Raw genomic sequence first — 57,671 nt, 5'->3', positions numbered from 1 at the left:
GCGCCGAGGTTTTAGCTGGCACGACAGTGAGACGACAACCGCGTTCTGCCAACATACGCAAGATATTGTGTTTGACACCAAAATCGTAGGCAACTACATGGAAAGGGGCGTCGGTGGTTTGGCCATAACCTTGACCCAGTTTCCATTCGGTAGTGTTCCAAGGATAAGGTTCGGTACAGCTCACCACTTGCGCCAAATCTTGCCCTGCCATCGAACCAAAGCCACGAGCCAGTTCAACGGCTTTTGCTTCGTCAATCTCACCTGCCATGATACAACCGGCTTGAGCGCCTTTTTCACGCAATAAGCGGGTGAGTTTACGGGTGTCGATATCAGCGATGGCGACAGTTTGATTGCGAACGAGGTAGGCAGAGAGCGATTCTTCAGCGCGGAAATTCGAATGCAGCAAGGGCAGATTGCGGATAATCAAACCAGCGGCAAACACACCGTTGGATTCCGCATCTTCAGCATTAGCACCCACATTACCAATATGTGGGTAGGTCAAAGTCACGAGTTGTCGGGTATAGGACGGATCGGTCAGGATTTCCTGATAACCGGTGATAGCAGTGTTAAACACCACTTCACCGACAGTGTGGCCGGTCGCGCCGATCGACACGCCACGGAAAAGGGTTCCGTCGGCGAGCGCAAGAAGGGCGGGAGTCTGGGTCACGAGTTGCTCCTGGTAGGTATGGCGAAAGCGGAAAATACAAGCGATAGATATGAAGAACGGGACAAGGCGCATTCGCCCGTCCCGTTTTCTTAAACCCTTTAATTATAGCCGCTAGGCGGGGTGTTGCGCAAATTAGGCACGATGGCGGTTTGCCGACGCAATGTTTTGCGGAGAATCTCGCCAAGTGCAGTCAACACACGGTTGATCGAAAAAAATCAATCCCATCATCTAACCGGCTAAAAGGCGTTGCCATCGGCTTTTAGCGGGTTTTGCCAATTTTTATCAACACCCTGCGGCAGTTGTTTAACATTTAGGATTGGTTTTCTGCTGCGGCCAATGCCGCTGCAACCTGTGTTCGGATCACCTCGGGCAACGGGATAGATTGCCCTGTTTGATAGTTTACCCACACCAAAGTGGCTTCACCAATCGCATAGACCGTCTCAGGATCGCCTTGGCGGTAAAAGTGATGGCGCAGTTTTAAGCTAGAACGGCCCAGTTTTTCTACCTCAATGGTGACCTCCACTGTTGCAGGATAGGTCAATTCACGTTTGAACGTGCAACCAGTATGAGCAATCACTGGGCCAGTGGATTCAGGGTTAATCGACAACCCCATGCGATCTAACCAGTTAATCCGCACCTGCTCTAAATAGCGAAAATAATAGGTGTTATTTAAATGCCCAACCGCATCCATATCACCCCAACGCATGGTGATTGTTTCGCGGCCAATCTCCGGATAATGCTTATCCATGTCTCATTTCCTCGCTGTAATTTTTTTAAAAGAAAAGGGGACTACGCGAGTCCCCTTAGGTGTTACGGTAATACTCACATCGGCTTAGAACAATGCTTCATCCAAAGCCATCACCGATTCTGCACCTTGCAGGATGGCAGGAGCCAAACCAGCGATTTGTGGCAACAGATGTTCACCGTAGAAACGTGCAGTCACCAACTTAGCCGACAAGAATTCAGCATCCGCACCGTCTTCTGCCAACTTCGCCTGTGCAATCAACGCTGCACGGCCCATTTGCCAGCCGCCTAACAAAATCCCCATCAGCTTCAAGAAGGGCACGGCACCGGCCGCAGGCAAGCGAGGTTCGTTGCCAAATTTTGCCAAGATAAATTCCACACACTCACCGGCAGCTTGAATACCTGCTTCAAGGTTACGACGAGTTTGTGCGAAGGCCTCGCCCAAGTCAGCCAATTTATCCGCCACCGCTTGCACTTCAGCCAACACAGCACGCGCTGTCGCACCGTTTTCGCTAAAGGTTTTACGGCCAATCAAGTCGAGGGCTTGAATACCGGTGGTGCCTTCGTAAATCGCAGTAATCCGTGCATCACGATAGTATTGTGCTGCACCGGTTTCTTCGATAAAGCCCATACCACCATGCACTTGCACCCCGAGGGAGGTGATTTCGTTGGCTTGCTCGGTGTTCCAACCTTTCACAATTGGAATCAAGAAGTTGACCAAGGCTTGATTACGGGCTTTCTCTTCTGGATTAGGATGGGTTGCTGCGCGGTCGAGGGCAGTGGCGGTGTAATACGACAACGCACGTTGCGCCTCGATTTGTGAACGCATGGTCATCAACATCCGACGCACATCAGGATGACGGATGATGGCAACACCGTTTGGATCGCTTGAACCTAATTCACGCGACTGCACACGGTCACGCGCATACTCAACCGCTTTTTGATAAGCACGGTCGGAAATCGCCATCCCTTCTACACCCACACCCAAGCGCGCATGGTTCATCATGGTGAACATATAGCCCAAGCCTTTATTGGCTTCGCCCACCAGATAACCCACGGCACCGCCTTCATCGCCAAAACTCATCACCGCAGTTGGGCTACCGTGGATGCCTAATTTGTGTTCAATCGACACACAGCGGGCATCGTTACGCGCCCCTAAGCTACCATCGGCATTGACCAAGTATTTTGGTACCACAAATAGGGAAATCCCTTTCACCCCAGCCGGTGCATCTGGCAGACGCGCTAACACCAAGTGAATGATGTTCTCGGCCATATCATGCTCACCCCAAGTGATAAAGATTTTTTGGCCGGTAACCAGATACGAACCATCACCACTAGGATGAGGCACGGCTTTTGAGCGGATTTGTGCTAAATCCGAACCCGCTTGTGGTTCGGTTAAGTTCATGGTGCCAGTCCATACGCCTTCACACATTTTAGGCAGATAGACAGCTTTTAATTCTTCAGAAGCATGATGATTCAACGCCTCGATTGCGCCCAAAGTCAGCAGAGGTGCCAACGAGAACGATAAGTTGGAAGCACACCACATTTCTTCAGTTGCCATCGCCACCAATGCTGGCAGACCTTGGCCACCAAATTCAGCCGGTGCACGCAACCCCACCCAGCCAGATTCTTGGAACTGTTGATAGGCTTCTTTAAACCCTTCGGCGGTGGTAACGGTATAGTTTTCCCACTTATTACCTTTGTCACCCGCCCAGTTGATGGGTGCCAACACGCCTTCGGCAAATTTCGCTGCTTCTTCGGTGATGGCATCCACCAACTCGACGTTGCAGTCTTCATAACCGGGTAAAGTACATACGGCTGGCAGATCAGCCAGCTCATTCATTACAAAGCGAATCTCTTTCAAAGGGACTTGATAGCTCATTTTTTTATGCTCCTCAATTTATTCCGGATACAAAAAACGGCCACCACCCCGATAACAGGAACAGATGGCCGCTTGATAGACCGCTTAGTCGTGGACGAGTCGGACTACAATTACTTCGACAATTCGCTCATCAACTCAGGGACAACCGAGAACAGGTCGCCCACAATGCCGTAGTCAGCCACTTGGAAAATCGGGGCTTCTTCGTCTTTGTTGACAGCAACAATAATTTTGGAATCTTTCATCCCTGCCAAGTGCTGAATCGCACCAGAGATACCCACCGCCAAGTAGAGCTGAGGTGCCACCACTTTACCGGTTTGACCGACTTGGTAATCGTTTGGTGCATAACCCGCATCAACAGCAGCACGAGACGCACCAACAGCAGCACCCAACTTATCAGCCAAAGGTTCGATCACTGCGCTGAATTGTTCAGCAGAACCTAAAGCACGACCACCGGATACAATCACTTTTGCTGCGGTCAGTTCTGGACGATCCGACTTGGTCAGTTCAGCACCAACAAATCTAGACAAACCTGCTTCAGCGCCAGCGGCTGTGTTTTCAACCGCAGCGTTACCGCCCTCGCCAGCCGCTTCGAAAGCAGTGGTACGGACAGTAATCACTTTAACGGCATCAGCAGATTTCACTGTGGCCAAGACGTTACCGGCGTAGATAGGACGCACGAAAGTATCGGCAGCCTCGACAGCGATAATGTCAGAGATTTGTGCCACATCTAACAGTGCTGCCACGCGTGGCAACACGTTTTTACCTGTGGTGGTTGCAGGTGCCAGCACATGGCTGTAGCCACCGGCCTTGCTCACTTCAACCACAACAGGCGCTACGTTTTCAGCCAAAGGATGAGCCAAGTTAGCGCCATCGGCCAACAACACTTTGCTCACACCATCAATTTTGGCGGCAGCAGCGGCAGCAGCGGCAGCATTTGCACCTGCGACTAAAACGTGGATGTCACCGCCGATTTTTTTGGCAGCGGTCACAGTATTCAGAGTGCCCGACTTGATCGAGGCATTGTCGTGTTCAGCAATAACAAGAATAGCCATGGCTTACAGCACCTTTGCTTCGTTTTTCAGTTTCGCGACCAATTCGGCAGCGGAGGCAACTTTAATTCCAGCGGAGCGTTTAGCAGGCTCGGCCACTTTCAAAGTCGTTAAACGAGGGGTGATATCCACACCGAAATCGGCAGGGGCTTTTTTCGCCAGTGGTTTTTTCTTCGCTGCCATGATGTTTGGCAGTTTGACATAGCGTGGTTCATTCAAACGCAAGTCGGTCGTCACCACAGCAGGCAACTTCAACGACACGGTTTCTAAACCACCATCAATTTCGCGGGTGACGTTGACGCTGCCATCAGCCAGATCGACTTTCGAGGCAAAAGTGCCTTGGCCGATATTCATCAGTGCTGCCAGCATTTGGCCGGTTTGGTTGCAATCGTCGTCAATCGCTTGTTTACCCAATACGATCAGCTGTGCTTGCTCTTCTTCTGCAACCGCTTTCAACAGCTTGGCTACAGCTAAAGGCTCCAACACCGCATCGGTTTCAACGTGAACAGCACGGTCAGCACCCATCGCCAACGCGGTACGCAAAGTTTCTTCACATTGCTTGGGTCCCATCGACACCACAACGATTTCGCCTGCTTTGCCGGCTTCTTTTAAGCGCACAGCTTCTTCAACGGCGATTTCGTCAAATGGATTCATCGACATTTTGACGTTAGCAATATCCACATCCGAGCCGTCAGCTTTGACCCGAACTTTTACGTTGTAATCGACAACGCGTTTTACAGCGACGAGAACTTTCATATGCCTCCAAGACGATTCTGATTGTTTGGCTGCGCCCACAGCCCAGCGCTCTTGTTTGTGAGCGATCGACGGAAGCAAAGGTTCCCATCGCACCCACTTAAACGAGCGTTTAACTTATACCGTGAAAACAAGCCGGTGTAAACGGCTGCTTAACGATAGCCCCGATTGTTATTCGGCTGGTCTATGCTTGGCAAGAGCAGAACCCCTTCTTGCAACAATTGGCCACAACTCGTTAAGTTTTGCGAAACAGATTTTCTGATCTGGGCCATCATCTATTCCGCACAGCAAGAAATGGTTACCCAATGCGCGGAAAGCCTCGGGGTTCAGCCCAAGGTCAAGAGTGCGGACGCTGCAAGCGGCCTAGCGGGATGATTTGTTAATCTCTGAATATCAATCAGCTCATCACAACAGCTTGCTATAATTCTGTCATGGAAACCGTCAAAACCCTGAAACTACGCATCAAAGACAAGCACGCGAAAGCGTTGCTGGCGATGGCGCGTGATGTGAATACGGTTTGGAATTTTTGCAACGAAACGCAGTATCGAAGCTTGCGACGTTATACGAATAAGCCGCAGCGTTGGTTATCGGGGTTTGATCTGCAAAAACTCACCAACGGTTTCAGCAAATGCGATGGTGTTTATATTGGCTCAAGCACCCAACAAGCGGTTTGTGAAGAATTTGCAACGCGACTGAGACAGTTCAAAAAACAGCGTCTGAATTGGCGTGTCAGCAACAAGACATCCCCCAAATACTCACTCGGCTGGATCCCCTTTAAAAAAGGTGCGTTAACCTACAAAAATGGCCAAGTTCGCTTTAAGGGTATCCACATGAGTTTGTGGGATTCCTACGGCTTGTCAAAATACGAATTCCGAGCAGGCAGTTTTAACGAAGATTCTCGTGGTCGTTGGTATCTCAACGTGGTGGTCAAGTGTCAAACCGAAGCCAAGCCGGTTCAATATGGCGCGTCAGCCATCGGGATTGATCTGGGTTTAAAAACCCTTGCAACAGACAGCAACGGCGGCAAATTTGAGCCAAAACAGTGGTATCGCGAATCAGAGGCAGCGCTTGGTATTGCGCAACGCGCACGAAAAAAAGCCCGTGTGAGAGCGATACACGCCAAAATCGCCAACCAGCGCAAAGATGCCATCCACAAAGAAACGACACGGCTGGTCAAAGCTCACGCCATCATCTTCGTTGGTAACGTGAACGCCAAAGCCTTAGCAAAAACACCGATGGCAAAATCGGTGCACGATGCGGCATGGACAACGTTCAGAACACAACTCAAGTACAAGGCCATGAGGCAATGTGTGGTGTTCGAGGAAATCAACGAAGCGTTTTCAACCCAAACCTGCTCGTGCTGCGGGAAAATTCCCGCTAGCAGTCCGAAAGGTAGAGCAAGTTTGCGAATAAGAGCATGGATTTGCAGCGAATGCGGCGCAACACACGACCGCGATACCAACGCTGCCAAAAACATTCTCGCGGCGGGACTTCGCCGTCTGGCAGCAGGAATCCCCGCTCTTTAGGGCAGGGAGGAAGTCAAAGAATCTTAAATTGCCTTTCTGCAATAACTGGCACAGAATCTAGCACTGCACCAATTTGATTAACATGTTTTGCACAGGATACAAAATGACTTGTTACTTTGAAGATCTCAGCATTGGCCAAAGCGCAGAATACGCAAAAACCATTACCGAAGCCGATGTGCTGTTGTTCGTTGCAGTGTCGGGTGATGACAACCCTGTTCACATCAATGCCGAATACGCAGAAACCACCATGTTCAAAGGTCGTATCGCTCACGGCATGTTGTCGGCAGGTTTTATCTCCACCGTGTTAGGCACCCGTCTGCCCGGCCCCGGCACCATCTACCTCGGTCAAAACCTGAAATTCAAAGCCCCTGTTCGTATCGGTGATACCGTGACAGCAAAAGTGACCGTGACGGCACTGGATCCTGCGAAAAAACGTGTCACCCTCTCTACCGTGTGCACCGTCAAAGGCAATGTGGTTATCGACGGTGAAGCGGTTGTGATGGCACCAAGCAAAGGTTAATCACGATGGCGAGTTCTGCACACATCATCGCGATTACCGATGGACAAGGGCAGATTCTCGAACCGCTGTGGCTAGAACGTGCTGCAGCGGTCCATCGCCAACTGCGCCCGATGTTGCCAGAAGCCTATGCCGAAAAAATGCAAAGGGTGTTTGCTGGTGGGGCAAGAATGGTGGTGGCGGTACAAGATGAAGTGGTCGTAGGCTTGGCTTTGTACCGTTTATACGAGAATACCTACGAGAATTTACGGCTGTATGTCGATGATCTGGTCACCGACGAGGCCGCCCGGGCGCAGGGAATTGGCAGTCTGTTATTAAATTGGTGTGAAACTCACGCGAAAGCACAAGGTGCAGAATGGTCGGTACTCGACTCTGGCACTTGGCGCACCGATGCCCACCGCCTCTACTTCCGTCACGGCTTTATCATCAGCTCGTTTCACTTCACGCGCAAGCTGTCTTAATCCTCTTAACTCCCCAGCCGCACCATTTCAAGTTGTCGAATTGAGCGGCCTAGAAAACGCTCGCCGATGCTTTGAAAGCGTAAAGGAATGTCTGTCACATAATAGTGATAGTTTGGCATCTCTCGCTGGGGATTCAACAAACCAAGCTCACTCAAGCGGCGGGCGGTGGCCTCAGCAGTGGTAACAGCAGAATCCACAATCGTCATCTCATCACCACACACCTGCTGCAACAACGGCTTAATCAAAGGATAGTGGGTACAGCCCAACACCAGCGTATCCACATCCTCGACTAACACAGACTTCAGATATTCTTCCGCCGTCAACCGCGTTACCGGATGATCTAGCCATCCCTCTTCCACCAACGGCACAAACAACGGACAGGCTTGCGAATACACCCGCACATCAGGATGAAGATGATGAATCGCCCGCGCATAGGCATTGCTATTCACCGTGGTCGGCGTGGCAATCACACCAATCGCCCCAGAACGCGTGACCCGTGCTGCGGCACGCGCCCCAGCATCAATCACATCCAGCACCGGCACCGCACCCGCCACCTGTTTCACCACCTCAACCGCCACCGCCGCCATCGTATTACACGCAATAATCAAGGCTTTGACTTCACGCTGTAGCAAAAACTCGGCAATTTGACGGGTAAAGTCTTCAATCGTAGCGACAGATTTCACCCCATACGGCACCCGAGCACTGTCACCAAAATAGACAATATCTTCAAACGGCAATCGGTCCATCAATGCGCGAACCACTGTCAATCCGCCAATCCCAGAATCAAAAACGCCTATTGGCCGCCGGTCGGCTGTGCTCATTCCGTCTTACTCACTTTCAAAAAACAAATGGCTGTTTGAGGGGCTGCGGCATCATACCACGCCATGTTGTGCCAACGCCCACCCGACATGTTCCCGCACTAAATCCGAAGTATCTGCCGCCCGTTGTTGTAAAACCTGAATCACCTCTGGCTGTGTAGGCGCATTACCTAAAGCCACAGCAATATTACGCGACCATTGCTCAAAACCAATCCGATAGATCGCACTGCCGGCCATTCTTTGGGCAAATTCGGCCTCAGTCCAACTAAACAGTTCAACCAGCGTTAATTGATCGAGCTGATGACGAGTTGCAAAATCGGTCAGGGGACTCAGTTGGGCAAACCGATTCCACGGGCACACCAACTGACAATCATCACAACCATAAATGCGATTACCCAATAAAGGGCGCAGAGGGTGTGGAATTGGGCCACGATGTTCAATCGTCAGGTAAGACACACACAGCCGCGCATCAACCTTGTACGGCGCCACAATTGCACCAGTGGGGCAGGCATCTAAACAACGACGGCAGCGCCCACAATGGGCCGGCACAGGTTCCGTTGTCGGCAACGGCAAATCGGTCACAATTTCACCCAAAAAGAAAAACGATCCTTCACGGCCATCGAGCAATAAAGTGTGTTTACCGCGCCAGCCCAGCCCCCCCGCCTGCGCTAATTCCACTTCCATTAACGGCGCACTATCAGTGAAAACACGATAACCAAATGGCCCAAGATATTCTGTCATCTGGGTTGCCAATTTTTGTAAGCGTTGTCGCAATACTTTGTGATAATCGCGCCCTAAGGCATAACGAGAAATATACCCTTGCTGCGGTTGAGCAAGCGCCTGTTGTGCCTCGGCAGGGGAATGCGGTAAATAAGGCATCCGCAGCGATAAAATACTGACCGCACCCTCAACCAGTTGCGTCGGATCGGCGCGTAAATGGGCATGATGTTGTAAATAGCCCATCTCACCATGACAGCCTTCGGCCAACCATGCTTGCAAACGTGCCACGGCATCCGGTGAAATACGAGCCGCACTGATCGATAATCCAGAAAAGCCTAACTCATCGGCCCAGACTTTGATTTGCTCAAGAAATCCGCGATAATCAACCACTTGCGGCACCGCTATTTGATAAATTGTTTACCATTTATGACCTATTCTTTTGACAGCCTGACGATTGATTTGCCTGATGAAGAGGCCACTTTGGCCGCAGGCCACGCACTGGCACAGTGTTTGCAGGCCGGCATGACCGTCTATTTACAAGGTGACTTAGGGGCAGGGAAGACCACCCTCAGCCGTGGTTTGCTGCGAGGATTGGGTCATCAAGGCCGAGTCAAAAGCCCGACTTATACCCTCGTTGAGCCCTATTCTTTGGCAAAAGCAGAAGTGTATCATTTCGACCTCTATCGTTTTGCCGACCCCGATGAGTGGTTTGAAGCGGGATTTGATGAATATTTTCATCCACAATCGTTGGTCTTGATTGAATGGCCCGACAAGGCCGCCGGTTTAACCCCACCGCCCGACCTCACGCTTTCGCTTGCGGTGCAAAATACGGGTCGGGTGTTGCAGCTTTTTTCTCATACAGATACGGGACGCACATGTCTGAACACGCTATCAATCTAAACCGCCGCCGTTTGTTACAAGCGGGTGCAGCTGGTTTACTGCTCACCGTGTCGCGAGTGGGTATGGCAGCGGCTGCCAGTGAGATTATTGCTGTGCGGACATGGCCTTCGGACACCTATACCCGCGTCACGCTCGAAGCTTCCAATTCTCTGAAGTTCAAATATTTCACCATTAAAGACCCTGAACGATTGGTAGTGGATGTGGAAGGGGTGCAGCTCAATGCCATGCTGCGAGCGCTCAATGGACAAGTGGTTGACGATCCCTTTATCCGTGCAGCACGGGCGGGTCAATTTACACCAACCACCGTACGCATCGTGCTCGACCTCAAAAACGAAGTCAGTCCACAGGTCTTTACCCTGCCGCCGGTGGCGGAATATCGGCATCGGCTGGTGATCGATCTCTACCCAACCCACAGCGATGACCCACTGTTAGCACTGCTCAATGAATTCAACAAAGGCGACTTAGACAAAGACGACAAGAGCGCACAAAGTCAGCCAGAAAAAAATCAGAAAAAAGCAGAACGCGATAACAAAGGCGATAAGCCGGACTCAACAGAACCAGAAAAGACAGCCAAGGCAGATAAAAACGATAAACCACGTCGAGAAAGCAAACGCGATCAAGACGATGATGACAAGCCGAGTAAAAATAACAGCCGTGGGACACGCCCGTTTACAGTCATGATCGACCCAGGCCACGGCGGGGAAGACCCAGGCGCCATTGGGCCATCGGGGACGCGAGAAAAAGATGTGGTATTGGCGATTTCGCGCTTATTGAAAAAACGTATTGATGCCATGCCTGGTATGCGTGCCTATCTCACCCGCGATGCCGATATTTTTATTCCGCTTGGGGTTCGCGTCGCCAAAGCACGACAGGTGCGCGCCGATTTATTTATCTCGGTTCATGCCGATGCTTTTATTCAATCGAGTGCACGCGGCTCGTCAGTCTTTACCTTATCTGAGAAGGGCGCCACCAGCACCGCCGCCAAATGGTTGGCTCAAACACAAAACGATGCCGATTTGGTCGGTGGAGTGAAAATCAACACCAAAGATAAATATCTGGCCCACACCCTGCTGGATCTGACCCAAACCGCCACCATCAACGACAGCGTGCGTTTAGCCAACTCGGTGTTAAAACAACTCGGTGGCATTAACCGCTTGCACAAAAATCAGGTTGAACAAGCAGGATTCGCGGTACTGAAAGCGCCTGATATTCCTTCGATTTTGGTCGAAACGGCGTTTATCAGTAATCCCGATGAAGAAGCCAAACTGGTCAATCGCGCCCATCAAGAGCGCATTGCCGATGCCATGTTGCAAGGCATTAAGTCCTATACCAATCGCGGCCCAATCGTCGCTCGCAGTTAGGGCCGCTTAGGTGGGCGATCAAACGGTAGGGTATAAAAAACATCGATGGCGTTTTCCGAGCCAGTCCGCCCAATCAACGACCAATGTTTTGACAATCGGTAGCTAATCAACATCAGTTGTGTCGTGCCAGACAAACTTTGTTGATAGCTAATCGACAGGGCATCGGATAAACGCTTACCCACCGAAAGCAGTTGTTGTTGTGGGCTTTGTGCTTGGCTGCCTTTGACTTGGCGGATGGACAGCTCATCTAAACCAAACGTATCGGCGATACGCTGTTGCACCGACACAGCATCACGATCTGATAGCAAAGCACTGCCAGCGGCTAGCAATAGCCCAACATCGCCGCTACTGCCACCGGCAAAACTATCCCGTCCCAAAATCAACCATGACAATTTTTGGGCATCCGGCACCGTAGGTTCTGACACCAAACGCGCTTTTGGTTGTAAAGCTGAGCCGGTGATCGCCACCCCTGCCTCCACAGCCAAACCACGGCGCATGGCGACAATATCCAGCGCCGGATTCTCCGCCAATCCTTGGAACGTCACTTCGCCGCGCTCAATCGCTAATTCCTGCCCATAAGCGGTGAATTTGCCACGATCGACGCGAATCACACCACTTAATTGTGGCGCTTGTTTGGGAAGGGCTTTTAATAACAGCTCACCGGATAACCACGCATCCAACCCCCGTCCCCGCACATGCAACGCTTCTTCCGGCAGACTAATATTTAACTGCACCTGTAACGGCAACGTGGCCGGCGGCGCAGGCAACGGACGAGCCCGACCTTTCACCACCACATCGGCAGCCAGTTGTGGTGCATCGCCCTCGGGCACATCCATCATCCCCCGCACCACCACCAACTTACCCAACAGCTGTATCCCCGAGGCATCGACTGTCGCTTGAGTTTGCCCAGACACCACCAATTCACGCGATGGGGTTTGACGGAGTAAGAGTTGATCTAACACCAATTCAGCACTGCCACGGACGGGAGCGGCCAGCAAATCAAATTGACCATTTTGTAAACGCAGACTGCCTTGCTGCCCTTGAAAGCTCAGCGTTTCAATTTGCAAGCGGTTATCACGCATTTGGGCGCGGAGTTGGCCCTGTTGCCACGCAATACCATATTGCTCAGCCTGTATCGTCAAACGATCACCAGACAGTTGACCTTGCCACAGAGGACGTTGCCAACTGCCACCAAGGGTCAAGGCAGCGGATAATTGACCACTGGCTTTTCCCTGCGGCCATAGTGCATGGCTAATCGGGGTTAAATCTGCTAACTGCCATTGCACTTGGCCTTGTAATGGGCTGTCTGGGTGGAGCTGTCCTTGCCGTAGTGGCAGTTGGGCCGAGGCGGTCAGTTGTCCAGCAACACTTTGCCATTGCGTCCGCAATGTCAGTTGTTGTTGGGCAAAAACCGCTTGCAATGTCGCTTGCCGCAGTTGTAATGGTAAAGGCTGACTGGCGGTGTGTTGGGGAACGACGGTGATATCGCCTTGTTCACGCTGTAGATTAACCTGCCCCTGCCATTCCCCTGCTTGGTTTTGCACATTCCATTCTGCGGCCAGTTGTAACTGACTTTCTAAGTGCCAATCCGGTTGTTGTAGCCACACCGCCGGTAGCCACAAAGTCGGCACTATCCCTTTAGCCCAGCCTCGGCTTTGCCAGCCTTGTGGCCGCCATTGCAGCTGTTGTAGGCTAAGTTCACCTTGTGCCAGCTTAAAACGTGCATTTTCTAGCGAGATTGCCGAGGGAGACATCATCAGTGCAGTTGGAGCCATTAAGGTCACGGAATAGGCACCAGCTTGTTGTTGCCATTGCTGCCATGTGCCACGCCACGTCATATCATGCTCTTGAAATCCCCCCTGCCACCGCAGTTGATTTTGTACCGCTTGCCCTGCGACATCAGCCGTCATTTGCAGTTGCAGCTGATGGTGCTGGCGTTGACCCTGTCCTTGCAACAACAGCTGGGACACCGCAATTTTTTGCCGTGGCAGACGCAGTTGGCGCAATGCCACATTGATTTTGAATGGACTGGTAGCCGCTAATTGCAGCTCACCACGACCTTCGGCCTCTGCCACACTCAACCATTGCGGCCATACTACTTGTTTGGCTTGTAGTTCAAACTGCACCTCTGGCGCAGTAAAACGGCCAGCAACGTGTGCTTTGGCCTGTACCTGACCGCTAAAATCACTACCCAGCTGAGCCAAGTTAGACGCGTTAATCTGTGCCGTCAATCGGTCACCAACCTGTCCAAAGGCACCGGCTAGCGACAGTTGATTGCTGCCCAGACGCAGTGATAACTGTGGTACCTGTAAGCGTTCGGCTTGCCACTGCAACACCCCTTCACCTTGCAAGGGCTGTTGTTGCAGTTGGCTAGGCAACAGGGCAAATTGCAGTTTTCCTAACCATTGATCTTTGAATTGCCCTTCGGCGGTAAAAGATAAGCCAAGCTTGCCCTGCGGCCAGTCTGGATGATAGTGCGCTGGATTTAAGCCTTGTAATTCGCCGGTCAGTGCAAGCTGTGCCGACTGCTGTCTGGTTGCAGCTTGCCATGCCCCTGTGGCCTGTAGTGAACCTGCCCCATCTTGCAACCGCAGTTGTGACAGTTTCACCGCTTGTAAAGCAAATTTGCCCCGAGTATCACCGACCAAATCAGCGGCAAGCGTCAAACGACGTTGCTGTTCGGTTACCTTCGCCTGTAATACCAGTGCTTGCCACGGGCCAGCCAGTTGTAAATCCAACGCCGGTTGTAGCGGCGGTAAATCAGGGGCCAACTGAGCCAGTTGTAATGGCTGTGTGGTGTGTAATTGGGCTTGCAGCTGCTCAGCACTGACCGTCATTGCCGCCTGTAATGGCCCGCCGAGGGTATCGATTGTGAAGTGGTCAAACATCAGCTTCGGTTCGCGCCATTGCCATCTCGCCTCAATGCGCCGCACCGGCACACCCTTCCCCCACTTGGCCGGCTGTTGATTGTCTAACCAAAATTCGCCTTGCATCGCCTGTTGATCGCCCTGTGCCCGAAACTCGGCTTGCCATTGCCCAGCGGGTAAAGTCGGTAACCACTGTTGCGGATTAAACTGCCGCACATGGCCTTGTAACCAAGCGATTTTTTGCCACGGCGCAGCGGCAAAGGGAAAAGCAGTCAGTTGCAGATGGCTATTGAAATCGCTGGCATGGCGAGCCTGTAAGGCAACACCGATGCGTGCTAATTGACCGCGCAAGGCGAGGGTACCGTGGGCGGTGGCTTGTCCTGCTTGAAAATCAATATCGGCTTGCAGTGGGAAGGGGGCTTTGCCATCGAGGCGGAGACGGCCTTGTGCTTGTGTCAGAAGAAGTGGGCTATCGAGTTGTTGCAGTTGTAATTGATGTTGTCGGCCATCGCTGCCAAAACGCAACGCCACTTGTTGCATCAACAGCGTCTGTTCTGGCCCCCATAACAACGCGGCCAGTTCAAAGCGATCGACGGCCACCGCCAACGGCAGTTGTAAATCGGTCGGAGCCTGTGGCGGGGTATCATCCGCTTGGCTGGTAATATGTAGCTGCCCAAGTTGTAATTGCCGCCAATGCAGTTGACCTTGCCTCAAGGCCGCAAAATCCCAATCCCAACGCAATTGGGAAAGGCGCACTTGTATGGTCGGTAAGGTCAGAACAATGCCCTGCGCCTGCCATTGTTGGGTCACAATTCCTTGGCTATCGGCGATAGAAACCACGCCTTGTCCCCAACGATTGAGCTGATCGACTACCCACCGGCTACCGCCCTCGCTGCTGAGTAGCCCCAAGATCAACAACAAGCCGGCCAGCCCAAGCAAGAAAGCAGCACTTCCCCATCGCAGCAAGCGTCGCACTTACCACCCCATATTCAAAGCAAAATGCAAGCGCCAGCGTTGGGTCGCTTCGCCATAGGCAACGTCCAAAGCCAAAGGGCCAACGGGACTGGCCCAACGTGCCCCCACGCCATAACCGCGTTTTAAATTTAAAGCCGGCCAATGGCTAGTGGCATCACCGACATCAATAAAAACGGCGCTGCCCCACTGTGGGGTCATCGGATAGACATATTCCGCACTGGCCGCCATCATCACCCGCCCGCCCAACACACTTTGTCCTTGTCGTACGCCAAGACTTTCAAAATCATAGCCGCGAACGGTTTGGCTACCACCGATACGAAATAACAAATCGGTGGGAACTTCCGCCCCTTGCTCTGCCCACACTTGCCCCGCCTCGGCACGCAATAACAGATAGCCCCAACGCCGTTCCGGCAGAGGGAGATAACGCACACCGCGTGCATAACCGCGCACCATTGACGTATCAGACAAAGCGCCACGCACCGCGCCGCCCAGCTCGAATTGCCACGCGTAACCGCGCTGTGGGTTGAGGGCTGGCGTCAGTTGCCGTTGACTCCACACATAGTTGGCCCATAACACTTGTGTTCGCCGAACCGGTGCCGCAATCGGTTCGGCCCGTTCGCGTTGGTATTGCAACGCCAGCGTGGTATCGATTTGCTGACGTTGTCGGCTGCGGCTGAGTGAAATTTTGTCGCGTTGTAATGGCAGGTTTTCTAAATCTTGTCGTTCTTCCACAAAGGCAAAGCGGTGACGATAGCCTTTTTCATCAACAGGTAGCCGTACACCCAATTCAAGCTGCTGTTGCTTCTGTTCCCATTTCAACCCCGCTTCGGCCATCCAGCCCCAACCGAACAGATTATGATGGCGATAGTTGATTTCGCTACGGTAGCCGGTGTTGCTGCTATAGCCGGCCCCCAAAGCAAAACGCTGTTGTGGCCCTTCTTCAACTGCCACCCGAACCGGAATTTGTTGGGCCTGTGCCAAACTGACATCACTATCCACAAACACCCGAGCAAAATAGGGCGTGCTTTGCAAAGCGGTTTGAAAATCTAACAGGCTGTCTTGTCGGTAATCGTCGCCAGTCTGAAACGGGGCGAGGTGGCGAATCACGGTGTCGGGATAGCGTTGCAACCCCTCAATGCTGATTTCACCTAGACGGTAGGGGACACCGCTGTCATAGCGTAAGACTAATTTGGCTTGCGCGGTTTCAGGGTCAACCTCTGCTTGGCTAAACGTCAGTGTTGCCGCCGGATAGCGATCAATTAACAGCTGTTGCAGCCCCTTTTTTTTCGCCTCGGCCCACAACGCACTGGTAAAAGGCAAGCCCCGTTCTAACCCCATCGCCAGCCGCATTTGCCGCCGCCGTGCCGCATAATCATCGCGTTGTGCAATCTCGCCCTCGAGCTGAAATTGCACTTCGCCGATGGTCGTTTGTGGGCCTAATTCAACGATAAAACGGGGTGGGTGGCTGGTATCGTCCAAACGGACAACAGAGGAAAAATAGCCTTCGCTGGCTAATAGATCATGGATATGTTGCGGTGTCTGTTGTAACAAGCGCTGCCACTGCGCCTCACTGACGCGGTCATCACCGCGCCAGCGCATCACTTCCAGATGTTTTTCTAACAGGCTACGCAATGAATCATCGGCAAGTTGGATAACCAGCTGCGGCGCCGCCAATGCTGACGCACACAGCAGCCATCCACCCAGCACACCGAGCACCCCACGCCAGCGCATCACGGTAATTTCCGGTACTGCACATCGAGGATTTCGATGTCCTCAAACCCAGCAGGGGTACGCAAACGCACCACATCGCCTTCTCGCGCCTTGAGTAAGGTGCGCGCAATCGGTGAAATCCAACTCACCCGCCCTTGGCTGAGATCCACTTCATCAATCCCAACAATCGACAGCGTTTGTTCTTCACCACTTTGCCGCCATACCGTTACCGTCGCGCCGAAAAACACCTGATCGGTGGCTTCGCGGGTTTCTGGATCCACCACTTCGGCGATTTCCAACCGCTTGGTCAAAAACCGAATGCGGCGATCAATTTCACGCAATCGCCGCTTACCATACAGATAGTCGCCATTTTCTGAGCGATCACCGTTTCCTGCGGCCCAACTCACCACATTCACCACTTCGGGCCGTTCTTTATGCACCAGCTGGTACAGCTCATCTTTCATGCGCTGCCAACCAGCTGGCGTCATATAGTTACGGCCGGTTGGCAATTGCTTCAGTTCTTGTTCATCTGCCTCATCATCGGCAGCAAAATCATGACCTGACATACTCACTCACGTGCTAAACCGTTCACATCCAAGCCAGCCCATTTCATCACCTGTGCCGCTTCGCTGGCGTTCAGCTCATAAAACTGGCCGCGTTTTAAGCGGGGTGGCAAAGTCAACGCACCAAAGCGCACCCGAATCAAGCGGCTCACCGTCAAACCAACAGCCTCAAACAAGCGCCGCACTTCGCGATTCCGACCTTCACGAATAATCACTCGATACCAGTGATTGGCACCTTCGCCGCCTTGGTCAATCAAACGGTCAAATTTTGCCGTCCCATCTTCCAACTCAATCCCAGCCAGTAACGATTTTTTTAACTCATCGGTCAACTCGCCCAACACTCGCACAGCGTACTCGCGCTCGACCTCAAAACTTGGGTGCATCATCCGATTGGCCAATTCGCCGCTGGTAGTCATCACCAACAAACCACTGGTATTCAAATCCAAACGCCCCACCGCCACCCAACGGCTGGAATGGGCTTGCGGCAGACGGTCAAACACAGTGACTCGACCTTCTGGATCATCGCGGGTTACCAACTCACCTTCTTGTTTGTGATAAATCACAATCCGTGGCAAACGATCAGGCCAACGGATAAACACAGGTTTACCGTCTAAACGCACTTTATCATCTGGTGAAACACGGTCACCCAGCTGTGCAGGACGATGGTTAATGGTGACACGGCCAGCCTGAATCAATTCTTCCATCGCACGGCGTGAACCCAAACCAGCCAAAGCCATCGCTTTTTGCAAACGCATCGCTGGCAAATCCTCTGGTTTTACCCGCAGATCTTTTAAGCGTTCAATGCGTAACTGCTCTTTGTGCGAAGGCGCACGCAATGCCAGTTTTTTCGCCCGTTGTACCGCGACATACGACCCTTCGGCAGGTCGGCTGCTCGCTTGGTTTGGACGGGGGCCAGCTTCAGGATGACGCGAGAAAGCAGGCTTAGCCGGTGCTGCGTTGCGTTCTTGCCGTTCTTGATAATCTGGGGCGGGACGTGGCCGTGTTTCACCATCCGCCGAACGGGTTTTAGCAGGATACGGACGGCCACGACCACCAGCAAATGGTTTGCTGCCGCCGTTTTGTGGTGGTTTATTGCCGGTGGCATTACGATCACGGAAGCCGGTGCTGGCAAATGGTGCTTCTTGACCATCACGATTGGCTTGACGGCGTTGTTCGTTTGGTTTGCGATCACGGTAACCCGTGCTGGCAAACGGTGCTTCTTGGCCATCGCGATTGGCTTGACGACGGGGTTCGCTTGGTTTGCGATCACGGTAACCGGCACCTTCTGCGTCCGGCGCAGCGGAGGCAATACGGCGACCTTGAGGGGTATTTTGTTGGCGGAAGGCGTTGTTGCCTTGACGCGGCGATTGGGCGGCATCACGCGCCCGATGGCGTGGAGTTTTAGACATAGACAAACACTTTATTGTGATTCGTACTGTGCGGACGCACAGCACTGCTTTTAGTTGGTGGAAGATTCTACGGTTGCAACCGCAGAATCCAGATCAGGCAAATCGGGCACAATTAAGTGACCCAAATCGGTAAGAGGTGGTAAGTCGCGCAAACTGGCGAGACTTAAATCATCTAAAAATTTGCGGGTGGTGGCATACAAGCCGGGGCGCCCCGGTACCTCTTTGTGGCCAATGACTTCAATCCAGCCGCGTTCGCTGAGGGTTTGGATGACATGAGTTGACACACTCACCCCGCGAATCGCTTCGATATCACCACGGGTCACCGGTTGACGATAGGCGATAATAGCCAAGGTTTCCATCACCGCACGCGAATAACGCGGCGGACGGCTTGGGTGAAGGCGATCAAGATAGGGCTTAAATTCGGCACGGGCCCGAAAACGCCAACCCGATGCCAGTTTCACCAATTCCACCCCGCGCCCCTGCCAATCGGCTTGGATGTCGTACAACAGTTCATTTAACAGCGCGGTCGAAATCGGTTCACTAAATAATTTTTTTAAATCACCCACCGAAATCGGTTCGGTACTGACCAATAAGGCCGTTTCCACCACGGTTTTTAAGTGGTTCAAATCCGTGTTTTCCATCGGTCTCACTGTCCATCAATCTCTAATTCGCCCTGACAAAAAGAGGCACTTAGTTGCAACCAAATGGGTGCAAACGGCGCTTCTTGGGCAATCCGTAACAAACCTTCTTTTGCCAATTCTAAAATGGCGATAAAACACACCACGATATGCGCCACCCCAGCCAACGGTGGAAAAACAGCCGTCCACTCAAGAAAAGGCTGTTGTTGCAGTCGGCGCAAGATATCGCTCATTTGTTCACGTACCGACAATTCATCTTGTTGCACTTGATGATGACGGTGATGGCGGGCGCGCGATAATAACGCTAACCACGCCTGCTGCAAATCAATCGCTGAAACATCAGGAAGAATGTGTGCCGTATTTGGCTCAACCCATACCGATAACCACGTGAAATCACGCTCGGCTTGTGGCCGACGGTCGAGGGCTTGGGCGGCCAATTTCATCTGTTCATATTCCAACAACCGCCGCACCAATTCGGCACGCGGGTCTTCCGTTGGATCGTCTTCAGTGGCATGAATGGGCCGTGGCAACAACAGGCGCGATTTAATTTCAATCAGCGTCGCCGCCATCAACAGATATTCCGCCGCCAATTCTAACCGTGCCGCCTGCATGGTGTTGATGTAATTAAGGTACTGCGTGGTTACCGCAGTCATCGGAATATCTAACACATTCAAGTTTTGTCGCCGAATTAAATACAGCAACAAATCCAGCGGCCCTTCAAACCGTTCTAAAAACACCCGCAGGGCATCAGGCGGAATAAACAAATCCTGCGGGGCTTCAAAAACTGGCTCACCAAATACATGGGCGAGAGGAATTGCGCTCAATAGCCTAAACCCATGGCTTCGCGCACATCACGCATGGTGTCTTGTGCAATTCTACGCGCCCGCTCACAACCATCAGCGACAATCGCTTTGACCAAGGTTGGGTCATCTAAATAACGCTGCGCCCGTTCAAACATCGGTTTTTGTTCTTCCAACACTGCATCAATCAGCGGCTGTTTACATTCCAAACAGCCAATGCCAGCGCTCTTACAGCCGGCTTCGGCCCATTCATGGGTATCGCGGTCGGTATAGACCTGATGTAATTGCCAAACCGGACATTTCTCGGGGTTACCCGGATCGGTGCGGCGGACTCGTGCTGGGTCGGTTGGCATACCACGAATTTTACGCGACACCGAATCCGGTTCTTCGCGCAAGAAAATGCCGTTACCGTAGCTTTTCGACATCTTTTGACCATCTAAACCCGGCATCCGACTGGCTTCAGTTAACAAGGCTTGTGGTTCAACCAAAATCACTTTGCCTTTATTTTCCAAATAACCAAACAAGCGTTCACGGTCGCCATGACTGATATTTTGTGCATCGGCCAACAACGCCCGCGCTGCTTCTAACGCCTCGTCATCACCTTCTTGCAGATAGCGTGTGCGCAATTCTTGATAGAGACGGCCCTTTTTATTGCCCATTTTTTTGATCGCGGCACAGGCTTTATCCTCAAACCCCGCCTCACGGCCATACATATGATTAAAACGGCGCGCCACTTCACGGGTGATTTCAATATGAGGAATTTGGTCTTCGCCCACCGGCACATACAAGGCGCGATAGATCAAAATATCCGCTGATTGCATCAGGGGATAGCCAAGGAAACCGTAGGTGCCGAGGTCTTTATGCGCCAACTTTTCAATTTGGTCTTTATAGGTTGGCACCCGCTCTAACCACGATAAAGGCGTAATCATCGACAACAGCAGATGCAACTCCGCATGTTCAGGCACACGGCTTTGGATAAATAATGTCGATTGAGACGGGTCTACCCCTGCTGCCAACCAGTCGATCACCATGTCCCATGTGCTTTTTTCAATGATGGAAGGGTCGTCATAGCTGGTGGTTAACGCATGCCAGTCAGCCACAAAGAAAAAGCACTCGTGTTCGCTTTGCAATTTCACCCAGTTTTTCAAAGCGCCGTGATAGTGGCCAAGATGCAGGCTACCCGTAGGGCGCATACCAGAGAGAACGCGATTGAGATACATGGAAATCGTCTTTCAGTTAAAAACACACAAGTTGAAACAGATTAAATAAAGAAGCGGAACAAACCATACAAAGCCGCCATAAACGGACGCATAATCACGCTCAACAAGCCGGTCGCCAGCAAGCCAAGCAAAATCCACATGCCGTAGGGTTCAAGGCGAGAAAACTGCCACGCTTGTCGATTCGGCAACAGACTCATCACAATCCGACCACCATCCAGCGGTGGCAACGGCAACAAGTTGAGCACCATCAGCGACAAGTTAATCATCATACCAGCCTGCCCCATCAACACCATAGGCTGGCTATACATGCCGTCCATCGCCAAGCCCAACTTTAAGACGATTAACCAACCAATCGCCATCAAAAAGTTAGCGGCAGGGCCGGCGGCAGCCACCCACAACATATCTTTTTTGGGTTGACGTAGTTTGCCGAAATCCACCGGCACCGGTTTGGCCCAGCCAAAAATAAAACCACCCAACATCACCGCCAACAACGGGACAACAATCGTCCCAATCATTTCAATGTGTTTTAACGGATTGAGGGTCATCCGGCCCAACATAAACGCCGTGTTATCACCAAAATGCCGAGCAGCATAAGCATGGGCGGCTTCGTGTACGGTGATCGCCAATAACACCGGCAGAGCATAGACGCTGATTTTTTGAATCAGGTTTAATTCTTCCATAGAGGGACTCTTTATGGTTGCAATTTAGGCAAAGCCAAATAAGCTGGTATCCCCAGCCCCCTGCCGTATCAACACTGGCACATCGTCGGTTAAGTCAATCACCGTGGTCGGATCGATACCGCAATATCCCCCTTCGATAATGGCATCAACTTGATGTTCCAGCTGTTCACGAATTTCCCACGCATCCGCCATCGGCATGGTTTCGCCGGGCAGCAATAAGGTACATGACAACAACGGCTCGCCTAATTCGGCCAACAAGGCTTGCGCCACCGTGTGTTCCGGCACCCGCAGGCCAATCGTGGCACGTTTAGGGTGTAAGGTGCGGCGTGGCACTTCCTTACTGGCTTGTAAAATAAAGGTATAGGGGCCGGGTAGGGCAGCTTTGAGCTGACGGAATTGCACATTGTCAACTTTGGCATAACTGCCCAGTTCGGATAAATCGCGGCAGACTAAGGTGAAGTGATGGCGAAGGTCGAGCTGGCGAATGGCCATAATACGTTCCATCGCCTGTTTATCGCCTAAATGACAACCAAGGGCATAACACGAGTCAGTAGGATAGACGATGACCCCGCCTTGTTGCACGATTTTGACCGCTTCACGGAGTAAGCGTTGTTGTGGATTATCAGGATGAATCGAGAAAAATTGCGCCATAATGTGCTAAAAAACCTATCAAAAACCACCATAAAAGATCTATACCGCCTCTAGCGCCGCCTGTGCGCCAGCAAACCGCGAACACACCGACACCACATCGGCAGGCAAAGGTTGGGTCCAACCAATATCACGTCCCCCTTCGCCCGGACCATGAAAATCACTGCCAGCGCTGGCTAACAGTTCATACTGACGGGCATAACGCGCAAACAACCGGTTATCGTCCTCGCTATGACTACCGCTTACCACTTCAAGCGCCTCGCCACCATACGAGATAAACTCTTGCAACAGCTCAGTCATTAACTGTTTACCAATCGGATAACGCCCCGGATGGGCTAACACCGCCACACCACCGGCAGCACGAATCCATGCCACGGCATCGGCCAGTTGTGCCCATTCATGTTTGACGTAACCGGGTTTACCTTCGACCAGATACTTGCGAAATACCGCCGCTACATCTTTACACACCCCAGTTGCCACCAGATGACGAGCAATATGTGTACGGCCAATCATGTCTAAATTCGCGCAGTGGGTTTTTGCACCGTCAAAAGCCCCCACAATTCCCACTCGTTCCAAGTCCGCCGCCATCTGCCGCGCCCGTTCAATCCGCCCTTGGCGAATCGACAACAAACCCGCTTGTAACTCGGGATGCGTTTCATCAATCCCCAAGCCGACAATATGCAGTGTCCGTTTGCGCCATGTCACCGATATTTCCACACCAGCAAGAAAATATAAGCCATGTTGTTGTGCCACCTGCCGCGCCACGGCAATCCCTTGCGTGCAATCGTGATCGGTTAGCGCCAAGACACGACAGCCGCGTTCTGCCGCCCGCACCATCAACACCTCGGGGGCCAAAGCCCCATCCGAAGCGGTGGAATGGCAATGCAAATCCAAGGCCATCATGATTGAGATTCCTGCGTTGTCTGCTGGCGTTGTTGCCATGCGGCGTGTAGCTGTCGCCATTGCGCCAGCTCGACGTAGTACATATCCATGATGCAAGGATCACAACCGCTTTGACAGCATGCGCCATCTGGCGGCATGTCGGGGGCAATCGGTTCGGGATCATCGACAAGCGGTAACGGCGTTGACATCATGCCGCCCGCCCTTTGACCACCACCGTAAAACCAGGGCCAGTCACTTGTTGATCGGGGCGAATTTTGCAAGTTTTACGCAATTCCTGCACCCCATTCACTGCCACCACACCGGAAGCAACCAACGCTTTACCGGCACCACCGCTATCGACCACACCAGCAACTTTGAGCAAATCGCACAGCGCAATATATTCATTATGAATTTCAACAATTTCTGTCATCTTATGTCATCTTTTTAATTGAGTAGGGCCAAACCGGGCGCGCCTTCGCCGGCCCAATCGCTAATCCAATGCACCCGCCGTTGTTCGGGGGTGTAATCCGCTGACAGCAAAATTTGCAACTTGGTTTGTGCGGCTTCAGGTGTCAATTCACCACCAGACCACACACCAATCGCCGCCAAAGCACTCCCAGTGGCATAGGCATTCATATCCACGGCACCATTCCATACCTGAGACACATTCACCACCACCGTGCCGCGTTCAATCGCCCGCGCCAATGCTGCCAACAAACGGGGATCGTCTGGAGTATTACCACTGCCATACGATAGCAATACCAAGCCATCTAATTTATTGCGCTCTACCATGTCCGCCAGACACGCTACCGTCGCCCCTGGGCTCATCATCATCATGGCAACGCGCAAATTCGGGTTAAAAGGACGCAAGCTAAAAGGCACAGTATCCACCCGCCACAAAGCGGCATGCCACAACACCTCGGGATCGAACTCTGCTAAGGGAGTTAAACCCGGTGTGGCAAAAGCATCTAGCGCAAGGCTTTCATGTTTCCGCACGCGACAACCACGCCACAGACGACGACCAAACGCCACAGTGACTTCAGTGAGGTGCATAAAACACGCTGCCGCCAGCGCATCCGCCACATTATCTGGGGCATCGCTGCCAACGATAGAAAAGGGTTTTTGTGCACCCGTCAGAACAATCGGCTTACCAAAACCAGGCAATAAAAACGATAGAGCCGCCGCCGTCCATGCCAAGGTATCGGTACCATGTAACACCACAAAACCATCAAACTCATCACGCAATGCTGCCAACCGACAGGCGATGCGTTCCCAATGAGCTGGGGTCGCTGCCGCAGAGTCAATTAAGGGAGAGAAGGCTTCAAAAGCACATTCGACATTCGGTGGGGCTAAACGTGCCACACGTTCAGCAATCCCGTCTAATGCAGGCACCAAGCCATTTGAGCTGGCGCGCATGCCTAACGTCCCACCAGTATAAAACACGGCAATTCGGCGCATGCAATTTCCTCTTTTCTTAAAAGCAAGCTGTATGACAGCAAGGCCATCATTGTGCATGGCCTAAACACAATTGTGCAGGGGCACGATAGCAGAAAGTACAATGGCAAGTATGTCGCAGCCTGCGGCAAGCGACAAAAGAAGATTGCCAAAATGCACAGAAGCTGTTTTAATCACAGCCCGTTGGATTTGCTTTGCGGGTGTAGCTCAATGGTAGAGCAGAAGCTTCCCAAGCTTACGACGAGGGTTCGATTCCCTTCACCCGCTCCACAACAGCACCGTCCGTCTCAACTCCCCTGTTCACGGCCAATCTGATGAAGCTTAACTCAGGCCGCTTATGGCTAAAAGCCATCGTTTTTTCTCTCATCGCCTTCTTCTCTGTTTGGCTAGGCCTGACTGCCATGGTGCATTGGCAATTTAATGCCGAGCAAGTGCGCCACGACATCGAATCTGCCCTCACCGACCGCGAACGCAGTATTAGCGTACAAGGTAAAATCAGCGCCCAAGCTTGGCCACGGCCAGGGGTGTATATCGAGAAGGTTTTTATCAGCGAAGCCAACAGCCCCGACCGTTTTGCCAGTTTGGCCGATATCGAACTGGGATTTGATTGGTGGGCACTATTACTAAATGGCGAAAAAGTCGTCACCCATCTTGCCGCACGCGATATCGAGGCTAACCTCCACCGCAACGATACAGGTCGTTTAAATATTGCCGACTTGCTGCAAACCGCCAGCCAAAGCGATGTCAAAATTGACCTAGATGATGTTGAGCTGCGCGATATGACCTTACATATCAGCGATGCTAACCAACCCTACCGTCTCCGCCTCGAACAAACTCGCTTTAGCCTGAACGGCCTACATCAACAAGCACAACTCAATGTTGAAGCCATCGTCCACGAAGGTGAACGGGCGCTGAGCTTGCAATTAAGAGGCCCCGTGGTGGTCGAGGGAGAACAACTCACTACCTCCGGCATGACCTTGCTATTAAATGGCGAAGCCGCAGGTCTGCGCGGTCTGCACTTTGAAGCCAGTGGCGCAGCGCGTTTTAATGTCGCCAGCAGTCGCCTCGAAGCCCAAATGCTGCATGTTGATCTGCGCGCTACCGAGCCTTTAATCAATTTCACCGCCGATATTCCTAGTTTAACCAGCATGGCTCAGCGGCTAGAAGCGCCACGCATGATGGTAGAAGGGCAACTGAATCTACCCGGTTCGCGCTATGCCTTTGATGGTGAAATTCAAGCAGTGTCGGTCGGCAGTGATGATGGGCGCGCGCGGCGCATTGAAGGCCGTTTGGAATGGCGTTTTGGTCAACATCGCTTAAATGCGGCGATTGATACCCCGCTACATTTTAACGCCATCGACGATATTCACCTCGCCCCACTTCGTTTATCTACCCGCCTTAACTCACCCCATTTGCCACGGCGTGAAATGCGCTCGGCGTTGATTGGTGAAATGCGCGTTGATCTTAAAAATCACCTGCTCAGTGGTACTTTTGACGGGACATTAGACGGCGAGAAATTACGGATTCAAGGCAAACAACAAGGGTTTAGCGAACCGAAACATAATCTCTCGCTTTCCCTCGCTCGCCTCGACCTCAACCGCTACCTCCCCCGCGCCCAAGCTCAACAGGCAAAAGCCTTATTGGATTCAAAGCAAAAACTTGGTTTAGATTGGCTTGGCCCGTTGGCAGTAGAAGGCGATTTTGAAATTGGCGAATTGTCGGCAGGTCGTTTTGCCATGCACAACGTCGGTTTCCATCTCAGTGCTAAACCAGACCGCCTCGCGCTCGAAGGTCTCAAAGCCGATATCTACGAGGGGCAATTGTCTGGCTCGTTCCAAATGGAAAATCCAGAACAACCGATTATTCGGATTGACCAACGGCTCAGCCGAATGAATCTCCATCCCTTGTTAAAAGATGTCTTCGATTTTGGTCGCTTAGAAGGTTTTGGGGATGGACGGGTACAAATTCGTGCCCAGGGCAGAAGTTTTGATGAGTTGCGTAAAACATTGAATGGTTCGTTGGCACTGAGTCTGAATAAAGGGGCCCTCACTGGCATTGATTTGGTTGCTGCCTTGCGTAATTTGCCAGCAGAATTGGAAAGTTGGTCATTACGCCCGATGACCCCAGACGGCAGTAAAAAAACCGAGTTCCAGCGTTTAAATGCCAGCTTCCGCTTTGATAATGGCATCGCCCGTAATCAAGACCTGCGCTTAAATTCAAGCTTATTGAATTTATCGGGCAGTGGTAAGTTTGATTTGGTCGATAACATTATCGACTACGCCCTCGAAGCCAGCGTCAACCCCACTGCGATTGCCTCGGTCAAAACGCTCTCAGTGCCGTTAAAAATTACCGGCGCCATCGCAACCCCGACCTATGCCTTGGATTTCAACCGCTTGGTGAAAGAAAAGAAAACCGAAACCGAAAAACAAGAAGCGCTCAAAGAACAACTCACCCAACCACTACGGGCATTAGGTCGCTAAAACCTCTCCGCACAAAAAAACAAAAACCCGCGAAAAGCCGTAGGTAACGGTGTTTCGCGGGTTTTTTAAAATGTCATTTTAGATAAAAATTGCTATTAAATAAAACTAACACATAGATTAAAATGCGATCTTGGAATGCTTCCTGTACAGGCCATCTACAAGGCGCTGTCCCCAGACAACATCAACCACAACTCCCATGATGGCCGACGACCAATCACTAGCAAAGCTTGAACAACTCATTGGAGAAATCGGCGACCTCAACAGCAAACTGGTCATGCTGGTCGGTCCCAGCCGCAGCGGTAAGACCCAACTGCTACGTCAACTGGGCACCAAGCTCAACATCGAGCCGCTCAACGTCGGTTTGGATTTGGGACGACGGCTCGCAGCCACCCCGAACAGCAAGCGTGGTTTTTCTGCCGGTGAGCTCCTGCGGGAGATGGCAGACAGGGAACGCACTGAAAACCTGCTGCTGCTCGACAACCTCGAGTTGTTGTTCGAGCCCAGCCTACAGATTAACCCGCTTGACCTCGTCAGGCGGTTGGCTCATGCCAAACCTGTCGTGGCCGTCTGGCCTGGCGAGCTGCGCGGCGACCGCTTGGTGTACGCGGACATGAGCCATCCAGAACATCGTGACTACAGCCGTGACGGCGTGGTCGTACTCGAAATTTGACCGAATTAAGAAACTGCGTGGGAGAGAGAACCATATGGCCAAGAACATGAAATACGGAGATCTGATCCAGTTCGAGCAAATCGAATCAGTGATTCAGTTGCTCGATGCCGGACGTCCAGACGAGGCCAAGAAGCTCGTCGCGACCTACGTCATTTCCGACGACATGGCCGAGCGGATCTCAAAGCTCATGGTTCCCCAACTCAGTTTCGACGAATCGGTCGATCACAAGGGCGTGCTCATCGTCGGCAACTACGGCACCGGTAAGTCGCACTTGATGTCGGTACTGTCGTTGGTAGCTGAAGACACCGCCTATGCGCCGATAATCCGCCACCCCAAGGTTGCCGAGGCGGTTGCCCCAATCGCTGGTCGCTTCAAGGTACTACGCATCGAGGTCGGCGGGTTGCAAATGCCGCTGCGCCAGATCATTACCCTGCAGCTTGAGCGTTTCCTCGAAAAGCTGGGCGTCAACTACACATTCCCGACCGCCGACAAAGAGCTCAACAACAAGGACTCCTTCGAGGAGATGATGGCAGCCTTCAATGAAGGCTACCCGGATCAGGGGCTGCTACTCGTTGTTGATGAGTTCCTGGAGTACCTGCAGTCCCGTCGCGATCACGAACTTGTGCAGGATCTGGCCATCCTGCGTCAGATCGGTGAAGTCACCAAGCACCTGAAGTTCCGCTTCGTGGCCGGTGTGCAGGAAGCCATCTTCGATAGTGTGCGCTTCCAGCACGTCGCCGACAGCATGCGCCGCGTACACGAACGCTTCACGCAAATCCTGATCGACCGCCAGGACGTCAGCTTTGTCGTCTCCGCGCGCCTGCTCAAGAAGTCAGCCGACCAGCAGAACAAAATCCGCGAATACCTTACGCCGTTCGCCAAGTTCTATGGCTCCATGAACGAGCGCATGGACGAGTACGTGCGGCTGTTCCCGGTGCATCCGGACTACCTGAAGACATTCGAGCAGATCCACTTCACCGAGAAGCGCGGTGCGCTCAAGACCATTGAGGCGGCCATGCTGGCCATCCTCGACCAGGAAGTGCCCGCAGACAAGCCGCTGTTCATCAGCTACGAGAGCTTCTGGAACAACCTCAAGGCAAACTCGGTTCTGCGCGCGGACCCCAATATCAAGGAAGTCATGCGCGTATCTGAAGTGCTGGAATCCCGCGTGCAGCAGGCCTTTACACGCCCGGCTTATAAAGCCATGGCACTGCGGGTCATCAATGCGCTGGCCGTGCACCGGCTGACCACAGGCGGTGACATCCATGTACCGATTGGCCCTACAGCTGCCGAGCTACGGGATACCTTGTGTCTATTCCAGCCAGGCGTGGAGGACATGCCGGGCGATCCGGCGGAGAACCTGTTGTCGATGGTACAGACCGTGCTGCGGGAAGTGCTGAAAACCGTCAACGGCCAATTCATTTCCAAGGCACCGGACACCGAGCAATACTACCTCGACCTCAAGAAAGACATCGACTACGACGCGCAGATCGATAAGCGCGCTGAAGTCCTATCTGACGACGCGCTCGACCGCGCCTATTACAGTGCAATCAAGGCACTGATGGAGTGCAGCGACGATCTGCGTTACCCCGGCTTCCAAATTTGGCAGTACCAGATCGAGTGGCAGGAGCGCCGCGTCGAGCGCATGGGCTACCTGTTCTTTGGCGCACCGAATGACCGTCCCACGGCCCAGCCGGAGCGCGATTTTTACATCTACTTCATCCAGCCCTTCGACAAGCCGAAGTTCAGCGACAACAACCTGGCCGACGAAGTGTTCTTCCGCCTGAAGTCACCGGACGAGGACTACAAGCGCTACCTGTCGCAATACGCGGCGGCGCTGGATCTGGCGTCCACCGCTAGCGGTGGGGCGAAGGCCATCTACCTGTCCAAGGCCCAGGACTCGCTACGCGCCATGAGCAAGTGGCTGCAGGAAAAGCAGATGACCGCCTTCGAGGTCACTTATCAGGGCAAGAAGAAGAATCTGCAGGAGTGGGCCAAAGGCGTGTCCCTGCGCGACCGCGCGCGGCTCGGTGCCGACGAACGCATCAACTTCCGCGACGTGGTGAACATCGTCTCCGGCCTGGCACTCGGCCAGCGCTTCGTCGATCTTTCGCCGGAATACCCCACCTTCTCGGTGCTGGTGACTGAAGCCAACCGTAAACAACTGATAGGCAACGCGCTGCGGACACTGGCGGGCGGCACGCGCACCAAGGATGCGTTAGCTATCCTCGATGCCTTGGAGTTGCTCGACGGTGACCGCATCGACCCAGCCAACTCCCGCTACGCGCAGGAGGTGCTTAGCCGCCTCAAAGCCAAGGGTCATGGCCAAGTACTCAACCGCAGCGAACTGCTGTCGGGCACGTTAGACATTGAGTATTTCGCCCCAATCAAGTACCGGCTAGAACCCGATCTGCTGGTCGTGGTTTTGGGTAGCTTGGTCTATTCCGGCGACATCGTGCTGTCGATCACTGGCGACAAGATCGACTCCGGCAAGCTGGCGCAACTGGCAGAACGCTCGCTGGAGGAACTCAAGCAGTTCAAGCACATCGAGTCACCCAAGGAAATCAACCTTGCGGTGCTACGCGCTTTGTTCGAGTTGTTCGACCTGCCGTCTGGCCTGGCCCAAAAGGCCAGCCAGGGCGATACCGAGCCGGTGATCAAGTTGCAGGAGAAAGTCAGCGCGCTGGTGCCGCGTGTGCTCAAGGCTGCTTCCAATCTGCAACAAGGAAAACTCAGCTTCTGGGGGCAGAGCCTGCTGCGGGAAGAAGAAGCCAGAGACTGGTACGCGCGGCTTGACTCGCTGAAGAAGTTCACCGAATCGCTGGCACCGTACAACACCGTCGGCAAGCTCAAGAACCTGCGCGTTACACAGGAAGACCTCGATGGCCAGAAAAAGAATCTGGAGATCCTGGCTGCCGTCGAGCGTCTGCTCGAACTGGTAGTGGAACTGGGCAGCACTGCGTCTTATCTCTCACAGGCCGAGATGGTGCTGCCTACCGAGCACCCGTGGGTGAAGCAGGCCGAGGCGGCACGCAAAGCACTGCAGGACAAACTGAGCCAGGACCGCACAGGTGCCAATGCTTCTGAATACCGGCAGACGCTCAACCAGCTCAAGAAGGACTACATCACCGCCTACATCGCTAGCCACAGTAAGGCGCGGCTGGGCGTGGCAGAGGACAAAACCCGCAACGCCCTGCGCAAGGACAATCGTCTGCTGGCGCTGCGCGTGCTGGCCGGCGTATCGCTGATGCCCACCAGCCAGCTCACCGCCTTCGAGGAGTCGCTCAACGGCTTGAAGAGCTGTTCCTCGCTAGATGAGCCGACGCTGGTCACGACCGCCGTCTGCCCGCACTGCCAGTTCCGTCCGTCCGCCGAGCAGTTGGAGCTGATCCCGGCGGCCAATCGCCTGCACAAGCTGGATGATGATCTGGACGAACTGCTGGCAAACTGGCAGCAGACCCTGCTGGAAAACCTGGAAGACCCGTTCACGCAGGACAGCCTGGGCTTGTTGGCGCCCGCGTCCAAGCAGTTGATCGATGCCTTCCTAACCTCACGTAAGCTACCGGACCCGATGACGACCGAGTTTGCCAATGCCGTGCAAGAGGCGCTGTCGGGGCTGGAGAAGATCGCGGTCAAGGGCGACGAGATCAAGCAGGCACTGCTGCAAGGCGGCTCGCCGGCCACACCGGACGACCTGCGCAAGCGCTTCGACACCTTCATGAACGAGCGCTGCAAGGGCAAGGATGCCACCAAGCTGCGCTTCGTGATCGAGTGACACGGTGAACGCTCGACCATGACAACAAGAATTTGAGGAACGAACGGATGAACGATTTACTGCACGGCCAAAAAACTGGCTCGACCGGCCCGGTCGAATGCCTTGGCCAGACATTCCCCAGCGAACAAGCACGGCGCGAGCACTTCACCAAGCTGCTGGCCGAGAAGCTGAAAGATCCGGCGTTTCGCAAGATCGAAGGATTTCCGCAGGGTACGGACGAGGCCATCTTGGCGATGTCGGACCCACCGTACTACACCGCGTGCCCGAATCCCTTCCTCGAAGACTTCGTGCGTCACTACGGCAAGCCATACGACCCGAGCGTGAAGTACAGCCGCGAGCCGCAGACGATCGACGTCTCGGTCGGCAAGACCGATCCGATCTACAAGGCGCACTCGTACCACACCAAGGTTCCGCACCTCGCGATCGTGCCGTCGATCCTGCATTACACCGAGCCGGGCGACATCGTGCTGGACGGTTTTTGCGGGTCCGGCATGACCGGCGTTGCGGCTCAGTGGTGCGGATCGGCGCCTTCAGCCTATCGGCATGAGCTGGAAACCGAATGGAAGAAGCAAGGCAAAACCGCGCCCAAGTGGGGAGCCCGGCGCGTCATCCTCAACGACCTATCGCCAGCAGCCACCTTCATCGCAGCCAACTACAACCTGCCGTTTGACATCGAAGCTTTCGCTAAAACGGGGCAAGACCTTCTCAAAGAAGTCGAACGTGAAATTGGATGGATGTACGAGACGCTTCACACGGACGGCAAGACAAAGGGGCGTATCGAATACACCGTTTGGAGTCAGATATACAGCTGCCCAGATTGCGCAGGGAACGTAAATTTTGTCCAAGAAGCATACGATGTCGATAGTCAGCGCGTGCGAGATTCCTTTCCGTGCCCTCATTGTGGAGTTGAGCTCAACAAGCAACGGATGGAGAGATTGTTTGTTTCTGAAAAGGATGTTGTAACAGGCGAAACGATACAAAGTCCAAAGCGGGAAGCGGCACTCATTGTTTACGCGATTGGCAAAGAGAAGTATCAAAAATCCCCAGACCAGAGCGACGGAGAAATACTGGCACGTATTGAGAAACTTACTCCTCCTTCGTCAATTCCATCAATGGAGTTGCCGATGATGCACATGACGCATGAACGCGCAAGAATGGACTATTCGGGCATCACCCGAGTCCATCATTTTTTCTTGCCCCGGGCTTTGCACGCAATTGGTTCTTTGTGGGAGAAGGCGCGGGCAAATGCAGATGTCCGAATCCGTGAAATGCTTCTGTTCCTCGTTGAGCAGTCAATTTGGACTATGTCTGTTTGCAACTCATATCGGCCGTCTGGCTTTTCTCAAGTATCACAATACATGAAGGGCATTTATTACGTGCCATCTCAGCACTCAGAATTGAGTCCATGGTACGTACTCTCTGGAAAGCTAAAGCGACTGGTTTCGACGTTTCAAGAGTTTCGCAAAGAACATAACGCCATTGTCACAACTGGCACTGCAGCAAACACAGGACTGCCATCTGCGTCCATTGATTATGTTTTCACAGACCCTCCTTTTGGCGAAAATATTTACTATGCGGACCTAAATTTCATGACTGAGGCGTGGCATCGAGTAACAACAGACGCAAAGCCAGAAGCAATTATTGATAGGTGCAAGAAAAAGGCATTGCCTGATTATCAACAGCTAATGCAACAATGCTTTAACGAATACCACCGCGTTTTGAAGCCAGGGCGTTGGATGACAGTTGTGTTCTCTAACAGCAAAGCTGCCGTTTGGAACGCTATCCAAGTCGCATTGCAGCAAGCGGGATTTGTGGTGGCTGAGGTAACGGCACTCGATAAGGTGCAAGGCAGCTACCGCCAAGTCACGTCTGCGACGGCTGTGAAGCAGGATTTGGTGATCTCTGCGTACAAGCCAAACGGCGGCCTCGAAGACAGATTCAATCGCGATGGCCCGACCGTGGATTCGGCTTGGGACTTCGTACAGACGCACTTGAAGCAACTGCCTGCTGTGAAAGTCACGTCCGGCTACCCGCAGGAGCTTCTGAATATCGTCGAACGTGATCCACGTCGCATCTACGACCGCATGGCGTCTTGGTTCATCCGCCACGGCACGATGGTGCCGGTCTCGACGCCGGAGTTTCTGGCTGAGCTGCCCGTTCGTTTCCGCGAGATGGATGGCATGGTGTTCTTGCCCGATCAACTGGTCGAGTACGAAAAGGCAAGGTCGCGTATCCCGCAGGTGAAGCAGGCAGAGTTGTTCGTTTCCGACGAACGCAGTGCCATCGACTGGCTGACCAACTTCCTGCTCAAGCGCCCATCGACTCGGTCGGAGATTCACCCCGAGTACATCCCGCAGATCGGGTCGGCCAAGCGCAAGGGCGAGATCATTCCGGAGTTGGACCAGCTGCTTGAGGACAACTTCTTGCGTTACGACGGCACTGGTGAAGTGCCCAGCCAGATCCACAGCTATCTCTCCTCGAACCATAAAGACCAGCGCGGTCTCGACAAGAGTGACCCAGCGCTAGTCGCCAAGGCCAAGGACCGTTGGTACGTGCCTGATCCAAACAAGGCGCAGGACCTGGAGAAAAAGCGCGAGAAGGCGCTGCTCAAGGAGTTCGAGACCTACAAGGCTTTCACTGGACGAAAGATCAAAGAGTCGCGACTTGAAGTGCTGCGCGCCGGTTTCCGCGCTGCGTGGGCAGCCAAAGACTACGCAACGATCATCAACATCGCCAACAAGCTGCCAGACGAAACACTGCAAGAAGACGAAAAACTGCTCACCCTCTATGACATGGCCCTGACCCGGACCGAGGATGGACTATGAGCAAGATCACGCACATCAAGCTGGATAACTTCACATCCTTTGCTGGGCTGGATCAAGCGTTTTCGCAAGGCGTAAACATCATTATTGGAGAGAATGGCACGGGCAAGACTCACTTGCTCAAGGTGCTGTACGCGGCGTGCGCCGTGACCGTGGGTGAAGACAAAGAAAAGGGCTTTGCGCTCAAGCTGCGCAACGTATTTAACCCTTATGAGGGCCGGATGGGTCGTCTGGCGCGCCGGCAATCAACTAGCGTCAAAACCAAGGCGGTGGTAACCCGTGAAGGTGGCGCAAAAATATCTGCTGAGTTCTCCAATCACACTAACAAGCCGGACGATGTGAAAGTCACAGGCGTAACTGCCTGGACCAAGGACGAGCTAGGCAGCGCCTACATCCCAGTCAAGGAGATGCTCGCTCATGCGCCAGGATTCCTGGCAACGGCAGCCAAGCGGGAAATCGCCTTTGAAGAGGTCTACGTGGACATCATCAAGCGAGCCTTCCTGCCCAAATTGATGGGACCTGCGGACAAAGATCGTCAACGCTTACTGATGGCGCTACAGAAAGCTATTGATGGCAAGGTGGTTGCAAAAGGCGAACACTTTTTCCTCAAGAACAAGCAGGGTGATCTCGAGTTCACCCTGTTGGCCGAAGGCATGCGTAAGCTGGCCTTGATCTGGTTGCTGATCCAGAACGGCACCTTGCTATCGGGCTCGGTGCTGTTCTGGGATGAACCTGAAGCCAACCTGAATCCCGCTTTGATGGGCGAAGTGGTCGAGGTGATCCTAGAGTTGCAGCGCATGGGCGTGCAGGTATTCCTGACAACTCATAACTATGTCTTGCTTAAAGAGTTTGACTTACGCAAGCAGAAAGATGACCAAATTCGCTACCTATCACTATTCCGTGATGAGTCGGGAGCTGTTTTTTCCAAAGCCAGTGATAGTTATCTGGGCGTTGATCCTAATGCAATTGCGGCAACATTCAGTAATCTCTATGACCGCGAACTCAAGCGCAGTCTCGGAGGAATCAAGCTGTGACTGTGCTCGCCGAAGATGATCTGCAAATATCTCTGCCCACAGGCATAACGGGCCGTAAGTTTGATGATGAAACGAGCCACGGCCTGAGTCATTGTATGAAAGCGGTGGACTTTATTATTGAGCTGGCAGACAGGACACTCTTTGTTGAGTTCAAGGACCCAGACAATCCAAACGCCAATCCCAAGGACAGAGCAGCCTTCCTCAAGAAATTCATGAGTGGAGCCATTGATAGCGACCTCAAGACCAAATATCGGGATTCGTGGCTATACGAGTACGCCGAAGGGCGGGCGAAGAAGCCCATTTACTATCTGGTGTTGATTGGAGCCAGTTCGTTATCTGACGCGGACTTGTTGACCCGCACTGAAGCCTTGAAGCGCCAGCTACCTGTAGAGGGCCCCAATAATCGGCCATGGAAAAAGCCATTTGTGGCTGGTTGTGCAGTGATGAATTTTGCGGCCTGGAATAGAACCCTGACAGATATACCTGCCAGTAGAGTCAGCCGAGAAAAGGAGAACTAAATGGCCATCATAGAAGGATTCCGAGTACAAAATTTTCGAGCCTTGCGGGACGTTTCAATAGGCAAACTATCGGGGCAAACACACGGGGAACCATTGACTCCTTTCACAGTAGTCATCGGCAAGAACGGCGTGGGAAAAAGCTCGCTGTTCGATGCTTTTGGCTTTGTCGCGGATTGCTTGGCAACAGATGTCGAAACTGCTTGCGACATGAAACAGCGTGGCGGTTTTGAACGCTTAAGGTCGAAAGGCGTGCAGGAGCCGATTCGCTTCGAAATTTATTACCGTGAGGCATCAAAAGAACGTCCCATCACTTATCAGCTTTCAATTGGACTGGATAAATCGGGTCGCCCTTATGTTGAATCCGAGGTGCTTAAGCAACGCCGCAAGGGCGCCAAGCACGGGCAGCCTTTTCCGTTCCTGCGCTTAATCAATGGCAAGGGTTCAGTCTGGGCGGGCGAAGAAGCTGTGGAGATTGAAGGTGAGGAAGATCGCACACAGGCGGTAGTCGAACTGACAGATCCGCGCCAGCTTGGCATTGCTACGCTGGGCACACTGAAGGAACATCCGCGTATCAAGCGGTTTCGGGATTTTCTGAAGGGCTGGTACCTCTCCTATTTTTATCCTGATGCAGCACGCAGCCTGCCCAGCGCAGGGCCGCAGCGTCACTTGAATGTGCATGGTGACAACATCGGCAATGTGGTGCAGTTCATGGAGCGTGAGCACAAGGATCGCTTCAAAAGTATCCTGGCGCGCATTGCCAGCAAAATTCCGGGTATTGCCAAAATTGATACCGAGGTGACTGCTGACAAACGTGTGTTGCTGCGGTTCAACGATGGCGCTTTCAACGACCCGTTTTTTGCACAGCAAATGTCGGATGGAACACTGAAAGTATTTGCGTATCTGTTGCTGCTGGAGGACCCAGAGCCGCCCCCATTCGTTTGCATCGAGGAGCCTGAAAACGGCCTATACCACAAGCTGCTGGAGTCGCTGGCACAGGAATTTCGTAGCCACGCAACAGGCAAGAAGAATGCGCCACAGATTTTTGTAACGACACATCAGCCATATTTTGTGGATGCGCTGTCGCCAGAAGAGGTATGGATTCTGGAAAAGGGGCAGGATGGCTACTCGACCATTCGCCGGGTTTCTGAGCTGGAGATCGTCAAAAACCTTGTCGCCGAAGGACTCCCGCTTGGTGGGCTCTGGTACAGCGACTATCTCGAAACGAGGTAAGCATGCACATTGAGATACTTGTAGAGGATGCTTCTGGTGAGAAGCTGCTAGAGGCTTTGTTGCCTAAATTATTCGGCGCGTATAGCAATCCGCATACCTGGCGGATTCATGGTTATAAAGGAATAGGGCGTATCCCAAAAAACCTGAACGCAGGAGGTGACCCCGCCAAACGAATTCTTCTGAATCAGTTGCCCAAGCTGCTAAGTGGCTATGGCAAAACGCCGGGTATCGATGCCGTGGTGGTCGTGCTTGACTCCGACCGGAAAAATTGTGTCGATTTTTTAGCAGAACTGAAAGCATTGGCAGCAAGCTGCAATCGAAAACCGAATACCTTGTTTCGTATCGCTATCGAGGAAATGGAGGCTTGGTATTTTGGTGACCAACAAGCACTCACAGCAGCCTACCCGAAAGCCAAGGTCGATGTGCTGCAACGCTATATCCAGGACAGTGTTTGCGGTACTTGGGAGATGCTGGCTGATGCGATTTACCCCGGTGGATCAGCCGCGATCAAGAAAGCGGGCTGGCCTTTGCCGGGGCAGGTAAAACACGAATGGGCGGAGAAGATCGGGCCGCTTTTGGAGCCTGATCGCAACATTTCCCCCAGCTTTGGCAAGCTGCGCGATGGACTACGGCGCTTGGTTGCGGAGGCTATTTAGGCGTGTCCGAGAGCGGTTTCACCATCGGTGAATGGTGCTGGTTCACCCGGCAGGCATCGCCGTGCCGCGTAATCGAGCGGCAGGACGTGTGGGGCGAAGTTACCTATCGCGTCTGGTTGCCGGCCAAGGACACCGTTTTACGTGCCCGAGCAGCAGATCTTGCTGTACTGGAAAGCGTGCGCCCGAGCGTGGAGCAGATTCTGCACACCACGGCGGCGGCCAAGCTGCTCGACGCGCTGGAAGACAATCTGTTGCTAGCACCGATCCAGTCCAGCGTGGTACCGCTGCCGCACCAGCTCTATGCGCTGAACCGCGCGGTGAGCCGCGACCGCATTCGCTACCTGCTGGCTGATGAGGTGGGCCTCGGCAAGACCATCGAGGCGGGCTTGGTGCTGCGCGAGTTGAAATTGCGTGGCAGGGTAAAGCGTATCCTGGTGGTGGCGCCCAAGGGACTGGTGCGCCAGTGGCAAACGGAAATGCGCCTGCACTTCGGCGAGAAGTTCCAGTTCATCGAACCATCTGAGTTGGCAGCCTTCCGGCAGTGGCGCAGCGGTGGCGCCGGTGAAGAAGAAAACCTGTGGCGCATGCATGACCAGGTAATCTGCTCGCTGGATTCGGTGAAGCCAATGGAAAGTCGTCGTGGCTGGAGTCTGGCGCAACTGAATACCTACAACCGCGAGCGCTTCGAGGACCTGGTCTCGGCGTCGTGGGATCTGGTCATCATCGACGAGGCCCACCGCATGGGCGGTAGCACTGAACAGGTGGCCCGCTACAAGCTGGGCGCTGCGCTGGCGGAGGCCTCGCCCTATCTGTTGCTGCTTTCCGCCACACCACACCAAGGCAAGACCGACCAATTCATGCGGCTGATGCAACTGCTGGACCGTGAATCTTTCCCGGATGAGAGCAGCGTCAGCTGCGACCGGGTACGGCCCTTCGTCATTCGCACCGAAAAGCGTGTGTCCATCGATGCCGAGGGCCAACCGCTGTTCAAGCCGCGTATTACCCGGCTGCAGGCGGTGGCCTGGCAGGCACGGCATGGCGCACAACGGCGCCTGTATGAGGCGGTAACCGACTATGTGCGCCACGGCTACAACCAGGCCATGGCGGCCAAGCAGCGCCACATCGGCTTCCTGATGATCCTAATGCAACGGCTGGTGACATCAAGCACAGCAGCCATCCGCACCACGCTGGAGAAGCGCCAAGCTTTGCTCGATGCACCGCAGCCTCAGGCTAATCTGTTTGAAAACACCAACGCAGATGAGTGGGCAGAGCTGGACGGCCAGTCCCAGGTAGATCTAGTCATACAGTCCAGCGGTTTGGAGCTGGAAAAGTCTGAAGTCCAGATGCTGCTGGAGCTTGCGAGGGAAACCGAAGCCGCAGGCACCGATACCAAAGCCGAGGCGCTGCTGGAGCTGATCTACAAGCTGCAGCAGGAGGAAGGCGACCCGACGCTGAAGGTGCTGATCTTCACCGAATTCGTACCTACGCAAGCTATGCTGGCCGATTTCTTGGAGAGCCGTGGCTTCTCGGTGACGGTGCTGAATGGCCGTATGGATCTCGAAGCCCGGACGCGTGCGCAGCAAGTATTCTCCAAAAATGTGCGCGTACTGATTTCGACAGATGCCGGTGGTGAAGGTCTGAACCTGCAGTTCTGCCACATCATCGTCAACTTCGACATGCCGTGGAACCCGATGCGGATCGAACAGCGCATTGGTCGGGTGGATCGTATCGGACAGAAGCATGTGGTGCGTGCGATCAACTTCGTGCTTGAGGACACCGTCGAGCATCGCGTGCGCCAGGTGTTGGAAGAAAAGCTCGAGGTCATTGCGCAAGAGTTCGGCGTCGACAAGGCTGCGGACGTAATGGATTCAGTTGAGGCCGATCCAATCTTCGACGAACTATTCGTACATGGTCTACAAAATCCAGACGCCATTGAACAGGAGTGCGATGCGGTGGTGTCGCAGCTTCGATCCACGCTGGCGGAGTCGAAGAAGAACAGCGATCTGCTCACCACCGAACACAATCTTGATACCGACGACGCCCGTAAGTGGCGTGACCACCCGGCGCAGTTCTGGCTGGAGCGCGCTATCACCAGCGGATTGGCTGCGCGCGGCGGCTCGGCTACCAAGGTTGGGAAGGCGTGGCGGGTGAAGTGGGCCGACGGTAGCGAATCGCCACAGGCCTGTTTCGACGCCCGCACAGCGGATGAGAATCCAGAGTTGGAATGGGTCACGATGGAAGACCCACGCGCCCGAGCTGTGATCAGCGAGCTGCCACGCTTTGTGGCCGGCCAGCCGCTACCGGTGATCCGTGTTTCTGGTCTACCGGATTCGGTGCGCGGTATCTGGTCGTTGTGGGAGATCAGTCTGGCTGCTGAAGGCTTGAGCCGGAAGCGCTTCCTGCCGGTGTTCATCAACGAGGAAGGTCGATCCTTCATGCCGACCGCCAAGCGCGTCTGGGATCTGTTGCTTACTGAGACCGTAGACGTGCACGCCGTGACGGGCGCAGGGGAATCGGTGAAGTGGTTTGAGGCATCGCATTCTGCTGCCAGCACCCAAGGTGAACAGATCTTCACCGAACTGCTGACCGAACACCGCGCCCGGCTGAAAGAAGAACGCGAACGTGCGCTGTATGCGTTCGAAGCCCGAGGTCAGGCGATTGGACGAATCGGCCTGCCCGCCGTGCGCGAGCACCGGCGCAAGCGGCTGCAACAGGAACACGATGCACGCATGGTCGCCTTGGACGACATGGAGGCCAGTGTGCCGGATTTAAATGCCGTGATGATGGTGCGCGTCGGAGGCAGCATGATGCCCGGAGGACAGGTGGGATGAGCCAGTGGTCAGAACGCATTCTCAGCGACTTCACGGCCGATCTCACCCGGCTGTGGGTGGCGTGCGACCCTGATGATGTGTTGCTCGATGAGAGGCTGTTGACCGAGCTGCGCAGTCGCGGCTTCGAGGTGATGCTGTACGAGGACCCGTTTGCCTTCCGCGCGGAATACGAGGAGCGTTACCGCGCTGCATGGGATCGCGGTAAGCACGGGCCAGCGCCCTCACTGATTCTGCATCTGCGCAATGCCGATGCAAATGAGCTACCTTGGGACATCGTGTACCACGGACGTGTGGTTCGATTGAGTCTTGCGGATCTATTCCCGAAGCTGACCTATAGCGCAGTACAGCAAGTAGAACCAGAGCATTTAGCCGGGTTGTTTTTTGCCCATCAGACCGAGCTGCAGTCGGCCAGGGGAGAAAACGAGTCGAGGGACTTCATCCTCGAACATGTCTACCAATTGATGCCGAGGTCGATTCGCAGCCCAATCGACTTCTGGCGTGAGCTGCTTCGGATGCACTTTGCCAACCGTTCCTTGCCACTCCCATTCGCTCAGTATGCGGCAGGCGTCATACAAGGCAAGGGACTGCTCACGGATCTGCCCGTCGCCACCTGGCTGGCATCCAAGAGCGCGCTGCTACGGGTGGTACAGGACGCGTGGTACCGATATTTATCGAAATTGGGACTGGATGGTACCCGTACAGCGGAGCCACCACAGGCCTATTTTGAAACAGATGGTATCGCCAAGGTGGAGATACCATTCGATCATTCTGATGTGCAGCTACTGGTCGACTCCATGTTCCTCGATGGTAGCTTGCATCCGCTGGCAGTACACAGCGTTGCGACCGGGATACCGAGTTGGATCAAGGCCGGCATTGTCCAGGACCCCGCTGCAATGCAGACCCTGGTGCTCAAAGGCATCGACGGCCTGATCGAGACAACCCCAACGGCAGCCTCGTCGCACAAGGAATGGAGCGAATTCGCCAAGCGCTACGGAGAGATCCTGGCCCGCACGCATGTTTTGCCAGGAACGGAAGACAGCGAACACTTACAGTTGATTCGAGAGCGCATCCAAGTTTTACAAGTGCTGTCAGACGAGCGCCTGCAAGCATGGGTCGCGGCCAAGCATTACGCTGACCTGATCCTCCAGCCGGTGACCAAAGGACCGGTGATGGTGCATCACGTGCCACGCTTCTTGCGCCATCGACGATCCGCAGGGGAAAACAAGGTCGCTCTACTGGTATTCGACGGGTTAGCGTTTGATCAATGGGTGCAGATCCGCGAACGACTTGTTGCAACCACAAAGCGATTCGCATTTGATGAGGGCACTGTATTCGCCTGGTTGCCGACAGTGACATCAGTATCGCGACAGGCACTGTTTTCCAGCCTGAAGCCACGTGAGTTCGACGACTCGATCGACAGGACGGACAAGGAGGAATCCTTGTGGAAAACGTACTGGCAGAACGAAGGCGTCAACGCGAATGAGGTGATGTATCGACGTGCGCTGCGTCATACCCATCAGCTCGACGCGCTGGAGGCAGATTTGATCGACCGCCGCCCGAAGGTGGTGGGCTTGGTCATCGATGAGGTGGATGACCGGCTCCACAAGGAGCGATCGAAGAAGGACGTGGCGATGTGGATCGGAAACTGGTTGACGACCGGTTTCGTCGACCGGCTGTTCTCGTTATTGCTGGACAAGGGATACCACATCTACCTGACGGCGGACCACGGCAACGTGGAATCCACCGGTGTCGGCAGACCCAATCAGGGCGTCATTGCAGAGACTCGCGGCGAACGCGTCCGGGTCTATCGGAGCGAGCCATTGCTCGCCGATTCCACTGCGACCTATCCCAACACAGTCAGGTTGGACATCGCTGGACTACCCGCGAACTTCATGCCTCTATTCGCAGGCGGACGAACCGCCTTTGTACCTGAGGGCGAGCAGGTGGTAGTCCACGGCGGGGTGTCGATCGAAGAGTTGATCGTGCCCTTTGTGAAAGTCAGTTATGTGATTGGTACCGAATGAATTCATCAGCCCCAAAGATAGGCTTTGATCGGTTCATTCAGCTTGATTGGGCGGCTGCGGCGCTGAATGTTCGCGCTGGCGCGGCTGGACTAGATGATCTGAATGCACTGCTCGATGCAGCCGGACTTGGCGCGGAAGCCAAGAAGAAAACACGCACCGTACTGAACCGGCTGTGGCTGGAGCCCCGCGCCGAGCTGGTCGACTACGCGGATCGTGGCATGGCCATCCACAAGACGCATCCGAACGTGCCGGTCGCCGCGCTGTGCTGGGGCATGTCCGTGGCGACATACCCATTTTTTGGCAAGGTAACCGAGCTGGTGGGCCGGCTATCCGCGATTCAGGGGGATTGCACTTCTGCCGAAGTGCATCGCCGAATGAGCGAGACCTACGGGGAACGCGAAGGCACCCGACGCATGACCAATATGATCATCCAGAGTCAGACTAACTGGGGTGCGATCGAACGCATCGAGAAAGGCAAACGCATCATCAGATTGGCAACAACGTCCATCGACAACAACGAACTCACCACATGGTTGATCGAAGCGGCGGTGCGCTACGCTGGCAAGCCCATTTCCGTACCGAGCCTGCAATCGCTACCAGTGCTGTACCCATTTACGCTGACACAGTCACTGGCCTACCTAGTATCGAACAGCGCAAACCTGATCTTGCGGTCAGATGGACCGAATAACCAGTTCGTTTCCCTACGTGAGTAGATTTGAAAAAATCCCTATTATTTCACCCCTCCAACAACAACGCCTCAGCGGCGGCGAGTTGGTCGGGGGGGCCGAGGAGGACGACGACATCATCGGCTTGCAGCTCAAAATCAGCTGGAGGGTGGTTATAACGCTGTTGTCGCCGTTTCACCGTTCTGATTTCAACATCAAGACCAGATTGATATAAGGTCTGTAATGTCTTCCCGACCGCAGAGGCAGCAGGGGTTAACAAAATTGCCCCTAAACGAGGTTGCTTATTGTCGTCTAACGCTAAACTGTCATCGGTCACACCACGGAAAAAGCCACGGAACAAGTTATAACGCTCTTCGCGCACACTGCGAATCCGCCGCAATACCCGATTTAATGGCACCCCCATTGCCATCAATGCCTGAGAGCCCAGCATCAAGCTGCCCTCCATCACCTCCGCCACCACCTCATCGGCCCCCGCTTGGCGCAAGACATCCATATCACTATCGTCAATCGTCCTCACCACCACCGGCAAATCAGGCCGTACGGCTTGCACCACATTCAAAATCCGGATACTGGAATGGGTATCGGCATACGTAATCACCAACACCTTGGCACGCATCAAACCTGCCGCCAACAACACTTCTTTTTTCGCGGCATCACCAAACACCACCGCATCACCAGCTGCGGCAGCTTCTTTCACCCGACTAGGGTCTAAATCCAATGCAAAAAAAGGAATGTCCTCACGCTCTAAAAAACGGGCCAAGGCTTGGCCGCTGCGACCATAGCCGCAGATAATCACATGCTCATCACGCATCATGCTCGACACCAAAATATGGTGTAGATCGGCGGCTTGCATCACCCAATCACTACGGATTAAACGGCGCACAATCCGGTCAGATTGTTGAATTAAGAATGGAGACGCCAACATCGACAACGTCACCGCAGCAATCGCCGCTTGTTCAATTTCGCGAGGTAATAAACTGAGGTTGCCAGCCAAAGCCAACAATACAAAACCAAACTCTCCACCTTGTGCCAAGGCCAAGGCGGTGCGCAGGGTATCGCCCGCTTTATAACGCGCTATCCGTCCAATGATGTAAACCAACAAGGCCTTACCGGGAATCAGCCACAACAACAAAGCCGCCACCCACCAAAATTGATCTAACAACACCGACAGCTCAAGCCGCATACCGATGGTGATAAAAAAGAAGCCTAGCAAGATGTCGCGAAAGGGTTTGATGTCTTCTTCAACCTGATAACGGTATTCTGTTTCAGCAATTAACATCCCCGCCACAAACGCACCTAAGGCCAGCGATAACCCAGACAGCTCGGTCAACCACGCCACACCCAACGTCACTAACAACACGTTGATCATGAACAATTCACTAGAGCGTTGTCGTGCCACCATGTGAAACCAAGGCCGTACCACTCGCTGCCCCACGGCAAATAACAGCGCCATCACTACCATCACTTTTAACAGCGCCAGCCCCAAATCCATCCACAGGGTTTCACTATTACCAGCAAAAGCAGGCAGCAAAATCAACAGCGGTACCACTGCTAAATCTTGAAATAACAACACCCCAATCGACATCTGACCATGTGGTGCATTTAACTCCAGCCGTTCGGTAAGTAATTTCGACACAATCGCCGTTGACGACAAGGCCGCAACCGCACCTAAGGCAAAACCTGTCAGCGGAGAAAATCCTAATAACCATGCCAGGGCCAAGGTGGCAAATAACGTCACCCCAACTTGGGCAATCCCCAAACCAAATACCAGATGCCGCATTGCACGCAGCTTGGGCAAACTAAATTCTAGCCCGATGGTAAACATCAAAAAAACAATACCAATTTCACCCAGAAACTCGGTGTCTGCCCCCTCGTCAATCAGCCGCAAGCCACCGGGGCCAACAATCAAACCAACCAACAGATAACCCAACATCGCAGGGATCCGTATGGCACGGCAGACTGTAATCACCAATACTGCAGCTAAAAGCGTGACGACAACGGGAGCAAGAGAATGCATGAAGTAACAACCAATAGAGAAAAGAAGAAGAATGGCGCAAATTATACTGGCAATGCACAGAAACGATGCCAGTGCCAAACACGGCGACCGAATTAAAATTGGTATAATAGGCCGCGTGACAGCATATTCCTTTTATAGACAGCGACTTTTGCATGACTGACTTCGATTCTTTGGCCCAACACCGACTCCATCTTGCACAAGAGGTATTACATACCGAAGCCGACGCTATTCGCGTGCTGGCACAACGCCTAGATCACACTTTTTTAGCCGCAATCGAAGCCATCTTGCAGTGTCAAGGTCGCGTGATTGTGACGGGAATGGGGAAATCGGGTCATATTGCACGCAAAATTGCTGCCACGCTTGCCTCAACCGGCACACCAGCCTTTTTTATTCATCCGGCTGAAGCTGCACATGGCGATTTGGGGATGATTACCGATGGAGATGTGGTATTGGCCCTGTCGAACTCGGGTGAATCAGAAGAAATCGTCGCCCTTCTCCCCAGTCTATGCCGTAAAAACATCACCTTATTAGCGATGACTGGCCGGCCACAATCCACGCTCGCCAAAGAAGCCGACTATCATCTGAACGCAGCGGTTGACCGCGAAGCCTGCCCACACAACCTTGCCCCCACTACCAGCACCACCGCCGCTTTAGCCTTCGGCGATGCCTTGGCGATGGTGTTGCTCGATGCACGCGGCTTTCAGCCAGAAGATTTTGCGCTATCGCACCCCGGCGGTAGCTTGGGACGGCGTTTATTGGTACATGTTTCAGACATCATGCATCAAGGTGATGCACTGCCTGTCGTGGCACCAGACACCCTGTTACGCGATGCGTTAATGGAAATCAGCCGTAAAGGGCTGGGCATGACGGCAGTGGCCGATCAGCACGGTACGCTATTGGGGGTGTTCACCGATGGTGATTTACGCCGCGCCCTCGATCATCATGCGGATGTACACGCCACTTTGGTCGGTGAATTGATGACTACCCGCCCACGCACCATCGCCCCGCATCGTCTCGCAGCCGAAGCAGTTCAACTGATGCAAACCCATAAAATATTCAGCCTCTTGGTGTGTGACGAACAACAGCGTTTATTGGGCGCACTCACCATGCACGATTTATTGCGTGCCGGCATTGTGTAATAAAGACATTTTTTGTTGTGATTGGATAAGCAATGCAATCTGTATATACCTTGGCTCGCGATATTAAATTGCTCATTCTTGATGTCGATGGCGTGCTAACCGATGGTTCGATTTATTTCACGCCACAAGGCGAAGAAATCAAAGCTTTTAATACTTTGGATGGGCACGGCTTGAAAATGTTGAAAGACAGCGGGGTCGAGCTAGCCATTATCAGTGGCCGCAGCGCCCCCTGTGTTGAACATCGCGCCCGTAATCTTGGCATTACCCATCTCTATCTTGGTTATGAGAGTAAACGCAGTGCTTTTGCCGATTTGCTGGCACAGACAGGGCTGAATGCAGAACAATGTGCGTATATCGGCGATGATGTGATTGATCTACCGGTAATGCGGCAGGTGAAATTGGCGGTTGCCGTGCCACATTCCCCAAACATCGTCCGCAGCCATGCTCACTATGTAACGGGCGCCGCCGGTGGCCGTGGCGCGGTGCGCGAACTATGCGAATTGATCATGCAAGCACAGGGCACGCTCGACCACGCGCTGGCCCCCTACTTGGCTTAAATTATGTTGCAAGCCTCGCCGCGTCTTTTTCCGTTGCTGTTGGTTGCATTGTTGGCAGCCATCACGTTTGGCCTAGAAAGCCTGATTGGATGGTTAGCGATCAGCCCACCGCCAAACAGCCCCAATACCGAGGCCTATCGCATTGAAGACTTTCGCGCCAGTGAATTTGGACTCGATGGCCAGCTCATCCAACGCTTAGATGGCAAGGCAATTTGGCAATTTCCACAACAAGAGGTGATTTATTTTGCCGCACCACACTATCGCCGCTTTGAACAAGGTAAATTGGTCGGTGAATTAACAGCCGAACAAGCGCGCTATCACACGGAACAAAAAACGGCTGAATTTAACGGCGCAACACGCTTAGTGCGTCATGCCCATGCTGGCCGTCCCGAGGCAATCTTAGAAACCCAAGCTTTAGAAGTGGATGTTGAAAAACGGGTCGCCCGTTCTAAACAGCAGTCGGTATTCCGTCAGGCCGGCTCCACCGTCGAATCTGCTGGTTTCATCTACCATGATGCCACAGGACAAGTCAGCCTTTCTTCACGTCCCCAATCGCGGGTAAAGATTATCCATGAACCGAAACCTTCCCCTTAAGTTTGGCCAACTGCTTTGTCTGGCAGCCTGTTTCAGCAGTGCAGCAACATGGGCAGAAAAGGCTGACCGCACACAACCGATTACGATCGAAGCCGATAGTGCCAATTTAGATCAACAAAAAGGTCAAATGGTGTACGAAGGCAATGTGATTTTGACGCAGGGCAGTCTTTTGCTCAAAGCCAGCAAAATCGTAGCGACAGATAAAGGTAACGGCCAACAACAAGCCACCGCCGTCGGCAGTCCCGCGTATTTTAAACAACTCTTAGATGCCAAAGACGGGCAGGCGGCAGAATGGGTTGAGGGCCAAGCCAAACGGATTGATTACGATAGCAGCAGCGAAGAAGTGCGGCTGGTCGAACAAGCGCGGATTAAGCGCGGTCAAGATAGCGCCGTGGGCCATAGCATCAGCTATCACGGCAAAACTGAAGTGTTTCAGGTCAATGGCGGGGGCAAAAATGGCCGCGTCACGGTGATTTTGCAGCCAAAGAGTAAACCATGACCCCACAGAGCGTACTTTCCATACGCCACCTACGCAAAACGTATAAAAAGCGAACTGTGGTGCAGGATGTGTCTTTAGACATCAAAAGTGGTGAGGTTGTCGGCTTGCTGGGCCCCAATGGTGCCGGTAAAACCACCAGTTTTTATATGGTCGTCGGCTTAGTGGCAGCGGATGCTGGCCATATTTTTTTAGATGAGCGCGATATCAGCACCCTAGCCATGCACCAACGCGCCCGTCTTGGGCTCGGTTATTTGCCGCAAGAAGCCTCGATTTTTCGCAAAATGACCGTTGAAGAAAATATTTTGGCGATTTTACAAATCGCTGGCGGCAACCAAAAAGACAATCATGCCCAGCTCGAATTGCTGATGGAAGACCTCAACATCAGCCATTTGCGAGAACACAGTGCGCTGTCTTTGTCTGGCGGTGAACGGCGACGGGTTGAGATTGCGCGAGTACTTGCCACACGACCACGTTTTATTTTGTTGGATGAACCCTTTGCTGGGGTCGATCCGATTGCAGTGATTGATATTCAAAAAATCATCAGTTATCTGAAAAGCCGTGGCATTGGCGTACTTATCACCGATCACAATGTACGCGAGACACTACGCATCTGTGATCACGCCTACATCATCAGCAATGGCAGCGTTTTGGCCGCTGGCTTACCACAACAGTTAGTTGATAACGAAGAAGTCCGCCGTGTCTATCTAGGCGAGCATTTCCACCTCTAGGAATCTGGCCCTCGATGAAGCAAAGCTTACAACTCAAACTCAGCCAACAACTGACGCTTACCCCACAGCTACAACAATCCATTCGTCTGTTACAGCTGTCAACGGTCGAGCTACAACAAGAAATCGAGCAGTTCTTGTTACAAAACCCGATGTTGGAACGAGCTGACGAGTATGAAACGAAACGCCCAGCAACATCGAGCAACATCGAACCGCCCCATTCACAACACGATCAACCGACCGAGCCACTCGAGCACAGCAACGATCATCACAAAGACGAACACACCGATACCCCGCTCGAATTTGATTACAGTGGGGAATGGGGGAATGGTGGAGGGGGAAACCGTGATGAGGATGAAGATTTCGACCCTCATGGTCGGCTTTATCACGAGCCCACTTTACGCGAACATCTGTTAAGCCAATTAGCCGAGCATGTGCTCAGCGCACGTGATCGCGCCATCGTGACGTTGTTGATTGAAGCGTTGAATGAACAAGGTTATTTAGAAGATGGTTTAGATAGTCTTGCAGCCGAGCTATCAGGAGAACTCGCCACCGAGGCAGATGAATTACTAGGTGAGTTACAAGTTGGGCTCTCACTATTGCAACAATTTGAACCAGCAGGCGTTGGCGCACGCAATTTGCATGAATCAATGCGTTTACAGTTGCAAGCACAGCCTCCTTCATCGATTCGTAATTTAGCTCTTGAAATCAGCCAACAGCATCTCAATCTCTTAGCTAACAGGGATTTTTCCCGCCTGCGTAAGCTAACAGGACAAGACGATAACGCCCTTAAAGCCGCGCAGCAGCTCATTGCCAGTTTGAATCCTTACCCTGCCGCAGGTTTTGGTGGAGAAGAAACGCGCTATGTGGCTGCTGATATCGTGGTCCAAAAACACGGCGCAACGTGGGTTGCTCGTCTCAATTCAGCTGCGATGCCACGCCTCCGCGTCAACAGCCTCTACGCCAATCTACTCAAACAACAACGCGAAAGCGGAAACGCCCTCAATGGCCAGCTACAAGAAGCTCGCTGGTTGGTGCGTAATATCCGCCAACGTTTTGACACCATCCTCCGCGTTGCAGAAGCCATTGTGATCCGGCAACAAGCTTTTTTTGAATATGGCGAAGAAGCGATGTTGCCACTGGTGTTACGCGAAATTGCCGAAGAACTCGGCTTGCACGAATCGACAATTTCCCGCGTCACCTCACAAAAGTTTTTATTGTGTCCACGTGGACTCTTTGAATTGAAATACTTTTTTGGCAGTGGCCTTGAAACAGACAGTGGGGAGAGTTGCTCTGCCACCGCGATCAAGGCAAGATTAAAGAAACTGATACAGGCTGAAGATCCAAAAAAGCCGCTGTCAGACAATACACTGGCTGAGTTACTGTCTCGTGAAGGCATCCAAGTAGCACGGCGCACTGTCGCAAAATACCGCGAAGCACTGCACCTGCCGCCGGCCAATCAGCGTAAAGCACTCTAGCCAGATAATGCATCACAACCGCCAATACCAAGTCTGATACAGATTTTTGGGCATGGTTTGGCAACCAGCAACATGATGAACACAAGGTAGGCCGCAGCGCGCAACTTGCGCATCTGAACCCCGCCACCTATGTTCAACTTGTAGCGGAAGAGACAACTGAAGCACTCACGACCTGTGTGTGGTCTGTTCAAAACGATGAACCCCACCTCACCGTGTTACCGTTAAGGTTATCCCTTCCTAGGCTCGCAACCTTAACTGCGCTACCCGTGGCAAGTCCGCTCGGTAACGACGGCGCTGTATTTGGAAGGGTTCCTCATGCAGTCGGGAAAGTTAAGCCTGTCAATTACCCTTTGCCTCTCGGCACTTACGACAGGAACAAAACAGTGCGAACAACAGCGCATTTTTTGGAAAGCAAAAGGACATGAATCTTAACATCAGCGGCAACCATCTTGAGGTCACTCCCGCCCTGCGCGACTACATCGTGTCCAAACTCGACCGTATCACTCGCCACGTTGATAACGTGATTGCGGTGAACGTGATCTTGTCGGTGGAGAAATTGGATCAGAAAGTCGGTGCAAGCTTGCACCTGAAAGGGAAAGATATCCATGTCGAAGCCACCCACAGCGATATGTATGCTGCTATCGATGCGATGGCAGACAAACTCGATCGCCAAGTGTTGAAACACAAAGAAAAAATCACTGAACACCATGCCGAGCGGCCAGTGATGGATTCTTCTGTGTAAGCCCTGATTTCACGGTGAATTCTTAGGTGCCGGTCTAGTCTGCCGCACCATGACAAGCGGGAACTATGAGTTCCCGCTTTGCCTATGCGCTGCCAATCCCTGAAAACCGGCGTACAATCCAGCAGTTTTTCTGATTCGGATGTTCGTAATGAGCCTTATCGCCAAGATTCTGCCAAGCGACCACATCGTGCTTGACCTTGATGTGGCAAGCAAAAAGCGGGTTTTTGAGCAAGTGGGAATCCTGTTTGAAAACAGCCATGGCATTGCCCGTAGCGAAGTTTTTGACAGCCTGTTTGCTCGCGAAAAACTCGGCTCGACCGGTTTAGGACAGGGTGTCGCCATTCCACATGGCCGCGCTAAGGGATTGAAAGAGGCCGCTGGTGCTTTCGTGCGTTTGAGAACACCCATCCCATTCGATGCCCCCGATGGCAAGCCAGTACAAAACTTGTTTGTTTTGTTAGTGCCAGAACAAGCCACTGACTTACATCTACAAGTCCTCTCCGAATTAGCTCAACTTTTCAGCAGCCGTCAGCTACGCGAGGCCCTGTTGGCGGCAGATTCCCCCACCACGGCTTACCAGCTGCTCACAGAACGACGTTAACCATGCCCAGTATTACCGTTCGCAAGCTGTACCAAGATAACTGTCAAAAATTGAATTTGGCGTGGGTTGCCGGTGCATCGGGAACGGATAATCGAATTAGCAATGATGAGCAACGCCCAACACTCGCTTTAGTTGGACATATCAACCTCATTCACCCCAACCGGATTCAAGTCTTTGGGGTGGCTGAAATCGATTACCTCAACCGATTACCGCCCGAGGCTGGGCGTCAAATGCTCGATCAGCTATTTTCGCTCAGCATGGCAGCCGTCATTGTTGCCAATGGCGAACCAGTACCCTCGCAGTTGCGGCAATATTGCGAACGCTATCGCGTGCCTCTATTGGCTTCAACCCAGCCTTCGCCCTATCTGATGGATGTGATGCGGATTTATCTGGCGCGCATTTTGGCCGTCTCGACCACCTTGCATGGCGTTTTCCTCGATGTGCTGGAAATTGGGGTGTTGATTACTGGCGATAGCGCGATGGGGAAAAGTGAGCTGGCCCTTGAATTGATTTCACGCGGACATGGTCTCGTCGCTGATGATGCAGTAGAGCTCTATCGTATTGGCCCCGAAACACTCGAAGCACGTTGTCCAGATATGCTAAAAGACTTTTTGGAAGTGCGTGGTTTGGGGATTTTAAATATTCGCTCTGTGTTTGGCGAAACCGCCGTACGCCCGAAAAAAGCACTTAAGCTGATTATTCATTTGGTGAAGGCAAATGACCAAGTGATGCAAGGTCTCGACCGCTTAAATATTCAATCAGAGACGCAAAATATTCTTGGGGTGAAAGTACGACGAGTGACCATCCCAGTGGCAGCAGGACGCAACCTTGCTGTGCTCGTTGAAGCGGCGGTACGCAACTATATTTTGCAGTTGCGCGGCATCGATAGCACCCGAGATTTTATTGATCGGCAAACCCGTATGATGCGTGAACAAGACTATGCAGCTGATTCTGATTAGCGGTTTATCGGGTGCAGGCAAATCGGTTGCCCTGCACATGCTAGAAGACCTCGGTTATTACTGTGTTGATAACCTCCCCACCGGTTTTCTTGCACGCATTATCCTGCTCTATCAAAAATACAATTACCAACGCATTGCCATCAGTGTCGATACCCGCAGCGCCCCGATGCTATCGCAGTTACCAGCCGCCATGAGCAGTTTGCGTAAGCATGGTTTTGATGTACGTTTATTATTTTTAGATGCGCAAGATGCCACGCTGATCCGACGCTACTCGGAAACCCGTCGCCGCCATCCGTTATCACAACAAGGCTTAACCATCCCCGAATGTATCGCCAAAGAACGCGATATGTTAGGCGATCTACATTCGCTAGGGCACCGCATTGATACCAGCGCCTTAAGCGCCAATCAGTTGCGAAGTTGGGTCCGGCAATTTGCCGATGCCGACACCGCACCACTGACAGTTTTATTTCAATCATTCGGCTTCAAACACGGCGTACCACTTGATGCAGATTTTGTGTTTGATGTGCGTTGCTTACCCAATCCCTATTATGACCCCACTCTGCGGCCTTTAACCGGCCAAGATGAGCCTGTTGCAGCCTTCCTCGCCCAACAAGCGACGGTTGAACAGATGTACCAAGATATTCACCAATTCGTGCACCGCTGGCTGCCACAGTTCAATCATGACAATCGCAGTTATCTTACTATTTCGATTGGCTGTACTGGCGGACAACATCGTTCTGTGTATTTAGCAGAACGGCTAAGCCGCGCTTTTCCAAATGAACAGGTTTTACTGCGCCATCGGCAATTACCCCCTGCGCAAGAATGAAACACCCCCTCGGTTTGGGTGATGTGTTGTGCATCCTGTTATTTGGTGCTGTGGTATTAGGCTTATTCAATTGGAGCTGGCAACACGTCCCTGCACAAGAAGCCATCGTCCGCGTTGGCGGTAAAATCGAACACCGCCTGTCTTTACGTTTAAACCAAACCGTGACGGTCAACGGCGCTCTAGGCCCGACAGAAATCGAAATCCGCCACGGTCAAATTCGTATCAGCCGCGACCCCAGCCCACGCCAATACTGTGTGCAGCAAGGGTGGTTGCATCGCGCTGGACAAACCGCGATTTGTTTACCGAATCAAGTCAGTATCGAACTGCCAACAGCGACACATTCCCATGACAGTCTCAGTTTCTAATCTCGCCCCCAGCCAGCAAGATCAATACATTGCTCGTCTGGCCTGTCTAGGGATTGTGCTGAGTGTGGTCGAGGCCTATTTTCCTTCGCCATTGCCGGGTGTCAAACCTGGGTTAGCCAATTTAGTTACCTTACTTGCCTTAGAAAAATTAGGCTGGCGGGCGGCAGTCGCAGTGAATTTAATTCGCGTGATTGCCAGCGCCTTATGGTTGGGCAGTTTATTTACCCCTGGTTTTTTCTTGGCATTATCGGGTGCCTGCGGCAGCTTACTATTACTTGGTATTGCACAATATTTACCGAAACCTTGGTTTGGTTTAATTAGTCTGAGTTTATTTTCTGCAGCAGGTCATCTCGCAGCACAATGCCTACTGGCATGGCTATGGCTATTGCCCAGCCAAGGGTTATTGTATTTCCTGCCTTTTCTTGCCCTGTCTGCTTGGTGCACCGCCATCATCAATGGCTGGCTGTGCCAACGATTTTTGGACCCTCATCATGCCCCTACCTCGTAATGTTACGCTGGCCCTCACCGGCGCATCTGGAATGCCCTACGGCATCCGCTTGCTTGAATGTTTAATTGCCAGCGGTGTCCCCGTCTATGTTTTATATTCACAAGCGGCACAGGTGGTCGCCAAACAAGAAATGGGATTGACCCTGCCTAGCCGAGCGGCTGATCTTGAACAACAGTGGCAACAACATTATCAAGTTGGGCCAGAGAAATTACGGGTATTTGGACGAGAGGCATGGTTTGCACCGGTTGCCAGTGGTTCGAATCCACCAGAAGCGATGGTGGTATGCCCTTGCTCAATGGGCACGTTAGCGGCGATTGCACATGGTTTATCTGACAATCTGATTGAACGGGCGGCGGATGTTTGCTTAAAAGAACGTAAAAAGCTGATTATCGTGCCGCGAGAAACACCGTTTTCTACTTTGCATTTAGAAAACATGCTGAAATTATCTCAGCTTGGGGCGGTGATCTTGCCGCCGAGCCCAGGTTTTTATCATCATCCACAACAGATTGAAGATTTGGTTGATTTTGTTGTGGCAAGAATTCTGGACCAGCTCGACATACCGCATCAATTACAAGCACGGTGGGGGGAAAATTGATGGAAAGAGAAGAAAGTTTGTTGCTATATTCAGCAGCCACCTTACGGCAGTGGGAAGAACAAGCGACGGCACAAGGCTTACAACTGATGGCGGAAGCGGGCAGTTGTATCGCGAAATGGATACAACAACATTATCCCCAACCTTCAAAAATTCTCGCCCTCGTTGGGCCGGGTAATAACGGTGGCGATGCGCTCATTGCTGCAGCCGAACTGCGCCAATATGGTTATCAAGTTACCGCCTGGATGCCACAACCACCGAAAAGCCAAGAAGCCAAACAAGCCCTAATCTCGGCACAACTCGCTGGCGTGGTGTTACACCAAACATGGCAACCTCCTTGTTACGATCACGAACTGATTTTGGATGGTTTATTCGGGATTGGGTTACAACGTGCTCCAACAGGACAATGGGCACAACTGATTGCGTGGGCCAATCAACAAACCAGCGCCAAAATAGCGATCGATGTTCCCTCTGGCCTCGATGCTTGGCGTGGTATAGCCAACACGCCCACCCTGCGTGTACAACATACGCTCACTTTCCTTGCAGCAAAACCAGGGTTGTGGACCGGCGAAGGACGTGATTATTGTGGCAAGATTGATGTATTCGTGCTGTCGGTGGATAAAAATCCAGCGTTAGCAGAAGGGGAAATCAACCGCCCTGCTCTGAGTAGTTTGCAACAACTGGTGCGCGTACACGCTTCACACAAAGGACGCCACGGCACGACAGCGATTATTGGCGGCAGTCATGGCATGACTGGCGCAGCCATTTTGGCAGGACGAGCCGCTTTACTCACTGGTAGCGGTAAAGTTCAACTCTATTGTGTCGCACCAACGCTGACATACGATGCCGAATATCCAGAATTGATGATCCAAGAGGCCGAAGGGAATCAACCAGTCAGTGCTGATTGTTATGTAGTTGGGCCGGGATTAGGACAAAGTCAACAAGCTACTACCTTATTATCACAGGCACTTGCCAGTGATGTGCCGCTAGTATTAGATGCCGATGCATTAAATTTACTGGCACAAAATCCAGAGGCAACGAGGCAAATAGCACAACGACCAGCAGAGACCTTGCTCACACCTCATCCAGGGGAAGCGGCACGATTATTGGGGTGGAGTATTGCTGAGGTTCAACAGGATCGAATCGCAGCATGTCATGCGCTGCGACAACGCTACCATTGCCATGTGCTGTTGAAAGGGGCGGGTAGTCTGATTATGCAGCAATCAGGCTATTACTATCTGAATCCAAACGGCAATCCGGGTATGGCAAGTGCAGGGCAGGGAGATGTATTAAGTGGGGTTATAGGTGGTTTAGTGGCGCAGGGATTGCCACTGTTTACTGCGGCGACTTTGGCAGCACATGTCCATGCCACAGCCGCAGACCAACTGGCAGCGCAGGCGGAAGGCTATCTTGGTTTAACAGCCAGCCGCACTGCACAGCACATTCCAGTGGTGTTAAATCGCTGGATTAAAACCTTGCTCAACCCTTATTGAACAAACTGCCCAGTAAACCTAAACCTTGGCTGGCAATATCCTGACCTCCATTTTCTGCCAACTGGCTGATAATGGAGGGAAGGAATTGCGCCATCAGGGATGGCAGTTGAGCAACATCTAACCCAAACTGTTCAGCAAATGCGCCTAACTGCGTTTCAGAGAAAACTTGTCCAATTTGTTCAGGTGTAATTGGCAAATTCGCGTCAGTACCCATCCACGAAGCAATCACTTCACCCAAACCTGCAGCTTGAAATTGCTCTACCAAGGCTGGCAAACCACCGTTTTCTTCAATCAAACGCGCCACCGATTGCACGATATCGCCTTGGCCACCGGTCAATTGCCCTGCCATGCCAAGAACTTGATCAAATAATCCCATGAAACTCCCCTAAACAAGAATGACGATAAAAACACGATATGGGGAAATTTAGCGAAATCACAATGTTTTTCAGACAAAACAAAACCCCCTGCTACTTGGTAGCAGGGGGTTTGATATGGGGGGCTTGGCGGAGACCTACTTTCACACAGGGATCTGCACTATCATCGGCGCTGAGTCGTTTCACGGTCCTGTTCGGGAAGGGAAGGGGTGGTACCAACTCGCTATGGCC

The 57,671-nt window shown here is 52.9% G+C and carries 52 protein-coding genes, 1 tRNA gene and 1 rRNA gene (1 of these 54 running past the window's edge); 31 read left to right on the top strand and 23 right to left on the bottom strand.

Going from position 1 to position 57,671, the window contains the following annotated elements; all coding sequences use genetic code 11:
- The 5 genes from carA to G465_RS0102530 form a co-directional block, all read right to left on the bottom strand.
- Nucleotides 1–667: the 5' portion of a glutamine-hydrolyzing carbamoyl-phosphate synthase small subunit gene (gene carA, locus G465_RS0102550; RefSeq protein ID WP_022652918.1), read on the bottom strand. It extends 464 nt beyond the left edge of the window; only the first 667 of its 1,131 coding nucleotides appear in the window; the start codon lies at nucleotides 665–667; its stop codon lies off the left edge, out of view.
- 310 nt (nucleotides 668–977) lie between these two features.
- On the bottom strand, nucleotides 978–1,415 hold the full coding sequence (locus tag G465_RS0102545; RefSeq protein WP_022652917.1) for an acyl-CoA thioesterase: 438 nt from the start codon (nucleotides 1,413–1,415) through the stop codon (nucleotides 978–980).
- 84 nt (nucleotides 1,416–1,499) lie between these two features.
- Nucleotides 1,500–3,293, bottom strand: a complete 1,794-nt coding sequence (locus tag G465_RS0102540) for an acyl-CoA dehydrogenase C-terminal domain-containing protein (RefSeq protein ID WP_022652916.1) — start codon at nucleotides 3,291–3,293, stop codon at nucleotides 1,500–1,502.
- Nucleotides 3,294–3,403: 110 nt separating this feature from the next.
- On the bottom strand, nucleotides 3,404–4,345 hold the full coding sequence (locus G465_RS0102535; RefSeq protein ID WP_022652915.1) for an electron transfer flavoprotein subunit alpha/FixB family protein: 942 nt from the start codon (nucleotides 4,343–4,345) through the stop codon (nucleotides 3,404–3,406).
- 3 nt (nucleotides 4,346–4,348) lie between these two features.
- Nucleotides 4,349–5,098, bottom strand: a complete 750-nt coding sequence (locus G465_RS0102530; protein ID WP_022652914.1) for an electron transfer flavoprotein subunit beta/FixA family protein — start codon at nucleotides 5,096–5,098, stop codon at nucleotides 4,349–4,351.
- Between the two features lie 428 nt (nucleotides 5,099–5,526).
- Between G465_RS0102530 and G465_RS0102525 the strand changes: the two genes are divergently transcribed.
- The 3 genes from G465_RS0102525 (at nucleotide 5,527) to G465_RS0102515 (ending at nucleotide 7,599) form a co-directional block, all read left to right on the top strand.
- Nucleotides 5,527–6,621, top strand: a complete 1,095-nt coding sequence (locus G465_RS0102525) for an RNA-guided endonuclease InsQ/TnpB family protein (RefSeq protein WP_022652913.1) — start codon at nucleotides 5,527–5,529, stop codon at nucleotides 6,619–6,621.
- Nucleotides 6,622–6,724: 103 nt separating this feature from the next.
- Nucleotides 6,725–7,141 carry a MaoC family dehydratase gene (locus G465_RS0102520; RefSeq protein ID WP_022652912.1) on the top strand — a complete coding sequence of 139 codons (417 nt, stop codon included), beginning with the start codon at nucleotides 6,725–6,727 and terminating at the stop codon, nucleotides 7,139–7,141.
- Nucleotides 7,142–7,146: 5 nt separating this feature from the next.
- A complete protein-coding gene (locus G465_RS0102515) occupies nucleotides 7,147–7,599 on the top strand; it encodes a GNAT family N-acetyltransferase (RefSeq protein ID WP_022652911.1) in 453 nt (150 codons plus the stop codon).
- Nucleotides 7,600–7,604: 5 nt separating this feature from the next.
- Here the strand turns inward: G465_RS0102515 and murI are convergent, their stop codons facing one another.
- Both murI and queG read right to left on the bottom strand, forming a co-directional pair.
- On the bottom strand, nucleotides 7,605–8,420 hold the full coding sequence (murI, locus tag G465_RS0102510; protein ID WP_022652910.1) for a glutamate racemase: 816 nt from the start codon (nucleotides 8,418–8,420) through the stop codon (nucleotides 7,605–7,607).
- 51 nt (nucleotides 8,421–8,471) lie between these two features.
- Complete coding sequence (gene queG / locus G465_RS0102505; RefSeq protein WP_027405102.1) at nucleotides 8,472–9,527, bottom strand: tRNA epoxyqueuosine(34) reductase QueG; 1,056 nt, start codon at nucleotides 9,525–9,527, stop codon at nucleotides 8,472–8,474.
- Nucleotides 9,528–9,563: 36 nt separating this feature from the next.
- On the opposite strand from queG, the gene tsaE reads away from it, so the two are divergent.
- The gene (gene tsaE, locus G465_RS0102500) at nucleotides 9,564–10,037 is read left to right on the top strand and encodes a tRNA (adenosine(37)-N6)-threonylcarbamoyltransferase complex ATPase subunit type 1 TsaE (RefSeq protein WP_022652908.1); all 474 of its coding nucleotides are present in this window, start codon (nucleotides 9,564–9,566) and stop codon (nucleotides 10,035–10,037) included.
- A complete protein-coding gene (locus G465_RS0102495) occupies nucleotides 10,013–11,398 on the top strand; it encodes an N-acetylmuramoyl-L-alanine amidase (protein ID WP_022652907.1) in 1,386 nt (461 codons plus the stop codon). The genes tsaE and G465_RS0102495 overlap by 25 nt, the downstream gene beginning before the upstream one ends.
- Here the strand turns inward: G465_RS0102495 and G465_RS0102490 are convergent.
- The 13 genes from G465_RS0102490 to G465_RS0102430 all read right to left on the bottom strand — a co-directional run bounded on the left by G465_RS0102490 (nucleotide 11,395) and on the right by G465_RS0102430 (nucleotide 25,248).
- Nucleotides 11,395–15,240 carry a translocation/assembly module TamB domain-containing protein gene (locus G465_RS0102490; RefSeq protein WP_022652906.1) on the bottom strand — a complete coding sequence of 1,282 codons (3,846 nt, stop codon included), beginning with the start codon at nucleotides 15,238–15,240 and terminating at the stop codon, nucleotides 11,395–11,397. The genes G465_RS0102495 and G465_RS0102490 overlap by 4 nt on opposite strands.
- A complete protein-coding gene (locus tag G465_RS0102485; protein ID WP_022652905.1) occupies nucleotides 15,241–16,971 on the bottom strand; it encodes an autotransporter assembly complex protein TamA in 1,731 nt (576 codons plus the stop codon).
- Entirely contained in the window at nucleotides 16,971–17,438 is a 468-nt protein-coding gene (gene greB, locus G465_RS0102480) for a transcription elongation factor GreB (RefSeq protein ID WP_040399031.1), read from the bottom strand. The genes G465_RS0102485 and greB overlap by 1 nt, the downstream gene beginning before the upstream one ends.
- A gap of 80 nt (nucleotides 17,439–17,518) precedes the next feature.
- A complete protein-coding gene (gene rluB, locus G465_RS16440; RefSeq protein ID WP_022652903.1) occupies nucleotides 17,519–18,922 on the bottom strand; it encodes a 23S rRNA pseudouridine(2605) synthase RluB in 1,404 nt (467 codons plus the stop codon).
- A 50-nt stretch (nucleotides 18,923–18,972) separates the two neighbouring features.
- Nucleotides 18,973–19,563, bottom strand: a complete 591-nt coding sequence (scpB, locus tag G465_RS13165; RefSeq protein WP_022652902.1) for an SMC-Scp complex subunit ScpB — start codon at nucleotides 19,561–19,563, stop codon at nucleotides 18,973–18,975.
- A 5-nt stretch (nucleotides 19,564–19,568) separates the two neighbouring features.
- On the bottom strand, nucleotides 19,569–20,384 hold the full coding sequence (locus G465_RS13160) for a segregation and condensation protein A (RefSeq protein ID WP_022652901.1): 816 nt from the start codon (nucleotides 20,382–20,384) through the stop codon (nucleotides 19,569–19,571).
- The gene (locus G465_RS0102460) at nucleotides 20,381–21,580 is read right to left on the bottom strand and encodes a tryptophan--tRNA ligase (RefSeq protein WP_022652900.1); all 1,200 of its coding nucleotides are present in this window, start codon (nucleotides 21,578–21,580) and stop codon (nucleotides 20,381–20,383) included. The genes G465_RS13160 and G465_RS0102460 overlap by 4 nt, the downstream gene beginning before the upstream one ends.
- A gap of 41 nt (nucleotides 21,581–21,621) precedes the next feature.
- On the bottom strand, nucleotides 21,622–22,260 hold the full coding sequence (locus G465_RS0102455) for a site-2 protease family protein (RefSeq protein ID WP_022652899.1): 639 nt from the start codon (nucleotides 22,258–22,260) through the stop codon (nucleotides 21,622–21,624).
- Nucleotides 22,261–22,284: 24 nt separating this feature from the next.
- Nucleotides 22,285–22,911, bottom strand: a complete 627-nt coding sequence (locus G465_RS0102450; RefSeq protein ID WP_022652898.1) for an L-threonylcarbamoyladenylate synthase — start codon at nucleotides 22,909–22,911, stop codon at nucleotides 22,285–22,287.
- A 39-nt stretch (nucleotides 22,912–22,950) separates the two neighbouring features.
- A complete protein-coding gene (locus G465_RS0102445; RefSeq protein WP_022652897.1) occupies nucleotides 22,951–23,811 on the bottom strand; it encodes a 3',5'-nucleoside bisphosphate phosphatase in 861 nt (286 codons plus the stop codon).
- On the bottom strand, nucleotides 23,808–24,002 hold the full coding sequence (locus G465_RS15300; protein WP_022652896.1) for an oxidoreductase-like domain-containing protein: 195 nt from the start codon (nucleotides 24,000–24,002) through the stop codon (nucleotides 23,808–23,810). Before G465_RS15300 ends, G465_RS0102445 begins: the two co-directional genes overlap by 4 nt.
- Entirely contained in the window at nucleotides 23,999–24,220 is a 222-nt protein-coding gene (locus G465_RS0102435; RefSeq protein WP_022652895.1) for an RNA-binding S4 domain-containing protein, read from the bottom strand. Before G465_RS0102435 ends, G465_RS15300 begins: the two co-directional genes overlap by 4 nt.
- A 14-nt stretch (nucleotides 24,221–24,234) precedes the next feature.
- The gene (locus G465_RS0102430) at nucleotides 24,235–25,248 is read right to left on the bottom strand and encodes an asparaginase (protein ID WP_022652894.1); all 1,014 of its coding nucleotides are present in this window, start codon (nucleotides 25,246–25,248) and stop codon (nucleotides 24,235–24,237) included.
- Nucleotides 25,249–25,441: 193 nt separating this feature from the next.
- On the opposite strand from G465_RS0102430, the gene G465_RS0102425 reads away from it, so the two are divergent.
- The 12 genes from G465_RS0102425 to G465_RS0102370 all read left to right on the top strand — a co-directional run bounded on the left by G465_RS0102425 (nucleotide 25,442) and on the right by G465_RS0102370 (nucleotide 43,998).
- Nucleotides 25,442–25,515, top strand: a tRNA-Gly gene (locus tag G465_RS0102425).
- Nucleotides 25,516–25,559: 44 nt separating this feature from the next.
- Nucleotides 25,560–27,725, top strand: a complete 2,166-nt coding sequence (locus G465_RS0102420; RefSeq protein WP_081642669.1) for an AsmA family protein — start codon at nucleotides 25,560–25,562, stop codon at nucleotides 27,723–27,725.
- A gap of 196 nt (nucleotides 27,726–27,921) precedes the next feature.
- A complete protein-coding gene (brxF, locus tag G465_RS0102415; protein ID WP_022652892.1) occupies nucleotides 27,922–28,395 on the top strand; it encodes a BREX-3 system P-loop-containing protein BrxF in 474 nt (157 codons plus the stop codon).
- 34 nt (nucleotides 28,396–28,429) lie between these two features.
- Nucleotides 28,430–32,170: a DUF6079 family protein gene (locus G465_RS0102410; RefSeq protein ID WP_022652891.1), complete on the top strand. Its 3,741-nt coding sequence runs from the start codon at nucleotides 28,430–28,432 to the stop codon at nucleotides 32,168–32,170.
- 47 nt (nucleotides 32,171–32,217) lie between these two features.
- Nucleotides 32,218–34,995: a DNA methyltransferase gene (locus tag G465_RS0102405; RefSeq protein ID WP_022652890.1), complete on the top strand. Its 2,778-nt coding sequence runs from the start codon at nucleotides 32,218–32,220 to the stop codon at nucleotides 34,993–34,995.
- The gene (locus tag G465_RS0102400; RefSeq protein ID WP_022652889.1) at nucleotides 34,992–36,026 is read left to right on the top strand and encodes an AAA family ATPase; all 1,035 of its coding nucleotides are present in this window, start codon (nucleotides 34,992–34,994) and stop codon (nucleotides 36,024–36,026) included. The genes G465_RS0102405 and G465_RS0102400 overlap by 4 nt, the downstream gene beginning before the upstream one ends.
- Entirely contained in the window at nucleotides 36,023–36,544 is a 522-nt protein-coding gene (locus tag G465_RS13155) for a hypothetical protein (protein ID WP_022652888.1), read from the top strand. The genes G465_RS0102400 and G465_RS13155 overlap by 4 nt, the downstream gene beginning before the upstream one ends.
- A complete protein-coding gene (locus G465_RS0102390; RefSeq protein WP_022652887.1) occupies nucleotides 36,545–37,774 on the top strand; it encodes an AAA family ATPase in 1,230 nt (409 codons plus the stop codon).
- Between the two features lie 2 nt (nucleotides 37,775–37,776).
- Nucleotides 37,777–38,430 (top strand): DUF4276 family protein, encoded by a 654-nt coding sequence (locus tag G465_RS0102385; protein ID WP_022652886.1) that lies wholly within the window; start codon nucleotides 37,777–37,779, stop codon nucleotides 38,428–38,430.
- Between the two features lie 2 nt (nucleotides 38,431–38,432).
- A complete protein-coding gene (locus tag G465_RS0102380; protein WP_022652885.1) occupies nucleotides 38,433–41,261 on the top strand; it encodes a DEAD/DEAH box helicase in 2,829 nt (942 codons plus the stop codon).
- A complete protein-coding gene (gene pglZ, locus G465_RS0102375) occupies nucleotides 41,258–43,285 on the top strand; it encodes a BREX-3 system phosphatase PglZ (protein ID WP_022652884.1) in 2,028 nt (675 codons plus the stop codon). Before G465_RS0102380 ends, pglZ begins: the two co-directional genes overlap by 4 nt.
- Entirely contained in the window at nucleotides 43,282–43,998 is a 717-nt protein-coding gene (locus tag G465_RS0102370; protein ID WP_022652883.1) for a hypothetical protein, read from the top strand. Before pglZ ends, G465_RS0102370 begins: the two co-directional genes overlap by 4 nt.
- A 22-nt stretch (nucleotides 43,999–44,020) precedes the next feature.
- Here the strand turns inward: G465_RS0102370 and G465_RS0102365 are convergent, their stop codons facing one another.
- Nucleotides 44,021–45,988, bottom strand: a complete 1,968-nt coding sequence (locus G465_RS0102365; RefSeq protein ID WP_022652882.1) for a monovalent cation:proton antiporter family protein — start codon at nucleotides 45,986–45,988, stop codon at nucleotides 44,021–44,023.
- Nucleotides 45,989–46,140: 152 nt separating this feature from the next.
- On the opposite strand from G465_RS0102365, the gene G465_RS0102360 reads away from it, so the two are divergent.
- From G465_RS0102360 to G465_RS0102290, 14 genes are all read left to right on the top strand, one after another.
- The gene (locus G465_RS0102360; protein WP_022652881.1) at nucleotides 46,141–47,127 is read left to right on the top strand and encodes a KpsF/GutQ family sugar-phosphate isomerase; all 987 of its coding nucleotides are present in this window, start codon (nucleotides 46,141–46,143) and stop codon (nucleotides 47,125–47,127) included.
- 32 nt (nucleotides 47,128–47,159) lie between these two features.
- Nucleotides 47,160–47,684, top strand: coding sequence for a 3-deoxy-manno-octulosonate-8-phosphatase KdsC (gene kdsC / locus G465_RS0102355; protein ID WP_022652880.1), 525 nt, complete (start codon nucleotides 47,160–47,162; stop codon nucleotides 47,682–47,684).
- A 3-nt stretch (nucleotides 47,685–47,687) separates the two neighbouring features.
- Nucleotides 47,688–48,278 (top strand): LPS export ABC transporter periplasmic protein LptC, encoded by a 591-nt coding sequence (lptC, locus tag G465_RS0102350; protein WP_022652879.1) that lies wholly within the window; start codon nucleotides 47,688–47,690, stop codon nucleotides 48,276–48,278.
- Complete coding sequence (gene lptA / locus G465_RS0102345) at nucleotides 48,256–48,777, top strand: lipopolysaccharide transport periplasmic protein LptA (protein WP_022652878.1); 522 nt, start codon at nucleotides 48,256–48,258, stop codon at nucleotides 48,775–48,777. The genes lptC and lptA overlap by 23 nt, the downstream gene beginning before the upstream one ends.
- Nucleotides 48,774–49,505 carry an LPS export ABC transporter ATP-binding protein gene (gene lptB / locus G465_RS0102340; protein WP_022652877.1) on the top strand — a complete coding sequence of 244 codons (732 nt, stop codon included), beginning with the start codon at nucleotides 48,774–48,776 and terminating at the stop codon, nucleotides 49,503–49,505. The genes lptA and lptB overlap by 4 nt, the downstream gene beginning before the upstream one ends.
- 14 nt (nucleotides 49,506–49,519) lie before the next feature.
- Nucleotides 49,520–50,980, top strand: a complete 1,461-nt coding sequence (locus G465_RS0102335) for an RNA polymerase factor sigma-54 (protein WP_022652876.1) — start codon at nucleotides 49,520–49,522, stop codon at nucleotides 50,978–50,980.
- 421 nt (nucleotides 50,981–51,401) lie between these two features.
- Entirely contained in the window at nucleotides 51,402–51,722 is a 321-nt protein-coding gene (hpf, locus tag G465_RS0102325) for a ribosome hibernation-promoting factor, HPF/YfiA family (RefSeq protein WP_022652874.1), read from the top strand.
- Nucleotides 51,723–51,870: 148 nt separating this feature from the next.
- Entirely contained in the window at nucleotides 51,871–52,323 is a 453-nt protein-coding gene (ptsN, locus tag G465_RS0102320) for a PTS IIA-like nitrogen regulatory protein PtsN (RefSeq protein ID WP_022652873.1), read from the top strand.
- Nucleotides 52,324–52,325: 2 nt separating this feature from the next.
- Nucleotides 52,326–53,282, top strand: coding sequence for an HPr(Ser) kinase/phosphatase (hprK, locus tag G465_RS0102315; RefSeq protein WP_022652872.1), 957 nt, complete (start codon nucleotides 52,326–52,328; stop codon nucleotides 53,280–53,282).
- A complete protein-coding gene (rapZ, locus tag G465_RS0102310) occupies nucleotides 53,263–54,108 on the top strand; it encodes an RNase adapter RapZ (RefSeq protein WP_022652871.1) in 846 nt (281 codons plus the stop codon). Before hprK ends, rapZ begins: the two co-directional genes overlap by 20 nt.
- On the top strand, nucleotides 54,105–54,473 hold the full coding sequence (locus G465_RS0102305) for a NusG domain II-containing protein (RefSeq protein WP_022652870.1): 369 nt from the start codon (nucleotides 54,105–54,107) through the stop codon (nucleotides 54,471–54,473). The genes rapZ and G465_RS0102305 overlap by 4 nt, the downstream gene beginning before the upstream one ends.
- Nucleotides 54,454–54,981 carry a Gx transporter family protein gene (locus tag G465_RS0102300; protein ID WP_022652869.1) on the top strand — a complete coding sequence of 176 codons (528 nt, stop codon included), beginning with the start codon at nucleotides 54,454–54,456 and terminating at the stop codon, nucleotides 54,979–54,981. Before G465_RS0102305 ends, G465_RS0102300 begins: the two co-directional genes overlap by 20 nt.
- The gene (locus tag G465_RS0102295) at nucleotides 54,965–55,576 is read left to right on the top strand and encodes a flavin prenyltransferase UbiX (RefSeq protein WP_022652868.1); all 612 of its coding nucleotides are present in this window, start codon (nucleotides 54,965–54,967) and stop codon (nucleotides 55,574–55,576) included. Before G465_RS0102300 ends, G465_RS0102295 begins: the two co-directional genes overlap by 17 nt.
- Entirely contained in the window at nucleotides 55,576–57,066 is a 1,491-nt protein-coding gene (locus G465_RS0102290) for a bifunctional ADP-dependent NAD(P)H-hydrate dehydratase/NAD(P)H-hydrate epimerase (RefSeq protein ID WP_022652867.1), read from the top strand. The genes G465_RS0102295 and G465_RS0102290 overlap by 1 nt, the downstream gene beginning before the upstream one ends.
- On the opposite strand, the gene G465_RS0102285 is transcribed toward G465_RS0102290, so the two are convergent.
- Together G465_RS0102285 and rrf are read right to left on the bottom strand one after the other, a co-directional pair.
- Entirely contained in the window at nucleotides 57,053–57,442 is a 390-nt protein-coding gene (locus G465_RS0102285; protein WP_022652866.1) for a YidB family protein, read from the bottom strand. The genes G465_RS0102290 and G465_RS0102285 overlap by 14 nt on opposite strands.
- Nucleotides 57,443–57,564: 122 nt before the next feature.
- Nucleotides 57,565–57,671: ribosomal RNA gene (gene rrf, locus G465_RS0102280) — 5S ribosomal RNA — on the bottom strand; the annotation flags it as partial.

The sequence above is a fragment of the Aquaspirillum serpens DSM 68 genome (assembly GCF_000420525.1).
Classification (GTDB): Bacteria; Pseudomonadota; Gammaproteobacteria; order Burkholderiales; family Aquaspirillaceae; genus Aquaspirillum; species Aquaspirillum serpens.
The sequence above is the reverse complement of the archived record's forward strand: the minus strand, read 5'-3'. Positions and strand labels throughout refer to the sequence as shown.

Coding starts and splice junctions, on each gene's coding strand:
- G465_RS0102445 (WP_022652897.1), bottom strand. CDS start 23,811: ATGATGGCCTTGGATTTGCATTGCCATTCCACCGCTTCGGATGGGGCT.
- G465_RS0102435 (WP_022652895.1), bottom strand. CDS start 24,220: ATGACAGAAATTGTTGAAATTCATAATGAATATATTGCGCTGTGCGAT.
- G465_RS0102520 (WP_022652912.1), top strand. CDS start 6,725: ATGACTTGTTACTTTGAAGATCTCAGCATTGGCCAAAGCGCAGAATAC.
- G465_RS0102485 (WP_022652905.1), bottom strand. CDS start 16,971: ATGCGCTGGCGTGGGGTGCTCGGTGTGCTGGGTGGATGGCTGCTGTGT.
- G465_RS0102370 (WP_022652883.1), top strand. CDS start 43,282: ATGAATTCATCAGCCCCAAAGATAGGCTTTGATCGGTTCATTCAGCTT.
- G465_RS0102385 (WP_022652886.1), top strand. CDS start 37,777: ATGCACATTGAGATACTTGTAGAGGATGCTTCTGGTGAGAAGCTGCTA.
- lptC (WP_022652879.1), top strand. CDS start 47,688: ATGTTGCAAGCCTCGCCGCGTCTTTTTCCGTTGCTGTTGGTTGCATTG.
- G465_RS0102285 (WP_022652866.1), bottom strand. CDS start 57,442: ATGGGATTATTTGATCAAGTTCTTGGCATGGCAGGGCAATTGACCGGT.
- G465_RS0102495 (WP_022652907.1), top strand. CDS start 10,013: ATGTCTGAACACGCTATCAATCTAAACCGCCGCCGTTTGTTACAAGCG.
- G465_RS0102430 (WP_022652894.1), bottom strand. CDS start 25,248: ATGCGCCGAATTGCCGTGTTTTATACTGGTGGGACGTTAGGCATGCGC.
- brxF (WP_022652892.1), top strand. CDS start 27,922: ATGATGGCCGACGACCAATCACTAGCAAAGCTTGAACAACTCATTGGA.
- G465_RS0102300 (WP_022652869.1), top strand. CDS start 54,454: ATGACAGTCTCAGTTTCTAATCTCGCCCCCAGCCAGCAAGATCAATAC.
- G465_RS0102535 (WP_022652915.1), bottom strand. CDS start 4,345: ATGGCTATTCTTGTTATTGCTGAACACGACAATGCCTCGATCAAGTCG.
- G465_RS0102335 (WP_022652876.1), top strand. CDS start 49,520: ATGAAGCAAAGCTTACAACTCAAACTCAGCCAACAACTGACGCTTACC.
- G465_RS0102305 (WP_022652870.1), top strand. CDS start 54,105: ATGAAACACCCCCTCGGTTTGGGTGATGTGTTGTGCATCCTGTTATTT.
- G465_RS0102540 (WP_022652916.1), bottom strand. CDS start 3,293: ATGAGCTATCAAGTCCCTTTGAAAGAGATTCGCTTTGTAATGAATGAG.
- pglZ (WP_022652884.1), top strand. CDS start 41,258: ATGAGCCAGTGGTCAGAACGCATTCTCAGCGACTTCACGGCCGATCTC.
- ptsN (WP_022652873.1), top strand. CDS start 51,871: ATGAGCCTTATCGCCAAGATTCTGCCAAGCGACCACATCGTGCTTGAC.
- G465_RS0102525 (WP_022652913.1), top strand. CDS start 5,527: ATGGAAACCGTCAAAACCCTGAAACTACGCATCAAAGACAAGCACGCG.
- G465_RS0102515 (WP_022652911.1), top strand. CDS start 7,147: ATGGCGAGTTCTGCACACATCATCGCGATTACCGATGGACAAGGGCAG.
- G465_RS0102365 (WP_022652882.1), bottom strand. CDS start 45,988: ATGCATTCTCTTGCTCCCGTTGTCGTCACGCTTTTAGCTGCAGTATTG.
- greB (WP_040399031.1), bottom strand. CDS start 17,438: ATGACGCCAGCTGGTTGGCAGCGCATGAAAGATGAGCTGTACCAGCTG.
- murI (WP_022652910.1), bottom strand. CDS start 8,420: ATGAGCACAGCCGACCGGCGGCCAATAGGCGTTTTTGATTCTGGGATT.
- G465_RS0102390 (WP_022652887.1), top strand. CDS start 36,545: ATGGCCATCATAGAAGGATTCCGAGTACAAAATTTTCGAGCCTTGCGG.
- rluB (WP_022652903.1), bottom strand. CDS start 18,922: ATGTCTAAAACTCCACGCCATCGGGCGCGTGATGCCGCCCAATCGCCG.
- G465_RS0102405 (WP_022652890.1), top strand. CDS start 32,218: ATGAACGATTTACTGCACGGCCAAAAAACTGGCTCGACCGGCCCGGTC.
- hprK (WP_022652872.1), top strand. CDS start 52,326: ATGCCCAGTATTACCGTTCGCAAGCTGTACCAAGATAACTGTCAAAAA.
- G465_RS0102400 (WP_022652889.1), top strand. CDS start 34,992: ATGAGCAAGATCACGCACATCAAGCTGGATAACTTCACATCCTTTGCT.
- G465_RS0102295 (WP_022652868.1), top strand. CDS start 54,965: ATGCCCCTACCTCGTAATGTTACGCTGGCCCTCACCGGCGCATCTGGA.
- rapZ (WP_022652871.1), top strand. CDS start 53,263: ATGCAGCTGATTCTGATTAGCGGTTTATCGGGTGCAGGCAAATCGGTT.
- G465_RS0102530 (WP_022652914.1), bottom strand. CDS start 5,098: ATGAAAGTTCTCGTCGCTGTAAAACGCGTTGTCGATTACAACGTAAAA.
- G465_RS0102360 (WP_022652881.1), top strand. CDS start 46,141: ATGACTGACTTCGATTCTTTGGCCCAACACCGACTCCATCTTGCACAA.
- G465_RS0102455 (WP_022652899.1), bottom strand. CDS start 22,260: ATGGAAGAATTAAACCTGATTCAAAAAATCAGCGTCTATGCTCTGCCG.
- G465_RS0102420 (WP_081642669.1), top strand. CDS start 25,560: ATGAAGCTTAACTCAGGCCGCTTATGGCTAAAAGCCATCGTTTTTTCT.
- G465_RS0102290 (WP_022652867.1), top strand. CDS start 55,576: ATGGAAAGAGAAGAAAGTTTGTTGCTATATTCAGCAGCCACCTTACGG.
- kdsC (WP_022652880.1), top strand. CDS start 47,160: ATGCAATCTGTATATACCTTGGCTCGCGATATTAAATTGCTCATTCTT.
- lptB (WP_022652877.1), top strand. CDS start 48,774: ATGACCCCACAGAGCGTACTTTCCATACGCCACCTACGCAAAACGTAT.
- lptA (WP_022652878.1), top strand. CDS start 48,256: ATGAACCGAAACCTTCCCCTTAAGTTTGGCCAACTGCTTTGTCTGGCA.
- scpB (WP_022652902.1), bottom strand. CDS start 19,563: ATGGAAAACACGGATTTGAACCACTTAAAAACCGTGGTGGAAACGGCC.
- G465_RS0102450 (WP_022652898.1), bottom strand. CDS start 22,911: ATGGCGCAATTTTTCTCGATTCATCCTGATAATCCACAACAACGCTTA.
- hpf (WP_022652874.1), top strand. CDS start 51,402: ATGAATCTTAACATCAGCGGCAACCATCTTGAGGTCACTCCCGCCCTG.
- G465_RS0102545 (WP_022652917.1), bottom strand. CDS start 1,415: ATGGATAAGCATTATCCGGAGATTGGCCGCGAAACAATCACCATGCGT.
- G465_RS15300 (WP_022652896.1), bottom strand. CDS start 24,002: ATGATGTCAACGCCGTTACCGCTTGTCGATGATCCCGAACCGATTGCC.
- G465_RS0102460 (WP_022652900.1), bottom strand. CDS start 21,580: ATGTATCTCAATCGCGTTCTCTCTGGTATGCGCCCTACGGGTAGCCTG.
- tsaE (WP_022652908.1), top strand. CDS start 9,564: ATGACCTATTCTTTTGACAGCCTGACGATTGATTTGCCTGATGAAGAG.
- G465_RS0102410 (WP_022652891.1), top strand. CDS start 28,430: ATGGCCAAGAACATGAAATACGGAGATCTGATCCAGTTCGAGCAAATC.